Raw genomic sequence first — 57,671 nt, forward strand, 5'->3', positions numbered from 1 at the left:
AACCGGGTGAGAATCATGCTGGAAGATAGATTGCAGGGCTGGGTAATCAGCTTTCGCGACAGCAATGATATCAGCTCGCTTAACGATCAGCTCAGCCAGGTAAAAAGCCATATCAACGATCTGCGAATCGTGCGTCATGAATATCGAAATCAGCTCTCAACGCTGGCCGGACTGCTTAACCTCGGACATTACGATGAGGCGCTCAACTTTATCCAGGCACAGTCGCAGCACTCCCAGCAAGTCCTCGACTTTATCTCCACGCGCTTTGCTTCACCGCTAATCTGCGGTCTGCTGCTGGGTAAATATTCACGCGCGCGCGAAAAAGGAATCATTCTGTTATTTGATGCCGGCTGCTGGTTAAAAAGCATGCCTGAATCGCTGTCTGATTCCGAACTAATCTCGGTTATCGGCAACGTGCTGGACAATGCAATTGAAGCGACGTTAGTCGCGCCGCCCCCTCTTCTGCCGGTTGAAATTCTGATCAGGCAAAATGCACAGGAAATTTTAATTGAAGTCGCCGATCGCGGCACCGGCATTGCCGATGAATTAAAAACCACCCTTTTTGAGCCGGGTGTAACCAGCAAAACGGAGGGTGACCACGGCCTGGGTTTGCATCTGATCAGCAGTTATATAAAACGCGCTGGTGGTGTGATTGAGGTGACGGATAACGTGCCGCGCGGCACAATTTTTTCGCTTTATATTCCCGTTGCGGCCAATTTTCATCAGGAGAAACCTTATGCGCTCTGAAGTTATCAACGTGCTGATAGTTGAAGATGAAAGCAATCTTCAGCGGCTTTACCAGGAGCTGATCCGCAGCATCCCCTGGATGCATCTGGCTGGCTGCGCTTCATCGCTGATGCAAGCGCGCGAAATGATAGCCGCCCATCAGCCTGGACTGATCTTGCTCGACAACTACCTGCCCGATGGCCAGGGGATTACCCTGTTAAATCAGCCAGAGCTTAAGCGGTATAACTGCGCGGTTATCTTTATTACCGCCGCAACGGATATGGATACCTGTAGCCAGGCGATTCAGGGCGGCGCGTTTGATTACATTCTCAAACCCATCTCGTGGAAGAGACTGAACCATACGCTGAAACGCTTTATGCAGTTTTACGGCCAGCAGCGGCTATGGAAAGTGGTTGATCAGCAATGTGTCGATTCCCTTTACTCGCTGCAACACAGTAATTTTCAGGGCGATAAGGAAAGCAAAGGGATTGAAGATAATACCCTGCAGCGGGTGATTGCCTCCTTTCAGCAGATGCCGGAAAAAACCTACACCATTGATGAGATTATGTCAGTCAGCGGGCTAAGCAAAACCACTATCAGACGCTATCTGGAATATGCGGTTGATAATAAGCTGCTCTCTGCTGAAAAGCAGTACGGCAAGGTGGGACAGCCGCGGCGGGTTTATCGCTGGCTAAGCTGATTAAACCACCGGGACAGCGCGGCGGGCATGAAACTGCCTGCCCGGGTGAGGTTAACGATCTGCTGGCATAATAATGTGCAGCAGGTCATTGATGGTATCCAGCAGCAGCTCGCCGCGCTTATAGGCTTCGTGCGTTGCGGCATCGCCATCGATAACGCGTTGCGGCCGCTCGATAAACTGGCCGATCGGCTGGTGCTGTGCATCAAGCACCGCGACGCAGGGAATGGCGATGCGCTCTACGCCCAGCAGATCTTTCAACCCCCTTTCCGCCCGCGCTTTGCTGATAATTTTCATTTCAATTCGCGGCTGCATCTGGCACAGCAAATTCATCGCGGTGACGTTACGCTGGCAGTCCGGACACCACATCTCGGCGGCAACCAACAGGCTGTATCGCCCTTTGATTGACGCCAGCATTTGCTGCACCGCAAACGGCAGCTGTTCTGCGCTCAGTTTTTGCTGATATAGGTGGGTGGCTTCAATTTCCTGCACTAAACCATCCTGCGCATAATCATTAAAGTCGCGTCCTGCCGCCAGCAGCGACTGAAAATCACTCATAACGTTACCTGATATTTGGCTATGTCCCAGCCTGAGTATGTCGGCGTCAACCTATCATCGTCAACCCCCACGCCGCCAGCGATAGTCCGATAGCGGCCTTAACCGGGAGCAAATCTCTCAGCTGTAAATTGACCTTACAAAATTGAGGGGAAATTCCCGGCAGCGTCTGTTGCGCTGAACTACGCTTGGAGATTGACCGAACCGAACGAAGCGAGAGTCACAATAATGAGCAATGATCACACCAAACCAACAACAACAGATGCCGGTATTCCAGTAGCCAGCGACGAGAATTCACTGACTATTGGCCCTGATGGTCCGATTTTGCTGCACGATCATTATCTGATCGAGCAAATGGCTAATTTTAACCGCGAGCGAATACCGGAACGCCAGCCCCACGCCAAAGGCAGCGGCGCTTTCGGTTATTTTCAGGTAACAGAAGACGTCAGCAAATACACCAAAGCCGCCCTGTTTCAGCCCGGCGTGAAAACCGACGTAGTGATGCGCTTTTCGACCGTTGCCGGAGAGCGCGGCAGCCCCGATACCTGGCGCGACCCGCGCGGATTTGCCATCAAGTTTTATACCAGCGAAGGCAATTACGACATGGTGGGGAATAACACCCCGGTATTTTTTATTCGCGACCCGATGAAATTCCAGCACTTTATTCGTTCACAGAAGCGCCGTGCCGACAATAACCTGCGCGACCACGATATGCAGTGGGACTTCTGGACGTTATCGCCGGAGTCCGCCCACCAGGTTACCTGGCTGATGGGCGATCGCGGCATACCGAAAAGCTGGCGTAAAATGAACGGCTATTCCAGCCACACCTACCTGTGGGTTAATGCGCAGGGTGAAAAGTTTTGGGTAAAATATCACTTTAAGAGCGATCAGGGCGTCGAGTGCCTGACGCAGGAAGATGGCGATGCCCAGGCCGGCATCGACGGTGATTACCACACCCGCGATCTGTTTAACGCGATAAAAGAAGGCCGCTTTCCCAGCTGGACGCTCTATATGCAGATCATGCCGTTTGCCGAAGCGGAAACCTATCGCTATAACCCCTTTGATTTGACCAAGGTCTGGCCCCACGCTGACTATCCATTGATTAAGGTCGGCAAGCTGGTACTGGACCGCAATCCTACCGATAATCATGCGGAAATTGAACAGGCGGCCTTTGAGCCAAATAACCTGGTGCCGGGGATCGGCCTGAGTCCGGATAAAATGCTGATCGGTCGCATTTTCGCCTACGCCGATGCACACCGCGCCCGCCTCGGCGTTAACTACAAACAGATCCCGGTCAATACACCCCACTCACCGGTTAACAGCTACAGTAAAGACGGCGCGATGCGGATAAACAAGGTCTCAGATCCGGTTTACGCGCCTAATTCAAAAGGCGGACCGAAAGCCGACGGCGAACGTTACCCTACTGATTCGACCTGGCCTGCCAGCGGTGAGATGGTGCGCGCATCCTATACCCTGCGTAAAGACGATGACGATTTCGGCCAGGCCAATACGCTGATCAATAAGGTGATGGATCAGGCTGCCCGCGACAGGCTGGTCAATAACGTGGCCGGCCACCTGCTGGCAGGCGTTGAAGAGCCGGTATTATCGCGCGCTTTCGCGTACTGGCGTAATATTGACGCGGTCATCGGTCAGCGCATTGAGGAAAAAGTAAAAGCCGGACGAGCGGGCAAGTAGCCGCGCGTTAAGCGGTCGATAAATCAAGGCGAGCGGCGCCCCCGTACGGGGGCGTTTTACATTCAGGCCGACGCTGCCGCAGCGGCGTTTATTGCCGTTGGCCAGAGCGCATCATTCTATGCGCAAGACACCGCCACCTTCTGATAAAGACTATTTATCGTCTTTTTCGCCGAGGAAAAAGTACCAGAGCGGCACGGAAAGCATCAGGGTAAACACCAGGCTGTAGACGACGATCATAAATGCTTCGGTGACGTACAGTTGAACCGGCCACTGGCTGAACGGCAAATGGTACTCATCAATAATACCGCCGATAATGGCGTTCCCCATGACCACGCCGACTAAGATCGCCACCACGACCACCGCGCAAAAAAATTTTTTGGCCTGGCGCGAGAGTGGAAAGACGGGTTTCATCGCATCCTCCTTATGATATGAAGGCGCACAGTCTACGCCACTGGGGCGGACAAGCCAATGTTGGTTGCGCGTCAGGGCTGCAGTGCCGCCGCGCCGGCTTTAGCAATTTCAACATCTTTATCAGCGGAGGCGGATGAAACGCCGATAGCGCCGACAACCTGCCCCTGCCAGACCAAAGGCACACCGCCTTTCATCATAATAAAGCCGGAGGTGACAGCTGCTGGCCGCTTACCGCTATTGATCAACTCTTCAAAATCGCCGCTGGGCTTGCGGAACAACGCTGCTGTCCTGGCTTTACCCGGCGCCAGAGTAACCCCGGCCGGAACGTCGGCATTTTCCATGCGCTCAAGCCAGACAGGCTGGCCTGCCGCATCGACCACCGCCAGCACCGCCGGCGCGTTTAACGCCTGCGCTTTTGCCTGCGCCGCCTCAAGCACCGTTTTGGCGGCGGCGGTAGTCAGTACCGGCTGGGTCGGTAAGCTTGCGGCAAGCACCGGCAACGCCGGACTCAGAGACAGCGCCGTTAGCGCACAAAATAAGGTTTGCTTTAGCATAAAAAAATCCTGGAAAGTTTCGGTAACTGCATTTAATGGGTCGCTGATGTTTATTACAATAACGGTTATCGTGATTATTATTAGCTTTTACCTAATACGCCTATAGAATTACGTCATCTGCACTATTTTGTTGTTCTGGCTGAAGAGCTGCACTTCAGCGCTGCGGCGGCAAGGCTTGGCATCGCTGCGCCAACGCTGTCGGTGCAAATCCGCCAGCTGGAGCAGCAGCTGGCCGCAACGCTATTGCAGCGAAATAATCGCCAGGTGCGCCTCACCGAGGCGGGAGCACTGTTCCTGGTTGAAGCGAGAAAGACGCTGGCGCAGGCGCAGCGCGCACTGGAAACCGGCCGGCGGGCGGGACGCGGTGAAACCGGCTCGGTCAACATTGGTTATGTCAGCTCAGCCCTGTGGTCTGGGGTGCTGGCAACCATGGTCAATGATTATAACGCCCGCTATCCTGGCGTTTCGTTATTTACCCGCGAAGAGGTGATGACGCGACTTCCGCAGCAGGTGAGCGAAGGCGCTATCGACGTAGCGATGGTTCGTGGTCCGATGCCACTGGCGGAAAATGTTGATTGCCTGACGCTCTGGCGTGACCGCTTTATTATCGCCCTGCCGGCCCGTCATCCGCTGGCGCAGCGTTCGAAAAAAATTACGCCTCAGCAGTTAAAGGCAGAAAAATTCATCGTGCCGGAACAGCCTGCCGGTGCGGTTGAGGTCGCACGGCGCGGCGGGTTTGCTCTGGATAATCCCGAACGCCCTGGCAGCCTGCTGGAAGTGCTGACCCGGGTATCGTTAAATCAGGGCGTGGCGGTGATCCCGGACGTACTGCAACATCACGTGCTGCTGCCTGAGGTGGTCTACCGTACGCTGGCCGGCGCCCCTATTCGCTCCGAAATCACCCTGCTGTTTCGCCGCTGGGAAACATCGCCGGTACTCCGGCAGTTTATCGCATTAGCGCGCATGCGCTCAGCAAGACAGTAAAAGCGCCATTGCCGGGCGTTGCTATTCATCGTCAGGCCATAAGATGTCAGGACGCTTTCGACTCACCTGCCATAAACCCGCTCAGGGTTGCGCCAGCTTATATATGGTGGCTATTTTTAGCCGATCGTTAATATGCGAAAGAATAATTAGCATTATGGCAATTAAACTCTATCTCAACAAAACATTACTTTGCTTACATGAATATGTGAAAATCAACGCTCAACTCATAAGATTTATTTAATTCACAACGAAGTTATCACTACCCCGGGGTCTATTTATCAGTAAGTTATAAACAAAAAAAATCACGAATGAAACTTTATTCGATCAATTTAATAAAGTATGTCCATGCAGGAATAAATAAAAACAAATAAATACCCATTGACGATAAAAACCAGCCGGAGTGATAATCTTTTTAACCTGGATTAAATGAAATAGAGCGAGGTGATTAAATCAACCAATAAAAATAAAAACATTGAATAATTAACAGAAATATGAGCAGCCGGTCATACTAATAACGCCCATCATTAAATTGCATCGGGAATGCATGTTATTACTTATTAACTTCATTCTTGTATTAATCTTTTTGCTAAGGAAGCATAAGGAGTTTCATGGTATGGAATACTCTTTCAATAAAAAGATAGTCTTAATGGCTGTGATAAGCGGGCTGAGTTTAGCGCCTTTAATCGCCTGTGCCGCCCCGGCTTCCGGCATGGGTGACGGAACCACTAAAGGACAAATCAATATTAGCCTGAATGTAGCTGCGGGCTGTTTGGTTAAGCCAGTTTCCTCAGCCTCGGCGGAGGTTACCAGCCCGGCTAATGGAACCCAATGGATGAACCTGCAGTTTCCCCCCAGAGATATTGGTAAGGACGAAACCAGCGCCCAAATAGACATTGAATGTACAGCGGGTGCCCAGCCTGAGCTCACGCTGGATGCCGGAATGTATGGCGGTCAAAGTAACCAACGCAATATGAAAAATACCGACGGTAAAAGTAAGCTGCCCTATACCTTAGCCAGCGACCAGGCTGGGAAGTCAGTTATTTCGCCTAATCAGCAAGTTAAAGTTCCCCCAAACGGCAAATACAGCATTTATGCCCTTACAAACATTCCAGCTAATACCCCCACCGGCAACTATGCCGATACGGTACAGGCAACCTTGAGCTGGTAGATGCCGCAGGGAGATGGCTGAGATGAATAAACAGGCAGGCGTGGTGTTGATCATCTGCGCCATCGTGCCCTGGATTAGCTATGCCAGCACCGTCAATGCCCATTTTAAGGTAACCGCAAAGGTGACCAACGGCTGCAGATTTAGCAACTCAGAGCAAATTAACGTTATTTTGCCGGCGCTGCTGCCAGGTGGAAAAGAGGTCAGTCAGTCTGCTAATTTTCAGCTTTTATGTACGCCTGGCATGTCGGCGCAGATCAGTATTAATGACGGCAAACATGCGGCTAAATACGGAGGTTGGAACCTGGCGCTGGATAACCATAATCAGGTGCTAATTCCTTACCGTATTTACTACCTAAGCGACGGTAAAAAAACCTTATGGAATGTTCCGATAGCATTCAATCAGGAGGCATTATCGAAGAAAATTAACATGGAAATTGACGTTCCACAGCCTCGCTCATTACTGCAAGCCGGCCATTATTCCGACACCGATATTATTAGCGTGTCATACTAAAAGAGCTTTTAAAATGTTTTCACAGCGTCTGTTCAAAACAATGCAAATTTGTTTGCTATTGCTTATTCCCTGCCATTGCTTTGCCAGCGCGGATCTTGAGATATGGCCGGTTACCGTGTCATGGAGTACTCAAAAAAGAACGCCAACCGTCTGGCTGCGCAACGTCGGAAAAAACAGCGTAAGCTTGCAAATAAGATTGCTTAAATGGTCGCAACGAAACAACCAAAATATCTACAGCGATCAGGACCAGGCTTATGCAATACCCACCTTTATCAACCTTCAGTCCAGACAGGAATTACCAATCCGTATTTACGGAGAAACGGCAAGCGGCAGTATAGAACAGGCATATCGTATTGTTATTGACCAGCTTCCTGAGCTGAATATTGCACCGCATCAGCAGCAAAGTGCCATTGATATTCGCATGCAGTATATTCTGCCCTTTTTTGTTTATGAACAGGGAATGAGTAGCAAACTATTACCTGACATCAATGGTTTTCCTCGCGAAAAACACCACATACAGTGGTCATTAAACGCTGATGGTTTGGCTATAAAAAATCGTAGCCAGACGCATATGAAAATAACTTCCGTCACTTTGCGCTGCTCCGGAGTGACATGTTTTCAGCAAAGTACGCCGGTGAGCTACGTGCTGCCAGGGGCAGATATTACCCTGCCGCTATCCATACCGGCAACGCAGAGAAATAAAGCTACCGAGCTAATCATAAACAATTCGCAGCCTGGCGAAGAGCATTTCCGAAAAGAGTGATTAATAATCATGCTTAATCAAAAAAAATTAGTTTTTTTGCTCTTTTCCTTTCCGGTATTTTTTACCCGTGCGGCCACCTATATTAATACCATACCGCCTGAGACTCAGCAGAGCGGTAATCTCTATCTGGTCACGCTGGTTGAAAACGGTCGCCAGTTGTCCGAGCCATACCAGGTCACAGTAAAAAACGGAAAAATTTACCTGCCCTTAAATCTGATGCCTTTGCTCCATCTGCCGCGGACGGGCAAAGTTTGCCATGACGGGCTGTTCAATCTGGCACAGGTCCCGGGCCTGCAAGCGCGCTATGATGCCAGCAAGAATGCGCTGCTGATTACCGTTCCGGCATCATGGCTGCCTGCGCAGCGGGTGACCATTCCCGACCGCTGGACGGCGCCTTTTTATAACGATGATGTCACACCTGGCGCACTGCTGAATTATAACCTCTATGCGGAAAAATACGCGCAGGACTCTTACCTCTCAGGCTGGCTGGATGGAGTATATTACAACCACCTTGGTTATCTTGAGCTGTCCGGCGTTTATACCAATATGCGCAACCAGGGCGAAGTCTACTCGCGCGCCCAGCGGCTAAATACCACGGTTGTCATTAACAATCGCCGCAAAGCAGATAAGCTGCTGCTGGGTGATATCACCACCGATAATGGCGACGGCTATAGCGGTGTGTATATGGGAGGAATCCAGTTCCGCCGCGACTTCAGTCTCAGACCAGACATTGTCACCTATCCGACGCTTAAACTGGACGGCACCGCCGCAACGCCTTCAACGTTGGATTTCTTCGTTAACGGTTCCAGATCCAGCCAGTCACGGGTCGGTCCCGGCCCCTATGTGATTAACAACATTCCGTTTATCAACGGCGATGGCACCATGACGGTCGTCACCACCGATCAGAACGGAAGACAGGTATCAAGCACTATTCCCTATAATATTCAACAGGATATGCTGAGGCCGGGATTAAGCGACTTCAACCTTTCGCTGGGGGTACTGCGTTACAATTACGGTAGCGACAATGATGAATACAAAAACGCGGCCGCCAGCGGCACCTGGCGTTACGGCCTATCCGACTCTCTGACGGCGGTTTCCCACACTGAAGCCGCGCAGCGGCTGATACTGGCGGGCGGTGGTGTGCAATACAATATCGGACGCTGGGGGCGTTTTGATATTATGACCAGCGCCAGCAAATCCTGCGATGCCCGCAAAGGGGCCAGCGGATACATTAGCTATAGCCGATTATTTCATCGGGCTAATTTAACCCTCAGTCACCTTCAATCCAGCAAACATTATCGTAGCCTGAGTAATTTTGACTCGGTTTATTCCGACCCGACATCGTCAGATCAGGCATTCTATTCGCAATCGCTTCCTGGCTCCGACGGCACGCTGGGTATTGGGCTGATGCATTTTCATAGCGACATTGGCGGCTCGGATACCCTTGCTAACCTGTCATACAGCAACATTTTTGCCCGACTGATCACCTTCACCGTTTCCTACAGCCGCGATTTTTCCCAGGCGCATAACAATGCATTTATGGTCGGTATCTCACTACCATTTGGCGGCAAAACGACGGTTGGGATACAGGAACAAACGACGTCAGACCTCGCGAGCAGCACCTTGCTTAACGTTTCGCATCAGTCGGGGCGCGAACTCGGGCTGGACTGGAACGCTAACGCCAGCCTGGAAGATAATTCACGCTATCTCGGATACAGCGATTTTTCCGCCAGCTGGAAGACCGCACATGCCACCTATAGCGGCGGAGCTTACGGTTACGATCGGACCTTAACGCCCTGGCTAGGGGTTCAGGGTAGCGTGGTATATATGGATAAGAGCCTGTTTTTCTCCCGCGAGCTGGGTAACGCCTTTATCAAGGTTGATACCGACGGTATCGCTAACGTGCCCTACTACTATAACGGAACGCTGGAGGGCCGAACTGATAGTAACGGGGTTGGCTTTGTCAGTGATGTTGTGCCGTATGAGAAAAATTCGGTCACCATTGACCCTACCCACCTGCAGGCAGGAGAAGTACCCACCACCGTCAGACACCACTTTTTTGTTCCTGAAGAGGCTGGCTATGAAGTCAGGTTCAGATTTAACAACCTTACTCACCTGCAGCTAATTCGCCTTGCGGCACGTAAAGGCATTCCCCTCTTCGCTGGCGAACCCATTGTTGACAATAGCGGGCAGGTTGTCAGCCATCTGGAGTACGGCAATATGGCGGCTCTGCCGCAAGAACATGGTCATCATATCTATTCGCTAAAGGTTGAGAGCAACGTCGTGTGTAGATTCTCACTTCCAACCCAGCATGTTAACGGAGTCGAGCCGATACTATGCCAAAATTAATCGTCAACTTTTACCGTTTCTGCGCCCTGTGTCCGCTGTTTGTCGTCAGCTTTGCTTCGGCTTACACCGTTTCCTGGGATCACGTCTGTGATTTTGCCTGGCAAAACGAAACGATAGATATGAATGGCGGCGGTGCGATTTCACCGCTGGATTTGACCACGACCTCGCAAGATTATCAGCAGCCGTTGAGCATCTGGTGCAAAAGCATAGCGAATGACACCACAACCCTTGGCCAGCACATCATCTTTACGCTGCAATCGCAGAGTAACACCACTTCGGGAAATGAATTGGCACTGGCTCCCATGCAAGCCCAACTCAGTCCAAACAACCTGCCGATCAAGTTTTGTCTGGGTAAAAAGGGGGCAACGCAGATTTGCGTGACGCAGATCAATCAGCAGGTTGAATATGCCTGGGGGGGTAAAGGTGCTTCCTTTGTCCCCTTTATGTTTCAGCAGGTAACCGGCCACGAACCTGACGATCCCTGCCATGGCGGTTCCGGACCCGCCGGCGACGTGAGTGTCTGGAATCCGCTGTTCAGAGGCCCTTATAATAATATTGCCCACGTCCATTTTGTTACTAATCCAGTCATGATAAAAGGCGCGCCGCCAGCGCCTGGCAAGTATAGCGATGTCATAACGGCGCTGATCAGTGGCAATGTTGGAACAGGAATGAAGGGGCTTTGGCCTACGGCCGTGGATTTTAGCACGCAAAATAATCCCACTATCACCCTGACCGCCAACCTGAAGCCGGATTGCAGAATTGACAGCGCGCCCGATGTTGCTATGAGCGGCAATTTTTCCAGCCAGCTAAGCCAGACGCAGCAAATCACCCTGCGCTGTACCAACACCACCCCCTACAGTTTGAGTTTTCAGGGTGCTAACGACAGTGCGGGATGGCATCAGATGAAAGCACAAACTGGCGACAGCATGTTGCGCTACCGGATATACAGCGATGCAGCGCACCGTCAAATCTGGAATAACAATCAGCACTTTGTTGGTAGTGGACTGGCTCAGAGCATCCCTGTGTATTATGCCACCGATCCCGCACAGCCAAATTTAGCGGCAGGAACCTATCAGGATACCGAGACTGTTACCGTTAGCTGGTAACAGTCTGTTCATCAGATCGGGGTGATCTTTTCAATTTCGGAATAGTAGTCCCCACGCTGACCGCGATAATGTCGCACAAGGACTGGCGAGCCGCCGATAGCGGTAAAAACAGGGAGCATACTCCGAGCAAATATCGGGGTAAACAGGCTGATCATGGACAGCACCAGAAAGTGCTGTACTACCGACAGGTAAAAAACTCAGTAGCCGGGAAACAGCTAAGCTACAGGATACACCCCATGCCGGATATGCTGCATACAGTCCCTTTACCGACAAGGATATAAAAAAGAAACATGAATAAGTGCGTGTTCAGGCCCTGGCTAAGTCGCTGGAATCTGATTCCAGACGGTGCGCCTTTCATAACGCATTCGTCACAACTTCTCCCGGTTAAAACAGCTGCTGGTGGCATTAAAGCCATGCTAAAAATTACAGATGATAAGGATGAGCAAACCGGTAATGCACTTATGGCATGGTGGGAAGGAAACGGCGCAGCGCCGGTTATTGCTCATGAAAATGAGGCAATTCTTCTGGAGAGAGCTATGGGACTCACGTCTCTGTCTTCTATGTCCAGGCAAGGCCAGGACATAGAGGTTTGTCGTATTATATGCTTCACAGCAAACCGGTTGCATACATTTCAAAAACCAACGGAACTACAACTCAGGCCTCTCCATGACTGGTTTTCCGCATTAAAACCAGCCGCTCGAAAATATGGCGGTATACTCACTCATTGCTTTGAAATTTCAGAAAAATTGTTATCCACGCAACGTGATGTGGTTACATTACATGGCGACTTACATCATAGTAATGTTCTTAATTTTGGGGCATCAGGCTGGTTAGCGATTGATCCAAAAGGCCTAAAAGGTGAGCGGGATTCGACTATGCCAATATTTTTACAAACCCGGACCTTAGTAATCCAATTCCCGAAATAGCCGTTGTGCCAAAAATATTTAAACAGAGACTTAATATTGTTACCGAAGCTTCGGATCTGGATAGAAAGCGGCTTCTTATGTGGATCAGCGCATGGTGTGGACTCTCAGCAGCATGGTCGTTGGAAAGCAACGACACTGTATCTGTCACAACGAAAATAGCAGAGCTGGCAATATCTGAACTGCACCAGTGAACCGAGAGTTCACGTTAATCTATGCGATTAAAATTTAGCTTTGACGTACAATAATTTTCGATATCCAAACTAATCCCTTCACGCAGACCGGACGATAAACGCCCCTGCCAGTGCTGAAAACGGAATGAAAAAGGTCGCCCGCAGGCGACCAGGAATCATTATTTCAATAGGTTAAACAAACCTACAAGTTATATCGCCGCGCTATTTAACCGCCACTTGATAAAAAATATGTTTACCAAAGGGGTCAACGGCGTAGCCGCTAACCTCTTTGCGCACCGGCTCAAAAATCGTCGAGTGCGCGATCATCACCGCCGGTGCCTGATCGTGCATCATCTGCTGCGCTTCGGTATACATAGCAACGCGCTTCTGGTGGTCTTGTTCGGCGCGTGCTTTGGTGATCAGCTCGTCAAAGGGTTTGTAGCACCATTTCGAGGAGTTGGAACCGCCGTTAGCCGAGGTGCAGCTGAATAGCGGCCCGAAGAAATTATCCGGGTCGCCGGTTGCCGTGGTCCAGCCCATCAGTGCTGCCTGGTGTTCGCCGCCCTTCACTCTTTTTAGATACTCGCCCCATTCGAAGCTGACGATTTTGGCATTCACGCCCACCTTAGCCCAGTCAGCCTGGATGATTTCGGCCATGCGCCGGGCGTTAGGATTATAGGGGCGTTGCACCGGCATCGCCCACAGCTCGACCACGGTGCCGGGCTTGAGCCCCGCCTCTTTAAGCAACGCTTTGGCTTTTTCCGGATCGTAGTCATAATCTTTCAGCTTTTCATCTGCGCTCCAGACGCCGGGCGGTAACAGATTTTTCGCTACGGTGCCGGTTCCCTGGAATACCGCTTTAATAATGGCCAGCTTGTTGATGGCCATGGTCAGCGCCTGACGAACTTTGACGTTATCAAACGGCGCTTTTTGGGTATTGAAAGCCAGAAAACCGGTGTTAAGTCCCGATTTTTGCATCAGCGTAACGTCTTTATTCTCTCGCATGCGCGGCAGATCGGCGGGATTGGGGAACGGCATCACCTGGCATTCACCTTTTTCCAGCTTGGCATAACGCACCGCCGCGTCGGGCGTGATGCTAAATACCAGGCGGTCGCTGGCCGCTTTGCCCTGCCAGTACTGCGGAAACGCTTTATACAGAATGCGCGCGTCTTTCTGATACTGCACCAGCTCAAAGGGGCCGGTGCCAATAGGATCCATATCGACTTTCTCTGGCGTCCCCGCTTTCAGCATCGCGTCGGCATATTCTTTCGACAAAATTGAAGCAAAGTACCATGCCAGATCGGCGAGAAAAGGCGCTTCAGCGTGCGCGAGGGTAATGCGCACCGTATGGTCATCAACCTTTTCAATTTTTTTCAGTAAAGTACCGAACTCAAGGCTCTCGAAGTTGGTATATGTACCACCAGAAACTTTGTGGTAGGGGTTGTTCGGATCTTTCTGGCGCATCAGAGAGAAAATAACATCGTCGGCGTTAAAATCACGCTGAGGGTTAAATGATTTATTGCTATGGAACTTCACACCCTGGCGTAAATGAAAGGTATAAACTGTGCCGTCCGGACTAATATCCCAGCTCTCAGCCAGTGAAGGCACCAGCTCGGTGGTGCCGGTTTTAAAATCCACCAGTCGGTTATAAACCGTCTCTGCGCTGGCATCAACGCTGGTGCCTGAAGTATAAAGCTGCGGATTAAAACTTTCCGGGGAACCCTCTGAACAATAGACCAGCGTTTTAGCAGAGGCGGCGCAGCTCGCCGCCAGCGCCAGGGCTGTCAGCGTGGTTTGTAGTAATCTTTTTTTCATCAGGTATCTCGCTTTTTATAGGATTTGTCGCAGCAAATATAAAACGCGTTGCTATCTGGTTAATTCATAACACGCTTTCGCCGTGTACAAAATGAGAAATTATCACAGAAAATAACAATGAGTTATGGTTTGCAATTCACGTTATGATACTTAATCGATTTATTTACATCTGCGAATGACAACCTGATAAATAAGGACCGACCAATGAGCGATTGCCTGTCCCGTCAACTTACCGAACGTTTTTACCGCTATCTGGCGGTAACCAGCCAAAGTAACGCCGCATCAACCTCACTGCCCAGCACGCCGGAACAGCATGAGATGGCAGCGTTGCTGGCAAAGGAACTGCGTGAATTTGGGCTCAGCAACGTGGTAATTGATGAACATGCAACCGTCACCGCCGTTAAGCCCGGTAACGTTAAGGGTGCGCCGCGCATTGGTTTTATCACCCACATTGATACCGTGGACGTTGGGCTTTCACCGCATATCCATCCGCAAACCCTGCGCTTTGAAGGTAAGGATCTCTGCCTTAACGCTCAGCAGAATATCTGGCTGCGTGTGGCGCAACATCCGGAAATCGCCCCCTATCAGGGACAGGATATTATTTTCAGCGACGGTACCAGCGTACTCGGCGCCGATAATAAAGCCGCAGTCACCGTCGTCATGACGCTGCTGGAAAATCTTGCCGATGACACGCCGCACGGCGATATCGTGGTCGCTTTTGTGCCTGATGAGGAAATCGGGCTGCGTGGCGCTAAGGCGCTCGATCTGGAAAATCGCTTCAAGGTTGATTTTGCCTGGACCATTGATTGCTGTGAGCTGGGAGAAGTGGTGTATGAAAACTTCAACGCTGCCGCTGCTGAAATCCACTTTACCGGCGTCACCGCGCATCCGATGTCGGGCAAGGGCGTGCTGGTGAATCCGCTGCTAATGGCCCATGACTTTATCAGCCATTTCGATCGCCAGCAGACACCGGAACATACTGAAGGTCGTGAAGGCTATATCTGGTTTAACGATCTGCAAGCCGGCCCGGCTGAGGCGCGGCTGAAGGCCTCGATTCGCGATTTTGATCTTACGAGTTTTGCGGCGCGCAAAAAACAGTTGCAGGAGGTCGCCGACAAGATTGCCGCAGCCTATCCCACCGGCAGCGTGACAATTGAGATCAGCGATACCTACAGCAATATCAGCAACGCTATTGGTGAAGATCGCCGTGCGGTAGAGCTGATTTTTTCCGCCCTTGAGCAGCTGGAGATTGCGCCGAAGGTGATTGCGATGCGCGGCGGCACCGATGGTGCGGCGCTGTCAGCCAAAGGAATAGTCACGCCTAACTTTTTCACCGGAGCGCATAATTTCCATTCACGCTTTGAGTTCCTGCCGGTTCCCTCTTTTGTGAAGTCATATCAGGTGGCGCGCCGCCTGTGCGAGCTGGCGGCGAAGTCCCGCTGAATAGCAGCGACGCCGGCAGTTAGTTATAGCGCTGATTGGCTGAAAGATAATCACCGCCGTTACTCTGCCAGATAAAAAAAGCCAGGAGGCTTCCTGGCTTGATTCTATGCCGTTTATTTCGCGCGTACGTCAATGCCAGGGAAGAACTTCGCGGCCAGCCTGGTGACGGTGCCGTCGCTCTGTACTTTGGTGATTGCCGCATCCAGCTGCCCTTTCAGCTTCGCATCGCCTTTACGCAGGCCAAAGCCGATACCGGAGCCGAGAATAGCGTCATCTTCCACCGGCTTGCCAATAAAGGCGAAGCCTTTACCCTGGGGCTTATCGAGAAAGCCTGACTGTCCTGCGGCTGACATAACCAGGGTGCCATCAAGGCGCCCGGCCAGCATATCGTTGTAGACCTGGTTTTGGTCCTGGTACGGGGTGACGGTGACGCCCTGCGATTCCCAGTGCTGCTTGGCGTAGGTTTCCTGAATTGATCCTTGCAGTACGCCGATGTTTTTACCTTTCAGTCCCTGAGCCGTCGGCTGCATATTGCTGCCTGCTTTACCCACCAGCTGTGAAGGAATGCGGTAAATAGGTTTGGTGAAATCGATGCTTTTTTCCCGCTGCGCGGTGATATTCATGGCTGAGTTAATGGCATCGAATTTCTTAGCCTGCAACGCGGGGATTAGCGCATCAAAGCTGCTTTCAACCCAGTCGCATTTGAGCTGAGCTGCCTGGCAAATGGCTTTACCCAGTTCGACATCAAAACCTTCCAGTTCGCCTTTGGCATTACGGCTTTCAAACGGCGGGTATTGCGATTCCAGACCATAGCGCAGGGTTTCCTGCGCCAGGGCCGATAGAGATGTCAGCATACCGGCCGCCAGCAACATCAGATGGACTTTTTTCATCTATTTCCCCTTACAGTATTGTTATTAGCGCGGCGTAACCTGGCACAAAGCCCGGGCGCCGGCGCGTAGAGTTGCCTCATCCCTGGCAAACGAAAGGCGGATTATTTTATTATCCGTACCGTCGCTGTAAAACGCGGAGAGCGGGATTGTCGCCACGCCGTAATCAACAATAAGACGTTTTACCATGTCACTGTCGCTTTCATCACTGAAATCTGCATAGCTGGCTAACATAAAAAAGGAGCCGGCGGACGGCAGCAATTGAAACGGTGAGTCCTGTAGCAATTCCTGCAGTTTATCCCGCTTTTGCTGATAGAAAGCCCCTAGCCCAAGATAGTTTTGCGCGTCCTGCAAATAGCGGGCAAAAGCGACCTGCATCGGCGTATCGGCGGCATACATCAAAAACTGATGAACTTTGAGGATCTCCTCCATCAATGCCGCCGGCGCCAGACAATATCCGACGCGCCAGCCGGTGACGTGGAACGTCTTGCCGAAGGACGAGATAATAATGCTGCGCTGCGCCAGTTCGGCGTGCGTGGCCATGCCATGATGCTGGCGGCCATCAAACAGAATATGTTCGTACACTTCGTCAGAGAGAATAACGATATTGCTGTTGCGCACAATGGCCGCCAGCCGCTGTAAATCTTCGGCGCTTAGTACCTGCGCACTGGGATTATGCGGCGTGTTTATCACGATCATGCGCGTACGCGGGGTAATCGCCGCCTGCAATGCATCCCAGTCGATCGCAAACTCTGGCACCGCCAGCTTTAACGCCACCGGCGTGGCCCCCTGCAAGCGGATAACCGGTCCATAGCTGTCGAACGCAGGCTCAAAGAAAATGACCTCATCACCCGGGTGAACCAGCGCGGAAATCGCGGCATAAATCCCCTCGCTGGCGCTGGCTGTTACCAGAATTTCAGCGGCGGCATCATAGTGAGTACCGTATAAAGCGGCGACTTTTTCCGCCAGCGCCTGCTTAAGCGCCGGATGCCCGGTCATCGACGCATACTGGTTTTGTCCGTCTTTCATCGCCTGACAAACCAGTTCAACCAGCGCCGGGTCACAGGGAAAATCCGGCGCGCCCTGCGACAGGTTAATCGCCTGATGGCGGGCTGAGAGCGCGCCGATTACCGAAAATATGGTGGTGCCGACATCAGGCAGTTTGGAACGCAGATGTACGCTGGAGGCAAGGGTCATAGTTACTCCTGGAAACGACGCGATAAAGGTACGCCATCAGGCGTTATAACACGCTATTCAAAAAGCTACGGCTTGAGGCGACAAGCGAATTGTTGTCATAATAGCTATGATTTTTTTTCATAACTCAGGGTCCCTGATGCCACGCGACGCTCTGCCACTTAATGCCATTCATGCTTTTCTGATAACGGCCAGACATCAGAACCTGACCCATGCCGCGCAGGAGCTATGCATCACTCAGGGCGCGGTAAGTCGTAAAATCGCCGCACTGGAGCAGTGGCTCGGTTTTAGCCTGTTTGAACGCCACGCCCGCGGACTGCGGCTGACCCTGCAAGGCAGCGCGCTACTGCCGGAGCTGCGCAGCGGCTATCTCCTGATGGAGCGAGCGCTGCAGCTGGCTAGCCAGCAGCAGGTTCCTTTGCGACTTCGGGCACCAACCTGCGCCCTGCGCTGGCTGCTGCCCCGGCTGATGACGCTGGAAAAATCGCACCCGGCGCTGCACGTGGCGCTGACCACCACCCTTGAGCACCGTAATCAGCTCGATCAGTTCGATGCGGCAATTGTTTACGGTCCTCCACAGCCGGCGGCGCTGTGCCTGTTTGAAGAATATCTGACGCCGGTAATGGCGCCAAACCTGATGCTGAGCCAGCCGACCCGGCCCCAGCATCTGAACGGGCTGACCTTTCTTCATCCCGGCGCTGACGCCACCGACTGGCGACTGTGGCTGGGCGCTGAAAGTGACAACGTCACCATGAGCCGGAATCAACATTTTTCTACCATGGATTTAGCGATTGGCGCCGCAATTGAGGGCTTTGGCGTGACGGTCGCCGATGTGACGCTGGTAGCGGGAGATATTGCGGCAAACAGATTAATTGCGCCTTTTAGTCAGCGCGTGAGAACCGGAGCGGTTTACAGTCTGATTGTGCGCCCGGCAGGCCAGGCGCACTGGTTACAGGAAGTGCTACAGCAGCATCTTTGTCAAAACGCCACCCACTCATCGCTGGAGTTGGCCGCCAGCGATGCCGGTTTCGGCGCTGACTTGCCCGGCAGTCGCTGAGGTAGCGGCGCAGCGGACAGCGCTTTTTCATCGTTGCCAAGGCGGAAACGGGCAACGGACTGCGTCAGGTTGACGGTCTGCTGTTCCAGCGCATTGGCGGCGGAAGCCATCTCCGAAACCAGCGACGCGTTCTGCTGCGTTACCCGGTCCATTTCATTGACGGCCGTTCCGACCTGACCAATACCTTTGCTTTGCTCTTCCGAAGCGGCAGCAATCTGTTTCATTATGTCGGTGACCGCGCTGACCGCAGTTAACATCTCTTCCATCACGGCGCCCGCGTCGTTAACCAGCCGGTTGCCGTTATCCACCCTGGCGACCGAATCGGCGATCAGCGAGCCTATCTCTTTCGCGGCATTGGCGCTGCGCTGCGCCAGGTTACGAACCTCGCTGGCGACCACGGCAAAGCCGCGCCCCTGTTCGCCCGCTCTGGCCGCTTCCACCGCGGCGTTGAGTGCCAGAATATTAGTCTGGAAAGCAATGCTGTTAATGACGTTAGTGATATCAGCAATTTTATGGGCGCTGCCGGCGATCCCTTCCATCGTGACCACCACGTCCTGCACTAACTGCCCGCCTTTACTGGCGGTTACCGAGGCCGTATCGGCCAGCTCGCTGGCCTGGCGCGCGTTCTCCGCATTGAATTTCACCGTCGCGGTCAGCTGCTCCATGCTAGCAGCGGTTTCCTCCAGCGCTGCAGCCTGCTGTTCGGTGCGCGAAGAGAGGTCGTGGTTACCGCTGGAAATGCTGCTCGCATCATGATGAATGCTGTCGCTGGCGGTACGAATGGTCCCTACCGCCTGACGCAGACTCTGCTGCATTGAGCTTAACAGCGGCACCAGTTTACCGACGCAGTTTCGGCCAAACTCTTCCATTGGCTGGGTTAAATCGCCTTCGGCGATCAGGGTGAACTGATGGCGGATCTTCGCCAGCGGACGTACCAGTATATTGACCAGATAGCGATCGGTGAAAATCAGAATCAGCACGCCAATAGCCACGCCGAGCATCAGTGCCGCCTTGGTAAAGTAGATGCGCCGATCGACATCCACGCGCGTTTTTTCCAGCGCGACGCTGGTCGCCTTATTAAATTTTTCAATTTCGGCGCCGAAATCGCGGCTCAGCGCTGGTGTCACTTCATTTGCCTGCTGACGATAGGCCGTCAGGTCGTCCTGCTGCGCAAGGCGCATCTGCGGCAGGATGCCATCATTGAGCAGCTTCTCCCAGCGGTCGATAACCGACTGAGAAAGTTCAGCATTCAGGGAGGAGGAAGACTGGGCTTTAAACTCATTCAGCCGTTGTACCATGCCATCCAGCGCGCTTTGAGCGGCATTGATGCTATCGACTGAGGGCGTTTTACCCGCTTCGCGCATCCCGACAACCCGATAGAGACGCGTGATAAAGCGGAAATATTGATCGTTACCGCGGCTGAGCGTGGTCATTTGCGCCACCAGCTGGCGATCGATGTTATTACCGGTGCTCATCGCATCAAGCGCGTTCACACTATAAAAACCTACCCCGCACCAGAGTAAACAGAACAGTCCGAGCATCCACAGCATAACGCTGCGAATAGTAAAATTTTTTAGAATTCTCATGGCATTACCGTCCTTACGACAATGTGATGTCAGGTCGTCACTTAGACCTCAAACACCTATATCGGCAAATTCAGCCAAAGCCGTATGAAAATTCAGAAGAGTTTTTCTTAACTAAAAAAAGTATCCCCGGTGAGGATGATTAGTTAACCATATGAATTTTATCAATATAAATTAATTTCCAAAGGTTAATATTGCTTGATGATATGAATTAACATTAATAGCACGTTAACGTTTAGTGATGAAGATGCACAAGCGCGCGCATCAACAGGCGGAAAATTTGCATGCGCCGCAGCATAAAGCGCCGCTCCAGATTACAGCCCGCCCGACCGCGATCGCCAATACGTAGCGTCAGATCGCCGGCGCCCGGATGCCATGCCGGCCAGTCGACGTATCCCTCCAGCTTTGAGGAAAAAGGCGTGGCGTAGCGGGCAAATGCCAGCCAGTAGCCGCTGACCTGCTTTGCCATCTGGCGGTCGCCCTCGGTAAAAGGCCGCAGCGCCATCTCTGCGCTGAGATTATCAAGGGAGTTAAACACATAGGGGATTTCATTGCCGTGCCATGCGCCATCAGGATAGATATCGCGAGAATTTTCCGAGACATAATCAAAATAATAACGCCAGCCGGGGATCCCCGCTTTATGCTGCGCCAGCGCCATAATATACCCCATGCAGGTGAACGTAAGATCCCGCGCCAGCAGGCGTCCAAGCGCCTGATCGTCATACAGGCCGCCATACAGCGCGCGCAATAGTTTTAGCAGCAGCCGTCGCTTGTCGCGCAGCCTGCTGACGGCGGTGGCCGGATCGATGCCGAAATAGCTCAGTACGCTGGCTTCATCGCTATTGCTTCCGACCATCAGGGGGAGCGGCTGCTGTAAACCACGGGCAAAAACCTCCAGCATCGGCTGCGGCAGCACCCGGTCACCGCTGATAGCGACCGGGCCATTAGCCATTGCCCGATCCAGCGGCCAGAAGGCATCAGCAGGCAGCGCTCGCAGCTGCTCTGCGCTGGCGTTGTGCAAGTTGAAATGGCGTGCCAGACGCTGCCCTTTCTCCAGCGCCTGTTCGCGCGTGCTGTCCGGCAGCGCGTAAGCGCTCTGAGCAATGCCTTTATGAAACAGCCCCGTTGCCAGCGGTGAAGCAAACAGCGACAGCACGCTACGCGCACCGGAGGATTCGCCAAACAGGGTGACGTTATGCTTGTCGCCGCCAAACGCCTCAATATTACGCTGCACCCACATCAGCGCGGTTATCTGATCGAGTAAGGCAAAATTATTCACCGGCGTTTCGCCATCATATTCAGCATCCAGCGCCGGATGCGCGAAAAATCCCAGATGGCCAAGGCGGTAATTGATGGTGACGATGACGACGCCCTCAGCGGCAAGCGGTGCGCCAACATAGGGAGGCAGGCCGCCGGAGCCAACGGCGAAGCCGCCGCCGTGAAGCCATACCATTACCGGCATGGGGGTCGCGGGTTTCAGCTCGGGCGTCCAGAGGTTAAGGTAAAGACAATCTTCGCTGAAAGCGCCGGGGTCGCCGCCGCCGACCGCCGTGCAATATTCGCGGCTTTGCCAGCTGGCGCTGCCCCACTGCGTAGCATCACGCTCGCCCTGCCAGGGCGTGACCGCCTGCGGCGTGCGCCAGCGTAACGCGCCGGTGGGCGGGGCGGCGTAGGGAATACCTCTGAATACGAAAACATCGTCATCCATGGTGCCACGCAGAACGCCCTCTGCGGTTTCAATCCGACTGAAACGGGTCTGTCTCATGATCTATTCCATGCTGATTACAACCACCAGTATTTACACTGAGGCCCGACCTGTCCATAGCCGACGTCCATTTGCAGACTTTGCTGAAAATCCAGCCTGTTTCACTGAAAAAGATAATCAGGGAAATTGAGTGACATCACGGCGGATTTTCCACTAAATTCAATAGCGTGAAATTATAATTGAGGACTGTTTCATGTTTTCTGCGATTAATGGCGCTTTCAGCCGCCTTGCCGACCATCCGGATCTGGGTAAGCTTTTGCTGCGCCTGACTATTGGTATTTTGCTGCTGTTTCACGGTGTGTATAAAATTCAACATGGCGTGGGCTGGATAGGCCATATGCTTTCCGCCCACGGTTTACCCGCCTTTATCGCTTATGGCGCTTATATTGGCGAAGTCGTTGCGCCAGCGATGGTGATTATCGGCTTTCTTACCCGCCCGGCCGGCTTCATCATTGCGGTGAACCTGGTGGTCGCGGTGCTGCTGGTCGGTATGGGCCAGTGGACCCATCGCACCGGCGTGGGCGCCTGGGCGCTGGAAAGTGAAATGTTCTATTTTATGGGCGGCATTCTGATCATGCTGCTGGGCGCAGGCAAATATACCCTGATACGCGACGCCCGTTTGCAATAACAGGCCGCCGGGCGACGACGTCGCCCGGCGGTTATTTCCCCAGACATTCAGCCAGGCTTTGTTGCTGCAGCTCTTCATACAAGGCAATTTCATCAATCACCTGCGCGCCAAGCGCCTGTTCAAACTGCTCTCTGCTAGCTGCGCCCTGCGTTATCGATCTCGGCCCGTCAGCTAAATTTGACTGAAAGATACCAGCGGCGCTTACCGGTAAAAAATCTTCGTAAATCATCGGAGATGCTGACAGCAGCCCCTGATCGATCGCCCGCTGCGGATCCGTCAGTCCCGCCAGGCGCTCAGGATGACGCCGGCCATTCTCGGTAAGATAATACTGGAAAAAAGCCAGTCCCTGCTGGCGCAGGGTGATTTCGTTGTGGGGAAAGATGCTGAAGACTTCGCTCAGCCTGCGCTGATGGCTGAGGTTATCTTCACCCTGTCCTGCCTCGCGCAGCAGGCCGTCATACAGCGCCCGTCCTTTCGCCGTCAGGGCAACGCCGCGCTGTTCGATTTCACCAAAGCGAGCAGTGTGCGCGCCCTGCTCACCGCCGTGAAATCGCACCGGCTCTTCCAGCGCTTTAAAGCTGGTCTGGCGCAACAACAGCGGCACATCGCGACGCGGCGGCCCTTCAATCAGTGCTTTTGGCGTGATGCCGTAAGACGGCATCAGCGCCTGCACTCTGTCGATATCTAGCGTGCGCGGCGTCAGATGATTAATATGGCATCCGGGAAAGCAGACCACATCGGCAATCAGGCGATGCTGCGCGGCAAGCGCCCGATAGGTTTCACCGTCGACCGTTGTTTGCCCATGCCAGCGAAACGTCTCCAGCAGCTCCCGGATAAAGGACTGCGCCTGCGCCTCGTCCAGACCACCCTGCTGTTCACAGGTTTGCAGCAAAGCCTGGCATTGCGGCGTAAAAATATCCCGCTTAGCCAGAATCTGCCGTGCCTGCGCGCGTAGCGGCTGGCTTTCAATCAATTCCAGCCGCAGCAGTGAGGTAAACAAGCGAAACGGATTACGCTTTAACGCCGCGCGCTCTACCGGGCGAAAAGCCGTCGAGTGAACGGGCACGCCAGCTTGTGACAGATCATAATAGCCAACGGGGAACATGCCCATGACGGCAAATAGCCGGCGCAGCATATTCAGTTCTCCGGCGCTGCCTACGCGGATCGCGCCGTGGCGCTCAACGTTAAGGCGGGCCAGCTCGTCCTGAGATGCCAGCCTGTTACGCAGCGCCGGCTGTTGGCTCAGCACCTCGTCATTCACCTGCGCCACCAGCTTGAGCAACGTACCGTACTGCGGTACCTCCTGCTGGTACATGGCCGACATGGCTTGCGAGAAACCTTCACGAATGCTATCCGCTGTAACCCAGTTCTGATTCATTGCGCACCTCACCGCCGTGGTAATGCTGCAAGGTTAGAGGATCGCCATGCGCGCGTTGAAATTTATTGTGATTCTGTGAAGCCTGCCATTCTGCTATTGCCGTCGTTGACGGATAAACCATATCTTAAGGTAATCGTACTTAACATTAAGTGGTCGATGCTGACGACGAGTTTAATCAGAAAAAGGCATAGGCTCGCCGGTGTCAGCGCAGAGAAAGTGATGATAAAACGTGCAAACAGGCTGAATGTTAATTATATTTTGCAGTTAAGTTAACAAAACAAAGCAGCAAACCTTGCCGCCAGTTGGTCGATATCATTACTGTGAGTTATGGACAGAAATCACCTTTTCAATCAGCGCATTCGCCTGCGTCATCTGCATACCTTTGTCGCCGTTGCGCAACAGGGAACCTTAGGTCGTGCTGCAGAAACCCTTAGCCTCAGTCAGCCTGCGCTGTCTAAGACCCTTAACGAGCTGGAAGAATTAACCGGTACCCGTTTGCTGGATCGCGGTCGGCTGGGCGCGCAGCTGACCACGATGGGCGAGCAGTTTCTCACCCATGCCGTGCGGGTACTTGACGCCCTTAACCACGCCGGGCAGTCATTTAATCATACCGTAAATGAAGAGCCCGCCGTGCTGCGGCTCGGGGTGCTGACCACCGTCGCGCTGGGGATGCTGCCCTCGATTCTCGATCGCTTTCACCAGCAGCAGCCTAACACGCTGGTACAGGTCGCCACCCTGCATAATAACGTCCTGCTCGCCGGGCTAAAAGCTGATGAGTTTGATGTCGGTATTGGCCGTATGGCGGCGCCGGATCTTATGGCGGGATTAAGCTATGAGCTACTGTTTCTGGAATCGCTGAGGCTGGTCGTTCGTCCCGACCACCCTCTTTTAAGTGACAACGTAACGCTGTCGCGCGCCCTAAGCTGGCCGGTGGTTATCTCACCTGAAGGAACGGCCCCCAGACGCATTGCCGATAACATGCTGAAAGAGCAAGGCTGTCAGTTGCCTACAACCCTGGTGGAAACCTCGGCAACGTCGCTGGCACGCCAGCTGGCACTGCGCTATGACTATGTCTGGTTTGTGCCATCCGGCGCTATCAAAGAGGACCTGACGCACAACGCGCTGGCGGCGCTGCCTATCGCCTCTCACGGGCCGGGAGAACCGGTGGGTATCATCACCCGTTCCGGTCACCCGCTCAGCGTCGGGGCGGAGATTATGCTGGCCGCCATTCGTAAATCACACGCCGGCTGACGCTTAACGACTGTGCTTGGCATGGCGCTCACGATTTTCTTCACGCGCTCTGGCGCTTTTGCGCAATCCAACATAGCAGGCGCCGCCGCCGCCGTGCTGAGGCTGCGCCATACAAAAAGCCTGTACCTGGTCAAATTGCTGCAACCAGCGCGCCAGGTAGCTGCGCACTATATTGGCATGGGCTTCATTATCCCGGCCTTTACCATGAATAATTAACAAATTACGCAGGCTGTCTTTTTCTGCCTCACACAAAAAACGCCATAGCGACTGACGACAGTTTTCCACCGGCTGGCGCAGCAGGTTAAGGCTGGCATCCAGGGAATATTTGCCCAAACGCAGCTTATCCAGCACCCCTTGCTGGATGCCCTCCGCTTTGTACTCCAGCGGCATATTGCAGGGAATAATTTCCAGATACCCCCGCAGCAGGGGATTATCAAGCTGCTGTTCGTCGGGATGCGCACGCTGCGCACTGGCGGCGGGTGGTTTCATCCAGTGGATGCTGGCGCAATCTTTTAGCGGCGTGACGTCGCTCATTGCGTCGAGAAACAGGTCTTTATCGTCAAGGTTCATGGTTTTGCTCCCCCCGGCAATTATAGCGTGCAGCCAACAGGCTGCGATGTTTGCAGCCCGAAAGAGGTTATACCGTGGCGTGTAGCAAAAGGCTATGGCAGAAGAGCAGTTTACAACTGTGCAAGAGCGAAACGCGCGCTTTCTTCATCGGTAATCAGTCCGCTAATCCAGCCGCCTTTTAACACCGCGGTAATTGCCTGATGTTTTACTTTGCCGCCGGCAAAGGCAATCACCTCGCGGCCGGTGTTCGGCGTTAGCGTGACGCTGGTCAGCCGCTCATCCAGTTCACTGGCCACCCGCTTGCCATCTTCGCCGATAAAGTGGCCGATCATTTCTGCTACCACATGCTGCTGCTTAAGGCGTTCTACCTGCGGATCGCTGATAAAACCGTCGACGTTCAATGGGCAGCCGGCATCAACGTTACCAATTCCGATAAACATCACGTTCGCCCTGCGCGCCTGATCGGTCACCGTACGATAAATTCGGTGATTGCACCACAGATCGCGATCTTCAGCGCTATCGGCATACAGCGGCGCCGGCAGGATAAAATAACGGCCCTGGGTTTTCTCCGCCATCCACAAAGGAACGTCATAGCGGGTACAGGCACCGTCGCTGGCGATCGCCCCGATGAGCGATACGCAGCTATGCTGAGGGGCGTCAAATTCAGGTAGCTCGTCAATGGTTGCGCGCAGCATGCGCCCGGAACCAACCGCGATGATTTGCGGCTGCGGCAGGCGCAGCGTCTGGGCCATCACCTCGGCGCCCGCCACGGCAATCATTTTTTGCAATCCCTGCCCCTCGTGCTCTCCGGCAGGCACCACCTGACACACCGACAGACCGTAGCGGGTCTTCAACTGTTCAGCCAGATCCATGCAGGTTGCCACCGGATGCTGGATATGTACGCTTACCAATCCCTGCTCTGAAGCCATCGCCACCAGACGCTGGGCCACCTGGCGTGAAACCCCTAGCTTTTCGGCAATATCCTGCTGAGTTTCACCGGCAATGTAATACATCCAGGCTGCGCGGGCTGCCTGGTCGAGTTTTCTGTCATATTTGCTCATGGTGATTCCGTCTTAACGCCTTGATTCATCCTGCTCTGAATATTTGCCCACGCAATGGGCAAAAGTAAAAAATGTGATCCTGCCCGCAGACAGCCTGCGATGAAATGCTCAGTCTATAGTCATATCAGGCAAAAGCCCAACCATGGAGCAAATGCCCAATCTCCGAGGACGCAGTTATGACAAGCGAAACACACATCTGGATGCACATCGGCGCAGGTTCTTTTCATCGGGCTCATCAGGCCTGGTATCTTCACCGGCTACTGCAACAGGGCGACAATCGTTGGCACATCGCACTCAGCAATATCCGCGATGATGCAAATCCTTTACTGTCCGCCCTGGCCAGCCAGCGGGGTGAATACACGCTGGAAACCGTCACCCCTGAAGGCGTACGCGAATACGAAAAAATCACCTCAATTAAAAAGATCATTCCCTGGGACAAAGAGCTGGCGGCGATGGTCGCTCAGGGGGCCGATAGCGCCACCCGGGTTATTGCCTTTACCGTTACCGAGGGCGGCTATTATCTCGATACCCAGCATCAACTCGACCCGCGCCACCCCGATATCCAGGCCGATCTGGCAGGTGATGCACGCACGCTTTACGGTGCGCTGACCCGGGTATTACAGGCGCGTATGGCCGCCCATGGTAACCCGGTAACGCTGCTCAGCTGCGATAACCTGCGACATAATGGCGAACGTTTCCGTCGCGGCTTCCTGACATTCCTGAAATTGCGCGGTGAAAGCGCCTTGCTGAACTGGGTAGAGAGCCAAACCCGCTCTCCCAACACCATGGTCGATCGCATTACTCCCCGCCCGACCGCCGACATTGCGCCGCGCGTTAAGGCCGCCAGCGGATTCGATGATAAGGCGCCGGTGATGGGCGAAGCCTTTATTCAATGGGTTATTGAAGACGACTTTATCGCCGGTCGTCCGGCGCTGGAGAACGTTGGCGTGGAGCTGGTTGATTCCGTGCTGCCGTTTGAAGAGGCTAAAATCCGCATTCTCAATGCCAGCCACAGCTGCATTGCCTGGGCCGGCACCCTGGTGGGCCAGTCTTATATTCATCAGAGCACCCAGACCGCGGAAATCCGTGAAATGGCCTGGGAATACGTGACGCAGGATGTCATTCCCTCGCTGACGCCCAGCCCGCTCGAGCTGGAAGCCTATCGTGACGTGGTGCTTTCACGCTTTTCCAATCCCTACATTCGCGATACCAACCAGCGCGTTGCTGCCGACGGTCTGTCGAAAATCCCCGGATTTATTACCCCGACGCTAATGGAGTGCTATCAGCGCGGCGCGACGCCCCGCGCGACCGCCGTGTTGCCCGCGCTTTTTTATCTGTTCTTGCAACGCTGGCAGCAAGATTCTCTGCCGTATGAATACCAGGATGGCGTACTGGACGCCGCGGCTCTGCGCGCGCAGCTGCGTCAGCCCGATGCCTTGCAGCGTTATGCTGCCGATCAGGCGCTATTTGGCGAGCTGGCGCACAGCCAGGCCTTCGCTACCCTACTTCAGGAAACCGTTGAAAGTCTTAGTTCATGGGCCCGTCAGCCTCAGCCGGTTGCTGAAGAAGAATAAGGAGTTCTGTTATGTATCTCGGTATTGATGCCGGTACGTCGGAAATTAAGGCGCTGGTAATAAACGCTGAAGGCGATATTGTCGCCAGCGCCGGCGCCAGACTCAGCGTTCAGCGTCCTCATCCACACTGGTCGGAACAGGACCCTGACGCATGGTGGCAGGCAACGCAGCAGGCGGTAAGCGCGCTACGTCCAAAGGTGGGCGCCCAGTGGTCGGAAATTCGCGCTATCGGGCTGTCCGGACAGATGCACGGCGCCGTGCTGCTGGACAGCGCCGATAAGGTTTTACGCCCCTGTATTTTGTGGAATGACACCCGCAGCGCCGCAGAATGCGCGGAGCTTACCGCCCATACCCCGGAGCTGCATACTATCGCCGGTAACCTGGCAATGCCGGGCTTTACCGCGCCCAAACTGCTATGGGTTGCGCGCCATGAGCCGGATATTTTCGCCCGCACCGCCTGCGTGTTGCTGCCTAAGGATTATCTGCGCTGGAAAATGAGCGGCGATAAAGTTAGCGACATGTCGGACGCCGCCGGCACCCTGTGGCTGGACGTTGCCCGACGTGACTGGTCGGACACCTTGCTGGCTGCCTGCGGGTTGTCCCGGGAACAAATGCCACGACTGGTGGAAGGGAGTCAGGCGACAGGGACGTTACGCCCCGAAATTGCCCGGCAATGGGGACTGAGTGAGTCAGTGATGCTGGCAGGCGGCGGCGGTGATAACGCGGCGACAGCGGTAGGCATGGGCGCGGTGAATCCGGGCGATGCCTTTATTTCTCTGGGCACCTCCGGTGTGTTATTTGCGGTTAACGATCGCTTCCGCCCTAATCCGGCCTCTGCGGTACACGCCTTTTGCCATGCCGTGCCCGACCGCTGGCACCAGATGAGCGTGATGCTCACCGCAGCCAGCGGGCTGCGCTGGCTGTGTGAACTGTTAGGCGCCAGCGAAACAACCCTGCTGGCGGAGGTAGCTGCCCTGAGTCAGTCCGTTCAGCAAAGCGCCCCGCTGTTCCTGCCCTATCTTTCCGGCGAGCGTACGCCGCATAACGATCCAGACGCCTGCGGCGCGTTTCACGGCCTGACCCACGCCAGCAACCGCGCCGCGCTGGCTTATGCGGTGCTGGAAGGCGTGACGTTTGGCCTTGCAGATGGTTATCGGGTGCTTGAAGAAGCCGGCACCCGACTTAGCGAATGCGCGCTGACCGGCGGCGGCGCGCGCAGTCCCTGGTGGGCTCAGCTTATCGCTGATGTGCTGAATCTGCCGGTGGTGACGCATGCGGGCAGCGAAGCCGGCGGCGCGCTGGGAGCCGCTCGTCTGGCGTGGCTGGCGGCGGGAGGCGATGCCAGCCAGGTGTGCCGTAAACCCGCAGAGCAACGGCGCTATCGGCCAGACGCCGGTCGTCATCAGGCGTTGCAGCCGCGCTATCGTCATTTCCAATTACTTTATCAACAGCAGCGCGAAGCGCGTATGCAGGGTTACTGACTGCTTTTCGGTTACGGGCGTCGACGGCGCCCTTGCTACTACCTTGAGGATTTACTATGCAATCAGAAAAAAGCTGGTTTGGCCTCCCCGTTTCGCTACTCTGGGGTTTCGTCGCCATCGCAATATTTATGAGCGGCGACGGCTTTGAAATGGCCTTCTTATCCAAGCATATTACCGATATGGGTTTTAGTCCGGCCCAGTCCGCGCTGGTATTCACCCTGTATGGCGCCGCCGCCGCGCTGGCGGCCTGGAGCTCCGGCGTGGTAGCCGAAATCATCACGCCGCAGCGGGCCATGCGTATCGGCTTTGTACTCTGGGTAGTGATGCACGTACTGTTCATGACCCTTGGTCTGGGTATGCGTAATTATGGTCTGATGCTGCTGTTTTATGGCATCCGCGGGCTGGCTTATCCCTTATTTATCTACTCTTTCGTGCTGATGATCGTGCAGAACGTACCGAAAGATCAGGTATCTTCCGCCATGGGCTGGTTCTGGGCGATGTATTCAATCGGCATCGGCTGCATCGGTAGCTATCTTCCCAGCTTTACCATTCCGTGGATGGGCGAAACCGGCACCCTGTGGTTCGCCGTCGCCTGGGTGGTCGCCGGTGGGCTGCTGGCGATGTTTGCCCTGCGTAACGTCGGGGTTGAAAGCGCTAAAGCCCATCTGTCGCCAAAAGACAAAATGCGCGAGCTGTCGCGGGCAGGCACGCTGCTGGTGACCAACCGTAATATTTTTCTTGCCTGTTTGATCCGTATTATCAACACCCTGTCGCTGTTTGGTTTTGCCGTGGTGATGCCGATGCTGTTTGTCGGTCAGCTGGGCTTTACCATGTCTGAATGGCTGCAGATTTGGGCGGTATTCTTTTTCGTCACCATCTTCACCAACGTGATGTGGGGCGTGCTGGGAGAAACCATTGGCTGGATCAGACAGGTGCGCTGGTTTGGCTGCCTCGGTATGGCGCTTTCCAGCCTTGCCTTTTACTATATTCCGGTCACCTTTGGTCACAATTACTGGATGGCAATGATCCCGGCGGTGATGCTTGGTATCTTTGTTGCGGCCTTCGTTCCCATGACCGCGGTATTCCCGGCGCTGGAGCCGAAACACAAGGGCGCGGCGATCTCAATCTATAACCTCTCGGCCGGCCTGAGTAACTTCCTGGCGCCGGCGATCGCCTCAATGGTACTGCCATTTTTCGGCGTGCTGGGCGTAGTCTGGACCTATACCGCTCTTTATCTGTTTGCCGGCGTGTTGACGCTGATCATCCGCGTCGAGCAGCCGGGCCACCCTTCGAAAGCCAGTGCGGCCAAAAACTGGCGCTCAACGGTAGCGGCACAGAACAAATCGTCATAACTTGATCTAAATCAAAACCAGGGGAGTTATTGTGCATTTTCTCTCCTGTTTTTTACCTTTTTGACAGGTCCAGCCAGTTCTTTCAGGCCAAAAAAAATGTTAAAATTGACCTTAGTCAATATATGGTTGGAGCCTGATTATGATTCCGGAAAAGAGAATTATTCGTCGCATTCAGTCTGGTGGCTGTGCAATCCACTGCCAGGATTGCAGCATCAGCCAGCTCTGCATCCCCTTTACGCTCAATAATCATGAATTGGATCAGCTGGATAATATTATCGAGCGCAAAAAGCCCATTCAGAAAGGCCAGACGTTGTTCAAGGCCGGAGACGAGCTGAAGTCACTGTATGCTATCCGTTCCGGAACCATTAAAAGCTACACCATTACCGAACAGGGCGATGAGCAAATTACGGGCTTTCATCTGGCAGGCGACCTGGTCGGATTTGATGCCATCAGCGCTCATCAGCACCCCAGCTTCGCTCAGGCGCTGGAAACCGCAATGGTGTGTGAAATTCCCTTCGAAACGCTGGATGACCTTTCCGGTAAAATGCCTAACCTGCGCCAGCAGATCATGCGCCTGATGAGCGGTGAAATCAAAGGCGATCAGGATATGATTTTACTGCTGTCGAAGAAAAACGCCGAAGAGCGTCTGGCAGCCTTTATTTATGGCCTGTCACAGCGCTTTGGTCAGCGCGGCTTTTCCCAGCGTGAATTCCGCCTCACCATGACGCGCGGCGATATCGGAAACTATCTGGGCCTGACCGTTGAAACCATCAGCCGACTGCTGGGACGTTTTCAGAAAAGCGGACTGCTGGAGGTTAAGGGTAAATATATTACCATTGCCAACCACGACATGCTGGCCCAGCTGGCCGGGCAGGCCCGCTGCAGCGCCTGATCGTCAACAGAGTTCGCCGCAACCGGCGGCGAACTCTGGTTTTTTCCCTTCTGTGAGTCATATCCGTATTTTTCGCTAGTTAATTGATCAGCCTACAACTTCCCTGCTTCTTCCCTGGCGATTAATCGGCTATCTTTAAATCTGAAACCTCAGGTTTATGGAGAGCTGATTATGGTTAAGTATCAAAACATTCTTGTTGCGATCGACCCAACGCAGGATGACCAACCTGCGCTGCGCCGCGCGGTTTATCTTAACCAGCGTCTCGGTGGGCGAATTAAAGCATTCCTGCCTATTTATGACTTTTCCTATGAGATGACCACCCTGCTGTCGCCGGACGAACGCATCAGCATGCGTAAAGGCGTTATCAGTCAGCGTACCGAATGGATTCGGGAACAGGCCGGCGCCTATCTGGCCGCCGGTATTGATATCGACATCAAGGTGGTATGGCACAATCGTCCCTATGAAGCCATTATCCGCGAGGTTATGGAAGCGGGTCACGACCTGGTGCTAAAAATGACTCACCAGCATGACCGCTTGCAGTCGGTGGTGTTCACCCCCACCGACTGGCATCTGTTGCGTAAATGCCCCTGCCCGGTGTGGATGGTAAAAGACCAGCCGTGGCCAGAATCAGCCAAAGCGCTGGTGGCGGTAAACCTGGGCAGCGAAGAGCCACACCATGACGATCTGAATAAAAAACTGGTGCGTGAAACCACCGAGCTGGCGGAGCTGGTAAATCACACCGAGGTTCATCTGGTCAGCGCCTACCCGATCACGCCGATTAATATCGCCATTGAGCTACCTGACTTCGATCCCAGCGTGTACAACGATGCCATTCGCGGCCAGCATCTGATCGGTATGAAAGCATTGCGTCAGCACTTCGCCATCGATGAAAAAATGACCCACGTCGAAAAAGGATTACCGGAAGAGGTTATTCCCGACATCGCCGAATACCTGAACACCGGCGTGGTGGTGCTCGGCACCATTGGCCGTACCGGCATTTCAGCGGCTTTCCTTGGTAATACCGCCGAGCAGGTTATCGATCATCTGCGCTGCGATCTGCTGGCAATTAAGCCCGATGGCTTTGTCAGCCCGGTGAACCCGGAAACCGACGAAGAGTAGCGCGCCAGTAAGCGCCTTAAACAATAAAGCCCGTCACAGGTGACGGGCTTTATTGGCAGAGGACAGACCTTACAGCGCTTTCAGAATCGCATCTACCGTCGCTTTCGCATCGCCAAACAGCATCTGCGTGTTCTCTTTGAAAAACAGCGGGTTTTGCACCCCGGCATAGCCGGTATTCATTGAGCGCTTAAACACCACCACGCTCTGCGCCTTCCACACTTCCAGTACCGGCATACCGGCGATAGGACTGCGCGGATCCTCCTGTGCCGCCGGGTTAACAGTATCGTTGGCGCCGATCACCAGCACGGTATCCGTGTCGGCAAAGTCATCGTTGATCTCATCCATTTCCAGCACGATATCGTACGGAACTTTGGCTTCGGCCAGCAGTACGTTCATATGTCCCGGCAAGCGTCCGGCAACCGGATGGATGCCAAAACGAACCTTAATCCCGCGTGCGCGCAGCTTCTCCGTAATCTCCGCCACCGGGTACTGTGCCTGCGCGACGGCCATGCCATATCCGGGAGTGATAATCACTGAAGTGGAATTTTTTAACAGCTCTGCGGTGTCTTGTACCGTAATTTCGCGATGCTCGCCAACCTCAGCGGTTTCGCCGCTGCTGCTGCTGTCGGTGCCAAAACCGCCGGCGATAACGCTGATAAAAGAACGGTTCATCGCCTTACACATAATGTAAGACAGAATGGCGCCGGAAGAGCCAACCAGCGCGCCGGTGACGATCAGCAGATCGTTGCTTAACATAAAGCCCGCCGCCGCCGCCGCCCAGCCTGAATAGGAGTTCAGCATTGAAACCACAACCGGCATGTCGGCGCCGCCGATCGATGCCACCAGGTGCCAGCCAAAAACCAGCGCAATCAGCGTCATTATCAGCAGCGCAAAAACCTGTACCCCGCCGCTTTCGGTACGCACAAAGGCAATCAGCAGCGCCGCCGAAACCACCAGCGCCAGCAGGTTAAGCCGATGCCGGTGCGGCAGCATCAGCGGACGCGATGAGATCTTACCGCGCAGCTTGCCAAACGCGACCACCGAACCGGTAAACGTCACCGCCCCGATAAATACCCCGAGAAAGACTTCGGTCAGATGAATATTTTCCATGATCGCCGGCAATCCCGGCGGGTGGTCAATATAGCTGTTGTAGCCAACCAGCACCGCCGCCAGGCCAACGAAGCTATGCAGGATGGCCACCAGCTCGGGCATCTCGGTCATTTCCACTTTGCGCGCCAGGTGAATACCAATCGCGCCGCCAATCACCATCGCGACCAGCAGCCAGCCGACGTTGGCGGTATCCGGTCCCAGAATGGTTGCAATCAGCGCGATAGCCATGCCGCTGATGCCGAAAATATTGCCCTGCTTCGATGTTTCATGCTTTGACAGCCCGGCCAGGCTGAAAATAAACAGAATTGCGGCAACAATGTATGCTGCAGTCACTAATCCGCCAGACATTGATTACCCCTTAGTTTTTACGAAACATTTTCAGCATGCGCTGAGTCACGGTGAAACCACCAAAAATATTGATACTGGCGATCAATACCGCGATAAACGCCAGCAGCGTTACCCAGCCGCCGTGGCCAATCTGCAATAGCGCGCCCACCACGATAATGCCGCTGATGGCGTTGGTTACCGCCATCAGCGGCGTGTGCAGCGCGTGGCTGACGTTCCATACCACGTAATAACCCACCACGCAGGACAGTGCGAAAACCGTAAAGTGCGACAGGAACTCCGCTGGCGCAACGTTAGCCAGCCAGCCAAATAAAATAATGGCGATGGCGATAAGCAGGTATTTGCGCCACGGCGAGGCCGGTGCTTTTTCCTGCGGCTGAGGGGCGGATTGCTGCGCAGGCTGCGCGGCTTTCGGCGCGGCTGAAACCTGTATCGGCGGTGCCGGCCAGCTTAGCTCGCCCTCACGCACCACGGTTACGCCCCGGATCACCACGTCGTCAAAGTCGATGCTAATAACGCCATCTTTTTCTTTACACAGCAGCTTCATCAGGTTGACGAGGTTGGTGCCGTACAGCTGGGAGGATTGCGTCGGCAGGCGTGAGGGTAAATCGGTATAGCCGATAATTTTCACGCCATTGGCGCTAGTCGTCACCTGGCCGGCGACGGTGAGCTCGCAGTTTCCGCCGGTTTGTGCGGCCAAATCGACCACCACGCTGCCAGGCTTCATGCTGGCAACCATTTCCGCGGTGATCAGCTTCGGCGCAGGTTTACCCGGGATAAGCGCCGTGGTAACGATAATATCGACATCTTTCGCCTGGGCGGAAAACAGCGCCATCTCGGCAGCAATAAAAGCGTCAGACATCTCTTTGGCATAGCCATCGCCGCTGCCCGCTTCTTCTTTAAAATCCAGTTCGAGAAATTCCGCCCCCATACTCTGCACCTGCTCTTTCACTTCAGGTCGGGTATCGAAGGCGCGCACAATGGCGCCAAGACTGCCAGCCGCGCCGATTGCCGCCAGACCGGCGACGCCGGCGCCGATAATCATAACTTTAGCCGGCGGGACTTTACCCGCGGCGGTGATCTGGCCGGTAAAGAAGCGGCCAAACTCGTGGGCAGCCTCAACGATAGCGCGGTAACCGGCGATATTAGCCATTGAGCTAAGCGCATCCAGTGACTGGGCGCGTGAAATGCGCGGTACGGCATCCATGGCCATCACATTGACCTTTTGCGCCTGTAATTTTTCCAGCAGCTGTGGATTTTGCGCCGGCCAGATGAAACTGACCAGCGTTGCGCCCGCGCGCAGCCGTGAGATTTCCCCCTCTTCAGGGGCATTCACCTTCAGCACAATATCTGACTGCCAGACCTGCTCTGCGTCGGCAACAGTCGCGCCAGCCTGCTGGTAGGCGTGGTCGTCAAAGCTGGCGGCCAGACCCGCCTGATTTTCCACAACGACCTGAAAACCCAGCTTGAGTAATTGCTCCACGGTTTTGGGCGTGGCTGCGACGCGGCGCTCATCGGGCCAGCGCTCTTTGGGTACTCCAATTATCATATTCTTCCCTTATTCAGATGGAAGGTAAGCCGTAACACCAGTCTCAGCCCCTCAATGCCATAGCGGCTGAAAACGGTGTCAAACTATTCATAACCTGCTGGAAATATGTCGTACATTTTTCGTTTCGACAAGATTGAAACAACGTTTCACTATAAAAATGCAAACAATGTGGTTAAATACGGTCAATCTGGCCTATTACCGGCCAGCAAAGCATCATTTTGTGCTAAGAAAATATTTAACATTATTGTTTCGTATTTAATAAAGCATTAATATAACAATCACTTAACGTTATATCCGTTATCATCTACCACTTATTCCGGTACAACGCTGATTAAACCCAATGAGAGCTGTCATCGGCACGCGTCAGTAAACGCGGCCGAAATACTGTTTTCATCGCATAAAATGGCTGGGACAGCGTTCATTATTAGTGCCATAATCGGCGACTATTCTGTTGCACATCAAAAGTCAGACACGTTTTGTTCATATTTTTGCGTTAGGCGAAGGATACTTTTTATGAAGCTCAAGATTACCTTTCTGGCCTCGGCTCTGCTCTCGGTGGCGGCAATGTCGGCACATGCAGCTAACGAGCTGACCCCAGAGCAGGCTGCAGCCCTGAAACCATTCGACCGCATATCCATTACCGACAAATTTAACTCGATCGGTGATGCCAATGCGGCAATCTCCAAGCGTGCTGACTCCATGGGTGCGGCGTCTTACTTTGTTCAGGGCATTAATGACTTAAACGGTAACGGCGGCAACTGGCGCGTAACGGCTGACCTTTACAAAGCCAATGCGCCAGAACGCACTAAAAACAAACACTTTCTTATGCATAACGGCGTGCGCCAGTATCCTAAAGACCTCGCCTATTCTCTTGAGCCTTATGATACCGTCAGCGTAAGCGGTTTTTTCCGCAGCCAGCCTGATGTTGAAGATGCAATTACCCGTGAAGCAGCGCGCAAAGGCGCTTATGGTTATTTCATCATCCGCCAGGTTGATACCAACGACGGCGGTAACCAGTACGTCACCGCCTTTGTGTATAAAAAGGATGCGGCTAAGCGTCAGACGCAGGACACGTCCAATATGATCCCTGCCGACTCCCAGGCGGGTAAAGCGGCATTAGCCGCTGGCGGCGCCGAGGCGAAGCGCGTTGCCATCCCTGGCGTAGCCAGTTCGGACACCCCGAGCAGCAGCGTCGGGCGCTTCTTTGAAACCCAGAGCTCGAACGGCAAGCGCTATACGGTTACGCAGCCAGACGGTCGTTCAATTCAGGAAGTGAATGCGATCACCGCCGCGCAGATGCAGCCGTTCGACAGCGTAACCTTTACCGGCCACTTTGGTACGCCTGCTGAGATTTCCGATGCGGTAGGCAAGCGCGGTATTGAAAAAGGCGCTAAATATTATCACGTTACCCGCGAATGGCAGAATCAGAGCGGCGGTAACGTAACGGTCAGCGCCGACCTGTTTAAATAATCGCCGCTGAGCACTCGCTAAAAAATCCGCAGCCTGCAAAGGTGCGGATTTTTTTATTTCTGCAATGGGAAGATAAGCGATTACAGCGCGTCAGCGGCGGCAACAATAATCGACAAGTTGTCACCACGCAGCTGCATGCTGACCGGCTTGACGTACTCAGCACGGATAATATCGATCTGCTGTTCACTGAGAGTATAAGGTAGCAGGATGTCAAAGCTGGCAATCTGCAACTGCTCCGCCAGCGTAATCAGGCGCACAATGTTTATTTCATCGCTGACCTGGGTCGAAAGCACCTGCAGCGCCAGCTCGCGCAAATCGTCCGTGCGGTTTTGCGCTTTCTTTGTCGGATTTTTCGTCACCATGCCGAAGATGGGCATAACACCGTAGATGGCGTCAACAAAACTCCAGCGTTTTTTACATGAGGCAGCAAGGAAATCAAGGTAGTTGATGCAGATAGGATCCCTGCTGGCGGACGAAAGCAACTTTCGGTCAGACACCTTAAATTCTCCTTTTAGCAGGCTAAGCTATAACAGCCCATCAGGCTAATTCCGGCGCTTATAATGGCATAGTTCCCTGCGTGTATACTATAAAATGCAAATTTTTTAGCACGGATGGTTTGTTCTGCGGCCTCTTTTTTGTTCGTATGCCCCTTTTTTTGCCGCTGTGATAGCCCTTGACGGCGGATCGGGCTAAGCTGGGCTACTTGTTATGGTATGTCAGATAATATGAATAAGATCGTATTTGTTGAAGATGATCCCGATGTGGGTCAATTAATTGCCGCTTATCTTGGCCGGCACGATATTGATGTCATTGTTGAAAGTCGCGGCGATCGCGCCGAAGAAACTATTGCGGCGAATAACCCGGACCTGGTGATGCTGGACATCATGCTGCCAGGTAAAGATGGTATGACCCTGTGCCGTGATTTAAATGCGTCGGACCGCTGGTCAGGCCCGATTGTCTTACTCACCTCGCTGGACAGTGATATGAACCATATTCTGTCGCTTGAGATGGGCGCCAATGATTACATTCTGAAAACAACCCCGCCGGCGGTTTTGCTGGCACGTCTGCGGCTGCATTTGCGCAATGCCAGTGCGTTGCAACAGGGTGATGACGCCCCCGCCGCCCCGTCAGGACAAAAGGCGCTGCGTTTTGGCACCCTGTTTATCGATCCAATTAACCGGCAGGTCTCGCTGAATAATGAAATTATTCAGCTTTCGACGGCTGATTTTGATCTGCTGTGGGAGCTGGCAACGCACGCCGGCAGCATTCTGAACCGCGACGCGCTGTTAAAAACCCTGCGCGGCGTTGAATACGACGGCCTGGATCGCAGCATTGACGTGGCAATATCCCGCCTGCGCAAAAAGTTGCTTGATAACGCCAATGAGCCTTATCGCATCAAAACCATCCGCAATAAAGGCTATTTGTTCGCTCCCCACGCCTGGGATACACCATGAGAAAGCTGTTCATTCAGTTCTATTTACTGCTGTTTGTCTGCTTTCTGGTGATGACCATGCTGGTGGGCCTGGTCTACAAATTTACCGCTGAGCGCGCCGGGCGTGAATCGATGGATGACCTGATGAAAAGTTCACTCTATCTGATGCGCAGCGAGCTGCGTGAAATTCCGCCGCGCGACTGGAATAAAACCATTGAGAATCTCGACCTCAATCTGTCGTTCAAATTGCACATTGAACCGCTGAATAAATATCAACTGGAGGCCAGCAGCCTGAAGCGGCTGCGTAACGGCGAGATCGTCGCGCTTGATGATGAATACACCTTCATACAGCGCATTCCCCGCAGTCATTATGTGCTGGCCGTCGGCCCTATTCCCTACCTGTTTTATCTCCATGAGATGCGCATTTTCGATATCTCACTGATGTTTTTTATTGGCATATCGCTGGCGCTACCGGTGTTTATCTGGATGCGCCCTCACTGGAAAGATTTGCTGCGCCTTGAGAAGGCCGCGCAGCGTTTCGGCCACGGCCATCTTGACGAGCGTATCCATTTCGACGCCACTTCCAGCCTGGCACGCCTCGGCGTTGCTTTTAATCAGATGGCGGATAACGTCAATACCCTGGTAAGCAGTAAAAAGCAGCTGATTGACGGTATCGCCCACGAGCTGCGTACGCCGCTGGTGCGCCTGCGTTACCGGCTGGAGATGAGCGATAACCTCAGCGAGACGGAGTTGCTGGCCCTGAATCGCGATGTCGGCCAGCTGGAAGCGCTGATCGAAGAGCTGCTGACCTACGCCCGCCTTGATCGCCCGCGCGTGGATTTGCATATTCAACGCGTCGATTTAGCCAGCTGGCTTAATGAAAAGCTGGCGGATTTTCGCCTGATTAATCCCGACTATGACATTCGCCTTGAGACGCCGCAGGGTGAAAACATCGGCATGGCCGATCCGCGCCTGATGGAGCGCGTGCTGGACAATCTGGTGAATAACGCGCTGCGCTACGCCCGGCATCAGCTGCGCGTTAGCTTGTGGTTTTATACTAATCAGGCAATTTTACAGGTAGAAGATGACGGCCCGGGTATTCCGCCTGAGGAGCGTCAGCGCGTATTTGAACCCTTTGTACGTCTCGATCCCAGCCGCGATCGCACCACCGGCGGCTGCGGACTGGGTCTGGCTATCGTGCATTCAATCGCTCAGGCATTTGGCGGCCAGGTTATCATCGATAGCAGCATGCTGGGCGGTGCCAGCGTGCGTTTCTGCTGGCCGGTTGATCTGCCATCGCATCAAAAAAGTTAACTTCTCAAGGAGATTTCATGTCCAGTGCCTATACCCGCCTGACTGAGCGTTTTCAACGCCTTTCCCGTTTTAGTCACCTTTCGGCGATCGCCGGATGGGATATGATGACGATGATGTCACCGGCCGGAAGTCGGGCGCGAGGCGAAGCGCTGGCCGAGCTTGGCGTCTTGCAGCACCAAATTCTGACCAGCCGCGAAACCGGCGAGGATCTGGCGCGCGCTAAGCAAGCGTCATTATCCTCCGACGAGCTGGCGAACCTGGCGGAAATGGAGCGCGCCTGGCAGCAGGCGGTGGTGTTACCGAGCGAACTGGTGGAAGCAAAATCGGTTGCCGGTTCGCGCTGTGAGCACGCCTGGCGTAGTCAGCGTCCGGCCAATGACTGGCAGGGATTTGCCGAAAACCTGAAGGAGGTCGTCAGCCTCAGCCGGCAGGAGGCGGAAATTCGCGCGCAGAATAGCGGCGTGTCCCGCTACGACGCCCTGCTTGATATGTATACCTGCAACCAGCTGGACAGCATTTTCGCTGATATAAAAGCCTGGCTACCGGATCTGCTGCAGCGCGTTATCGCCCGTCAGGACCAGCAACCCATCCAGCGTCCGCAGGGCCCTTTCGCCACTGAAAGCCAGCGTCAGCTGGGGCTGAGCGCGATGGCAATGCTGGGCTTTGACTTCAATGCTGGTCGGCTGGACGTCAGCGCCCATCCCTTCTGCGGCGGCGTACCGCAGGATGTGCGCATTACCACGCGCTATGACGGGCAAAACTTTTTGTCGGCACTGATGGGAGTCATTCACGAGACCGGACACGCCCGCTATGAGCAGAACTTGCCGTCGCAGTGGCTGGGTCAACCCATTGCCCACGCCAGATCAACGGCGATCCACGAATCGCAGAGCCTGTTTTTTGAAATGCAGCTGGGCCGCAGCCCGGCGTTTCTGGCGCGCATTCTGCCGGAAGTCATAAACCATTTTGGTGGGCAGGATGCGTTAAATCAGCAGAACTTTATTCGCCTTGCGCAGCGCGTACAGCCAGGGTTAATCCGGGTTGATGCCGATGAAGTTAGCTATCCCGCCCATATTATTCTGCGTTATGAAATTGAGCGGGCGCTGATTGAGGCGGAGATTGAGGTTGAAGATATTCCCGCCCTCTGGCAGGAGAAAATGCAGCAGCTGTTAGGCATTGATACCACAGGTAATTATCGCAACGGCTGTATGCAGGACATCCACTGGACCGATGGCGCCTTCGGCTACTTTCCTACCTATACACTGGGCGCGATGTATGCCGCTCAGCTGTTTCAGGCGCTCAGCCGGGCGCTGCCGGACGTACAGCAGCGCATTGCCAGCGGCGATCTGCAACCGGTGTTCAGCTGGCTGCAGCAGAATATCTGGCAGCACGGCAGTCGCTTTAGCACCCGCGAGCTGATTACCCGCGCCACCGGTGAGGATCTCAATCCGCGCTGGTTCCGCCAGCATCTGGAAAGCCGCTATCTGACCGACGAGTTCACCACTGGCAGAACGACCGTTTAGTTTGTGGCGCATCACTATCAGAGCGGCTTAATGCCGCTCTTCTGCATTTAACCCCACAGCATCTGTATCAGAATCAATATTTAACGCAGGTATTTCGCTATATAATAAAAAATATAACGAACCGGAGAATGTAATGAGAAAACTGACGCCGCTGCTATTGTTAGCCGCGCTACTTATGGGTTTTACCGCCAGAGCGATGGCATCACGGGTGATTACCGATCAGATCGGACGACAGGTTACTATTCCTGATAAGGTTGACCGCGTGGTGGTATTGCAGCACCAAACGCTGAATTTACTGGTACAGCTGAATGCCACCAACAAAATCGTCGGCATTCTTTCTAACTGGAAACAGGAGCTGGGCGACAGCTATGCCAGGCTGGTGCCGCAGCTGAACAACATCCCGATGCTGGGCGATCTTACCCATGTCGATGCGGAAAAGCTGGTAACGCTGCATCCGCAAGTGGTTTTCGTCACTAACTATGCGCCGCGTGAAATGATTGACAGCATCAGCGCGCTGGGCATTCCGGTAGTCGCCATCTCGCTGCGCCACGATGCGCCCGGCGAGCGTGACAAGCTAAACCCGACGCAGAGCGATGAGGGCAAAGCTTACGATAGCGGTCTGCGCGAAGGCATTACGCTCATTGCAGATATCGTTAATAAGCCAAAAGAAGGTAAAGCGCTGATTGATGCCGCGTTTGCAGGACGTAAACTGGTCAGTGAACGACTGGGCAACCTGCCGGACGCACAGCGCGCTCGCGCCTATATGGCTAATCCGGATCTGATTACCTACGGTTCCGGAAAATATACTGGCCTGATGATGGCCCATGCCGGCGCGCTGAACGTTGCTGCGGCGACGGTTAAGGGCTATAAACAGGTCTCAATGGAACAGGTTATCGCGTGGAATCCGCACGTTATTTTCGTGCAGAATCGCTACCCGCAGGTAGTCAAAGAGATTGAAAGCGATCCCAAATGGCAAACTATCGATGCCGTCCGTCATCACCGCGTCTGGCTGATGCCGGACTATGCTAAAGCCTGGGGTTACCCCATGCCTGAAGCTGTAGGTTTAGGGGAGCTATGGATGGCGAAAAAACTTTATCCGCAGAAATTCGCCGATATCGATATGCAAAAGCGCGCTAACAGCTGGTATTTGCGCTTTTATCGCCACCCTTATCAGGGCATTAACTAATGTATATCCTGGCAGCTGGCAGTCTGAAGTCGGTCTGGCCGCGTCTTATGGCCCGCTGGCCACAGGCCGCAACGATACAACAAACCCACTTTGGTCCGGCGGGATTGCTGTGCGAAGCCATCACCGCTGGCAGACGCTGCGACCTGTTTGCTTCGGCTAATCAGGCGCATCCGCAAAGCCTGCTGGCTGCCGGGATTGCCCATAAAATCATGCCCTTTGCGACCAACAGCCTGTGCCTTACCGTTCGCGCTGAACGCTGTGATGAGGATGACAACTGGCTGACGCTGCTGCGCCGTACCGACCTGCGCCTGGCAACCTCTACCGCAGGCTGCGACCCTTCCGGCGATTACAGCCTGAGTCTGTTTAGCCGTATCGCCCGCGACGACCCGTCGCTGGGGGCGCAGCTATTAAGTCGGGCCATGCCGCTGGTTGGCGGCCGGGACAGTCTGCCGGTTCCAGCCGGTCAGCTGGCCGCAGGCTGGCTACTGGAGCAGGATTTCGCTGATATGTTTATCGGTTATGCCAGCTACAGGCCACAGCTCGAACAACTGCCGTCGCTGCGGGTTTTTACTATTCCGCCGCACTATAATCCTCAGGCCATCTATACCCTGGCGCTGCTTAATCCAGCCGCCGGAGAGCTGGCTCGCTACCTTTGCTCCGCGGATGCAGCAGACGTCCTGACTGCATCCGGCTTTAACGCCGACGTTTAGCCCGCTTGCCGATAGCCAACGACCTGATTTCGGCTCAGGTAAGCCCCCTTTCCTGAGCGCCGTTTTTTTACTTTTACCGGCGTTTGTACAATCCGTTACACACCGATACCAATCACTCACGGAAGCGCCCCTCAGCTTTGCATATATTGACCTTACCGGCCCCGCAGTGGGCTGCTAAATGAAATGAAACTTGAGGGTTTTTTAATGAAAAAATTATTTGCTCTGGTTGTAGCCGCTGCCATGGGTCTGTCATCAGTCGCTTTCGCCGCTGATACTACCGCTGCCCCGGCATCGTCAACAACTGCTACCACTGCGGCTCCGGCTAAAGTTGCAGCTAAAAAACACGTGAAGCATAAAAAAGCCGCTGCTCAGAAAGCGCAGGCTGCTAAAAAGCATCACAAAAAAGTAGCGAAGAAAAAAGCCACTGAGCAGAAAGCTCAGGCTGCCAAGAAACACGTGAAGCATAAAAAAGCGGTAGCCCAGAAGGCCCAGGCTGCTAAAAAACACGTTAAGCACAAAAAAGCCGCCGCTCAGAAAGCCCAGGCTGCCAAAAAACACGTAAAGCATAAAAAAGCCGTAGCTCAGAAAGCCCAGGCTGCTAAAAAACACCACAAAAAAGTAGCTAAAAAATCAGCTGCTAAATAATGTGGACGGGAAAGCATCCCGTACTGAATGAATTAAATCTGACACCCGGACCCGTCCGGGTGTTTCTTTAGTGGAGTGCCGGATGATGCTGCGTCGCTACTTATTTGAAATCATCTTCGCCGTGATGATTATCTGCGGTGTTCTGGCTGCCAGCTTCTATTTCTAATCGTTTTTACCGGTTTGTTTATCAACCTGATCTCCCCTTTTTATCGCTGTACGGCTATAGTTATAACCGTATTTGCCGTAACAAATTATTCTTATAATTTCTCCTGTCTGAGAGATGTATGCGCATACTGGCTGTGATTTTTGTAAGTTGTCTGACTTTTTCACACTGCTGTTGGGCGGACCGCGACACCCAACGTGAAGACGCAAACAAGACGCTGTTTTTTGGTCACGACCAACGACTCCCGGTCAAAGCGGTAACCAGCGTTCCCTGGGATGCTATCGGCCAGTTGGAAACGGAGAGCGGTAATTTATGTACTGCGACCTTAATCTCCGCGCATCTGGCGCTCACTGCGGGCCATTGCCTGGTGGCGCCGCCTGACGGCAAGATTGATAAGGCCATCGCGCTGCGCTTTATCTCCGGTCGTAAGGGCTGGCGCTACGAAATTCACGATATTGAAACCCGGGTGGATCCGGCCCTCGGCAAAAAACTAAAAGCTGACGGTGACGGCTGGATCGTTCCCTCTGCCGCCGCGCCCTTTGATTACGGGCTGATTATTCTGCGCAATCCCCCCTCTGGCATAACGCCGGTTCCCCTGTTCGACGGCACGCGCGAGGCGCTATCAGAAGCGTTGAAGGCCGATGGACGCAAGGTAACTCAGGCAGGATATCCGGAAGACCATCTCGACACCCTGTACGCTCACAGCGACTGCCTGATAACCGGCTGGGCGCAGAAAAATGTGCTGTCGCATCAGTGCGACACGCTACCGGGCGATAGCGGCTCGCCGATGCTGCTAAACGTTGATGGCGACTGGCAAATTATCGGTATTCAGAGCTCAGCGCCGGCCGCCGCCGACCGCTATCGCGCCGATAACCGCGCCATCGCGGTAACGGCCTTTCGCGATAATTTACAGCAGCTCGCCGCAGAAGAATAAGCGCCGACTAAGGCGGCTCCGCTGCTATACGGAGCCGTTTTCGTTATGGCGCACTGGAAATCTGCTCCATGGCCTGCAGCACGCGCTTATCTGAAATGGGATAAGGCGTGCCCAACTGCTGGGCAAAGTAGCTAACTCGCAGCTCCTCAATCATCCAGCGAACCTCTGCAACATCGGCGGCATCGCGCTGCTGCAGCGGAATTTTATTCAGCCAGCCAAGCCATGCCCGTTGCACCTGTTCGACTTTCAGCATGCGCGCCCGGTCGCTGTGCGGATCGACCGGTAATTTTTCCAGCCGTCGTTCAATCGCGTTCAGATAACGCAGCAGGTCCGGCAGGCGCCGCCAACCAATGGTGGTAACAAATCCACGGAAGACCAGGCCATTCATCTGCGCTTTAATATCCGAAAGCGCCAGCGCCAGCGTCATATCCACCCGCCCTTTTAAGCGCTTGTTAATGGTGAATACCATGGTCAGAACCTGCTCTACCTGGCGGGCAATAGCCACGACGGTATCATTCAGCTCCGCGCGAACGTTGTCGTGCAGCTGACGAAACGCCTGCTCCTGCCAGACCGGGCCGCCGGCTTCGTCAACCAGCTTGTCGACCCCGCAGGCGATGCAGTCGTCAATTAAATCCAGCACTTTGCCATAAGGATTAAAGTAGAGTCCCAGCTTGGCTTTATTAGGCAGTTTGTCATGCAGATACTTGATCGGCGAAGGAATATTCAACAGCAGCAGACGGCGCAGTCCCGCACGCATAGCCTGCTGTTGCTCATATTGCGAATCAAACAGCCGGATCGCCACACTCTGTTTTTCATCAACCAATGCCGGCCAGGCTTTTACGCTGTACGCTCCGCGCTTTTGCTCGTAGTGACGCGGCAGATCGCCAAAACTCCACAGATGCAGATCGTTTTGCTCCAGACCTTCATCGGCGACGTGGGACAGCGTTTCCTGCACTTTGGCCTTCAGTGCCAGCTTGAGGGCGTGCAGATCTTTGCCTTCACGCAGAGTGCGCTGGTTCTCATCCACCACGCGAAAGGTCATTTTCAGATGATCGGCGACCATATCCCACTGCCAGCTGTCGCGATCGATGGTCACGCCGCTCATGCGGCGAAATTCACGCTCAAGCGCATCCAGCAGCGGCTGTTCTAATGGCGTAGCCCGACTGAGGAAGGCGTCGGCATAGTTCGGCGCCGGGACGAAATTGCGTCGGACCACCTTGGGCAGCGATTTGATTAACGCAATGACCAGCTGCTGGCGCAAACCGGGGATCTGCCACTCAAAGCCCCGCTCTTCAACCTGATTAAGCAGCGGCAGCGGAATATGCAACGTCACGCCGTCAGCATCGGTGCCAGGCTCAAACTGATAGCTAAGCCGCAGTTTCAAATTGCCCTGCTGCCAGAAATTGGGGAAGTCGAGCTTGCTGACGTTACCTGCGCCGTCCTTAATCAGCATCTCGCGCTCAAAGTTGAGCAGCTCAGGCTGCTGTTGACTGGCGCGCTTCCACCAGCTGTCAAAATGTCGCGAAGAAACCACTTCATGACCAACGCGCTGATCGTAGAAAGCAAACAGTGATTCATCATCAACCAGAATGTCGCGTCGGCGGGTTTTATGTTCGAGCTCTTCAATCTCGGCCCGCAGCTTCTGATTCATTTTAAAAAAGGCGTGCCGGGTCTGCCATTCACCCTCCACCATCCCATGGCGGATAAACAGTTCTCGCGACAGCTGCGGGTCGATATGGCCGTAGTTTACCTTACGGGCGGCGACCACCGGCAGGCCGTACAGCGTTACTTTCTCCGTTGCCATTACCGCGCCCTGACTTTTCTCCCAGTGCGGTTCGCTGTAACTGCGTTTCAGCAGATGCTGCGCCAGCGGTTCAACCCATTCAGGCTCGATGCGCGCCGCAATGCGCCCCCATAGCCGGCTGGTTTCCACCAGTTCCGCCACCATGGTCCATTTAGGCGGCTTTTTAAACAGCCCGGAGCCGGGGAATATGCTGAAATGGGCATTTCGTGCGCCGATAAACTCCGGCTTTTCCGCATCCTTTTGCCCAATATGCGACAGTAACCCGGTCAGCAGTGCACAGTGGACGCCGCGAAAATCCGCCGCCTCGCGGTTAACCGTCAGCCCCAGTTCGCGCACCACCTGGCGCAGCTGGGTATAGATATCCTGCCATTCGCGCACCCGCAGATAGTTGAGAAAATCCGTTTTGCACTGACGCCTGAACTGGGCGGATGACAGCGCTTTTTGCTGTTCCTGCAGATAGTCCCACAGGTTAACGAAGGCGATAAAATCGGAATCTTTATCGGCAAAGCGACGATGCTTTTCATCCGCAGCCTGCTGGCGCTCTACCGGACGCTCACGCGGATCCTGGATCGACAGCGCAGAAACGATAATCATCACTTCACGCAGCGCGGCCATTTTCGGCGCTTCCAGCACCATACGCGCCAGACGTGGGTCGACCGGCAGCTGTGAAAGCGCCCGCCCGGATTCCGTTAACGTGTAGCGTTGCTCCTGCTGCGTAATCGCGCCCAGCTCTTCAAGCAGGCGAACACCGTCCTGAATATTGCGCTTGTCAGGCGCTTCGACGAAGGGAAAAGCGCTGATGTCGCCCAGCCCCAGCGCCGTCATCTGCAAAATGACCGAGGCCAGGTTGGTACGCAAAATTTCCGGGTCGGTGAATTCAGGCCGGTTAAGAAAGTCCTCTTCAGCGTACAGGCGGATGCATATGCCTTCCGAGACGCGGCCGCAGCGCCCTTTACGCTGGTTGGCTGACGCCTGCGAGATTGGCTCAATCGGCAGGCGTTGCACCTTGGTGCGATAGCTATAGCGGCTGATACGGGCGGTGCCGGGATCGATAACGTATTTGATGCCCGGCACGGTGAGCGATGTTTCGGCGACGTTAGTCGCCAGCACGATGCGTCGTCCGGCGTGCGACTGGAATACTTTATTCTGGTCAGAATTCGACAGGCGGGCGTACAGCGGCAGGATTTCAGTGTGCGGCAGCTCGCGGCGCGTCAGCGCATCGGCGGTGTCGCGGATTTCACGCTCGCCACTCATAAATATCAGGATATCGCCGCGCCCCTCGGCGCTTAATTCATCAACGGCATCAAAAATAGCCTGTAGCTGATCGCGATCGCCATCGTCAACATCCTCAACGACCGGACGGTAGCGCACCTCAACCGGATAAGTGCGCCCCGATACTTCAATCACCGGGGCGTTGTTAAAGTGGCGCGAAAAGCGCTGCGGGTCGATGGTCGCCGAGGTAATGATGATTTTCAGGTCCGGGCGACGCGGCAACAGTTCACGCAGGTATCCCAACAGAAAATCAATATTCAGACTGCGCTCATGGGCTTCATCAATAATGATGGTGTCATACTGCAGCAGCAGGCGGTCCTGCTGAATCTCAGCCAGCAGGATGCCGTCGGTCATCAGCTTAATCTGGCTAAGCTCGCTCACCTGATCGTTAAAGCGGACTTTATAGCCGACGCAGCCGCCGAGCGGACTTTCCAGTTCGTCGGCAATGCGCTGCGCGACGGTGCGAGCGGCCAGCCGTCTTGGCTGAGTGTGGCCAATCAAACCCCGTACGCCGCGCCCCAGCGCCAGACAGATTTTAGGCAGCTGGGTGGTTTTACCGGATCCGGTTTCACCGGCCACAATCACCACCTGATGACCGGCAATCGCATCGGCAATCTCTTGCTGTTTCTGGCTAACGGGCAGGTTTTGCGGGAAGGTTATCGCCGGGGTCGCCGCCGCGCGCGCGGCGACAATCTGCCCGGCGCGCGCGATCTCATTTTCAATTTCGCCGGCTATCGCCTGCTGCTGCGCGGGATTACGAATTTTTTTTGCCCCCTGCAGGCGACGCTGTAGCCGCTGACGATCGCGTAGCGTCAGGGTATCAAGTCGCGACCAGAGCGCCTGCAGAGAAGTATGTGGTGTTTCTGACATGATTATCCGGTTGTGAGACAACAATAGGCCTGATTTAACTTCACGTGCTGTGGACAGCTGATAAGCACGGCATATTATCACAATCAGCGCCAGTCTGGCTGCCGTGCCTGCACTTGTTCAATAAATTCGAATATAGAACTCGAAATATTGCTCTTTCTCTGAAAAGGTTTTGCTCATAAAGTGTAACCCATTGGACGGTAAGCGTTCCGTATTAACCAAACAGGAAAACATTAACTATGAGCAAAGTACTTGTCCTGAAATCCAGCATCCTGGCAGGTTATTCTACCTCTGGTCAGTTGGCTGACCATCTGATTGCTGAGTGGAAAGCAGCTCACCCGACAGATCAAATCACCGTACGCGATCTGGCAGCTAACCCTATTCCGGTTTTAGATGGTGAACTGGTTGGCGCGCTGCGTCCGTCAGATGCTACGCTGACACCGCGCCAGCAGGAAGCGCTGGATCTGTCAGACGAACTGATTGCCGAGTTGAACGCGCACGATACTATTGTTATCACCGCGCCGATGTACAACTTCAACATTCCAACTCAGCTGAAAAGCTATTTTGACCTGATAGCGCGTGCCGGCGTGACCTTCCGCTATAGCGAAAACGGTCCGGAAGGCCTGGTTAAAGACAAAAAAGTGGTGGTTATCTCCAGCCGCGGCGGCATCCATAAAGACACCCCGAGCGACCTGCTGACCCCTTACCTGAAGCTGTTCCTCGGCTTCCTCGGTATGACAGAAGTCAACTTTGTCTTTGCCGAAGGCATTGCCTACGGTCCGGACGTAGCGGGTAAAGCCTCTGCGGATGCTAAAGATGTACTGAAACAAATCATCGCCGCCTGATTCAGCTGGCAGCAGCCGATTAATAACATGCGATCTTCGGGTCGCATGTTATCTGTAGGCTACGTCAGTCACGTTCACTGCGGTTGTTTCTGCAGCCACAAGCCGTTAATACCGCGCACATATTCTCCCGCATCGGCACGCTCAACCAGCTTTTGCCCGGCAATGGCCGCCACTTCGCTCGTCGTCAGATTATTTTGCTGCGCCAGACGCTGGTACTGCTGTTGCCGGCCTGCATTAACGCGATTAACCAGCTCTTGCGTTTCCCTGTCATTCTGCCGTGCTGCCAGATAGCCGTTCAGCGTCTCGCCCGCCCGTCCGCTGCTGCGCGCTTCGGCCAGAGTCAGCGCCTGGCTCGCCGGTGAAATAATTATCAACGCCAGTAGCCAGCCGGCATAACGCTTGATGTTCATAGATTAATCCTTATCAGAACAGGTCATTGTTGTTTTTCAGCAATGCTTCCACGTCTTTATCGACTTTAATATGAATCTCATGTTCAATTTTGACGTTCATATTGATGGTGATAGGTTCCTTCGGCGCAGCCACCTCAATGCGCGGCACGCAGCCGCAAAGCACTAATGCGCTGCCGAGCAGCAGGAAATTAAGGCTATTTGTCATCAGAAGTATCCTTTTTTGACGGCAGGCTGGCATTGTCTTCCACCCAGGATTGCAAATTATCGCCAAAGCGCAAGCTGCGCCAGAGCTGGAACAGGTTCTCGCGATGCGTGTAGTGCAACGACACCCGCTGTTTGCGATCGCTGAACTGGCTGGCGCCATCTACCTGCGCCGTCATTTTTAACCAACCTAAATTAGTCAGATCAATCGTTGCCCATGAGCGGGAAATTTCCATGTAGCGCAGCCAGTCAATCGCCGCTCCGGTGGCCATACTATTGCCGGAGATCGCATCGGCGGTGTCTTTATCCAGCCGCAGCGTTAGCGGACCATCATTGGCTATCCAGCCGTTATGCACCAACCATTGCCGATCGTTCAGCCACAGCGGCAGCATACCGTTAACATAGCCTGACAGCGCAAATTGCTTTGGCTTAAGCGCGGTAATGAATTTGCTCAGGCTGATATGACTCAGACGCACATTCGCGGCGTCCTGCTGGGGCATCACCAGGCTATCGAGCGACAGTTTGCCGTCCATCAGTTCGACACTCACATTGCTCAAGCGTAGCGGTTGCTGGCGACTCCACGGGTACCAGCCCTGTAAATCAGCGCTGATATTTTTCAGGTCAAACTGATTTTTTATGCTGGCAATGCGCAGCGCAACGGGTCGCTTCGCGCCAAAATACCATTGGTGCTGTTTAAAACGGAAAGGGAGCGAGAAATCCACGCCCTGGATCTCATTATCCGGCATGCGGGCGTAGCCGTCGCGCACCACAAAGTGGCCGCCAGCCTGAAAACCCTGACCGGCCGCGGCCGAAAAAGCAGCTTGCGCCCGCAGGGTACCGTCCTGAATCCGCATTTTTAAATCCGGACTTAGCAGCGGCTGAAAGACTAACAGCGACTGCGCGGGCCACCATGCCTGCCCGCGCAGCCGTTCGCCATCCCAGCGGCCATTGACGCGTACCGGTCCCATATCGCCGGCCTGCAAGGTCCCGCGCCACAAAAACCAGGCGGGATCGCGCCCCTTGAGCGTCAATGCCAGATGGCTGTCTGGCAGCAAACCACCGTAGCTGAACTGGGTGTCTTTGGCATCAAGCTTCAGATTACCGTTAAAAGAGGGATGGCTGGCATCGCGCTGCCAGCGAACCGGTTCGCCCAGCGTCAGCCGCGGCGAGTTAACCTTAACCGCGCCGTAGCTTAGCTTGTCAAAACCGGTGGACAGGCTCTGCAGTTCTATTTGCGTATCGTTCCAGCTGCCCTGGCCGTTTAAATCCCATTTTGCAGCCAGTGGTTTGATGTGCCCCTGGCCCCAGTAGCGCCAGCGCCAGAGCCCTTTATCCGGCCAAAAGTCACGGGCGCCGCCATCAAGGTGCAAACGAAATTCGCCCATATTGGGATCGTGAGCGCTGAGAATGGCCTGTAGCCGGCCGCTGATGCCGGCGCTGGAAAGCCGTACGCCAGCCAGCGGCCAGCGCGCTTCATCCACTTCCAGCGTTGAAAGCAGCCGCCCGCGCATGCGCATCAGCGCGCCGGGCGAAAAGTAGAGTACCGGATCGAGGATCGGACCACGCAATTCGCCCGGCAGGCGGGAATAAAACTGCAGGTTTGTTAGCTTGCTGTCACCGGTGATTTGTAGCGGTATCTGGCTATTTTGCCAGTCTGGCTTACCGGGTCCAACGCTGATAACGACGTTACCCCGACCGCCACGCCCGCTGGTCAGCACATTCAGGCGCCCGCTGAGCACCGCCTGGCCGATGCCTTTTTGCCAGTCGTCTACCTGTAGCGTCAAACCGCCCGATAGAGGCTGCCCCGCCCAGGGCCATTGCCACTGGCCTTTATCAATCTGAATCTGCCTGGCGTCGGCCTGCCAGGGTAGCTGTAACAAGGGTTTTTCTTCGCCCCCGGCCACCACGTTCAGCTCGCCCTGCTGCTGTTGCCACTTCAACATAATATCCAGCGGCGCCGGCACGCTGGCGACCTGTAAACGGCCGGTTAATTCGCCGCTCTCAGGCAGACTATCGGGCATATCAGGGAGCAACAGCTTACCCTGCAGCGTAACCGGTTGAGCGGCGCCGGCCAGGGGTAGCATCAATCGTTGGATGACTAACTCACGACCGGTAATCCGGGCGTCGAGCTGAAGATTATCGCCGGAGTAGCGGATCTGCTGCTGCTGCGCATCAAGGGTAAGATGAACGCTCCCGGCCCAGTCCTGCCATGGCGTAACGGTGAGCTTACCGATATCCAGCTGTGCATCAGGCAACAGCCGCTGCCAATCGCCGAGGGTGCGGCCTGGCTGACTGGATTCGCCGGCAGGAATTTTACTCAGGCACTGACTGTCAAGATTCGCGCTGGTTGCCTGTAACAGCCAGCGGCCTTTATTGCGACCAAGAGCGGCACCATCCAGCGATGCCAGCAGGCAGTTATCCTGCCAGTAGCGTAATGCGGGAAATTGCAGCTGACCGTGCTGCCAGCCAAAGCGCCCGCTCAACTCCACCCGCGCCCGGTCCGGAAGCCAGAAGGCAATGACCGCGGGCAACCAGCCAGATGCACTGACAAGCAGCACGCCTAACAGTATAATAATGATTAGAAATATTATTCCGACGGTTTTAAGACAGCGCCCCAAGGCGGTCCTCCCTATTATCCCTGATCGCTCAGGAGGGGATAATGGCATGAAGCGCCAGGCGGGTGAAGTTTTATTGCTCCCGGTAACCAGGAGATAAATAATGAAACTAGCCGTTTATAGCACCAGACAATATGAACGCAAATACCTTGAACATGTTAATGAAAGTTATGGAATTGACATTGAGTTTTTCGATTTTCTGCTTAGCGAACGCACGGCTAAGAACGCCGTAAACTGCGAAGCGGTGTGTATTTTTGTTAACGATGACGCCAGTCGGGCGGTACTGGAAGAGCTGGCGGCGCTCGGCGTAAAGTATGTTGCCCTGCGCTGTGCAGGTTTTAATAACGTTGACCTTGACGCAGCGCGCGAGCTTGGTCTGGCGGTGGTGCGCGTGCCGGCCTATTCACCGGAGGCGGTAGCCGAGCACGCGGTAGGGTTAATGATGACGCTGAATCGTCATATTCATCGCGCCTGGCTGCGTACCCGTGATGCGAACTTCTCACTGGAGGGCTTAACCGGCTTTAATATGCATGGTCGCACTGCGGGCATTATCGGTACCGGCAAAATCGGTCTCGCGACGCTGCGCATTCTTAACGGTTTCGGTATGCGATTGCTGGCATACGACCCCTATCCTAACCCGCAGGTTCTGGCGCCTGGCGCGGAATATGTTGATCTCGCCACGCTGTTTAACCAGTCTGACGTTATCAGCCTGCATTGCCCGCTGACCCCGGAAAACCAGCACCTGCTGAATGCCAGCGCCTTTGCTCAGATGAAAGATGGAGTGATGATTATTAATACCAGCCGCGGGGCGCTGATTGATTCAAAGGCGGCCATTGAAGCGCTGAAAATGCAAAAAATCGGCTCGCTGGGTATGGATGTCTACGAAAACGAACGCGATCTCTTCTTTGAAGATAAGTCTAATGATGTGATTCAGGATGACGTTTTCCGTCGCCTGTCAGCCTGCCATAACGTGTTATTCACCGGCCATCAGGCTTTCCTGACTTCCGATGCGTTAATCAACATCGCCCAGGTTACCCTGGAAAACCTCGCCTGTCTGGCGAGAGGCGACAGCTGCAGCAATGAGTTAACGCGGAATCAACAATAGCGTTTTAAATGCAACCGCCCGAGGTCAGCGCCGTTTCACTGCAGCGACGTCCGTTTGGCAACTGGCACATGCCGACGGCGCTACCATCAAGCTGACGAGAGAATGCAAGGGTTCCGCCGGCACCGCCGCAAGCATCGGTAGCCACTGACGACATATGCGGTCTGGCGGTAACATGCGCGCTGGTCGCTTGCTGCGGCGGTTCATTTTGGTCAGGATCGCTACTGCAGGCGGAAAGCAACAGCGCAGCAGCGCCGGCCAGTAATAAAGTCGCAGCTTTCATTTATCAGGCTCCGGGAGATTGTGGCTCAAAGACAAAACAGCATTAGGAAAGTTAAACAAAAGGTCGCTGTCTGTCATCTTTTTTTACTGAATAAAATCGACAAAATTGCAATTGATGGTTGTCTTAATTTTTTGATTTTACGACTCCGCTATTTAATTAAAGAAAAATCAGGAGGATAACAATGGTTATTGATTTACTGGTGCGCATCGCCCTCGCCGGGGCGCTGGGCGGGCTTATTGGCCTTGAGCGCCAGCTGCGGGCAAAGGAAGCGGGATTGCGTACCCATATTCTGGTTGGGATCGGTAGCGCCATGTTTATGATCGTTTCTAAATATGGCTTTGCCGATGTGCTGCCGCTGGAACATATTGCGCTCGACCCCAGCCGTATTGCCGCCCAGGTAGTCAGCGGTATGGGTTTTCTCGGCGCCGGCACCATAATGATCCAACGCCAGGTGGTGCGTGGCCTGACCACCGCCGCCGGGTTATGGGTTACCGCGGCCATCGGGCTGGTCATCGGCAGCGGGCTGTATGAAATTGGTATTTACGGTACCCTGCTGGCGCTGGTGGTGCTGGAGCTATTTAGCCGTCTCAGCCGCTATCTGGTCGGCAAACATCACTCGCTGCTGTTTCGACTCAAGCCTAAAAGCGTGCCGCTTGTGCTGCTGGCGCTGCAAAAAGAGCATATCCGCACCGGTCAGGTTTCCGTGGTTAACCGTGATGACGAGAGCGGCCTTTGCGAACTATCACTGGACGTTACCCTGTCACGAAGGGTAGTTCAGTCGCGTCTTTATGAAGCGTTAATGGAGATTAAAGGCGTACACAGTCTGGAAATGCACTAGAACCAGGCAAATTTGATCCTCAGTGCGCCGCCGTGGCGCATTCCCCTAATTTTGGTAGGGATAAGCGACGCTGGTGTGCCAGACTCTACGCCAGGTCAACTTGAGAGGATATTGTATGATCACCATCGACGGCAATGGCGCTGCGGCTTCCGTAGCCTTTCGCACCAGCGAAGTGATCGCTATTTACCCGATAACGCCAAGTTCTGCCATGGCCGAACAGGCGGATGCCTGGTCAAGCGCCGGGCGTCAGAACGTCTGGGGCGATGTGCCGAAGGTGGTCGAAATGCAGTCTGAAGCCGGTGCGATTGCCGCCGTCCATGGCGCGCTGCAAACCGGGGCGCTTTCCACTAGCTTCACCTCATCCCAGGGATTGCTGCTGATGATCCCGACGCTTTATAAGCTCGCCGGACAGCTGACCCCTTTTGTTCTGCACGTTGCCGCCCGTACCGTCGCCGCTCACGCACTGTCCATTTTTTGCGACCATTCCGACGTCATGGCGGTGCGGCAAACCGGCTGCGCGATGCTGTGCGCTGACGGCGTACAGCAGGCGCAGGATTTTGCCTTAATCGCGCAAATAGCATCCCTTAACAGTCGCCTGCCCTTTATCCACTTTTTTGACGGCTTTCGTACTTCGCACGAAATCAATAAAATCGTTCCGCTGTCAGATGAAACGCTGCGCGTTCTGATGCCGCAGCAGGCCATCGAGGCCCATCGCCAGCGAGCGCTATCGCCGGACCATCCGGTTATTCGCGGCACCTCGGCGAATCCCGACACCTGGTTTCAATCCCGCGAGGCAATCAACCCCTGGTATAACGCCGCCGTGACGCACGTTGAGCAGGCAATGAACGATTTCGCCCGTGAAACCGGCCGTCAGTATCACCCCGTCAGCTACTACGGGGATCCGCAGGCTGAGCGCGTAATCGTCCTGATGGGCTCCGCTGCCGGCACCTGCCGCGAGGTCATTGACAACCTTTGCCAGCAAGGGGAAAAAGTGGGTCTGGTTACGATTCATCTTTATCGCCCTTTTCCGGCAGAGCAGCTGCTGGCGGCGCTACCCGGGACGGTTAAGCGCATTGCAGTGTTGGATCGCACCAAAGAGCCAGGCGCCCAGGCGGAACCGCTGTTCCTTGACGTGATCTGTACCCTGGCCGAAGCCGTCGCCCAGGGTAAGCGATCCGCTATGCCGCTGTTGAGCGGCGGCCGCTATGGCTTATCTTCTAAAGAATTCGATCCCCGCTGCGTACTGGCGGTATTTAATGCGCTTTCCCAGCCGCAGCCGCCCGCGCGCTTTACCGTCGGTATTTATGATGACGTTACCCAGCTATCGCTGCCATTACCCGATCATGGAATGGTCAATCATGCGCGCCTGCAAGCGCTATTTTACGGTCTTG

General features: G+C 54.3%; 48 protein-coding genes and 3 pseudogenes (2 of these 51 cut by a window edge). 32 read left to right on the plus strand and 19 right to left on the minus strand.

Translation table 11 applies throughout. The features are described from left to right. Window positions 1-747, plus strand: a pseudogene (locus tag BTJ39_RS03890) (ATP-binding protein); it begins 869 nt to the left of the window's first position. Further along, on the plus strand, window positions 737-1,426 hold the full coding sequence (locus BTJ39_RS03895; RefSeq protein ID WP_078001368.1) for a response regulator: 690 nt from the start codon (window positions 737-739) through the stop codon (window positions 1,424-1,426). Before BTJ39_RS03890 ends, BTJ39_RS03895 begins: the two are co-directional and overlap by 11 nt. Window positions 1,427-1,477: 51 nt before the next feature. Here BTJ39_RS03895 and BTJ39_RS03900 read toward each other — a convergent pair whose 3' ends face one another. Further along, the gene (locus tag BTJ39_RS03900; RefSeq protein WP_078001369.1) at window positions 1,478-1,981 is read right to left on the minus strand and encodes a thioredoxin family protein; all 504 of its coding nucleotides are present in this window, start codon (window positions 1,979-1,981) and stop codon (window positions 1,478-1,480) included. A gap of 225 nt (window positions 1,982-2,206) precedes the next feature. Here BTJ39_RS03900 and BTJ39_RS03905 point away from each other — a divergent pair, with 225 nt between their 5' ends. Then, the gene (locus BTJ39_RS03905) at window positions 2,207-3,673 is read left to right on the plus strand and encodes a catalase (protein ID WP_078001370.1); all 1,467 of its coding nucleotides are present in this window, start codon (window positions 2,207-2,209) and stop codon (window positions 3,671-3,673) included. A 150-nt stretch (window positions 3,674-3,823) separates the two neighbouring features. Here BTJ39_RS03905 and BTJ39_RS03910 read toward each other — a convergent pair whose 3' ends face one another. After that, window positions 3,824-4,084 carry a DUF2534 family protein gene (locus BTJ39_RS03910; RefSeq protein WP_078001371.1) on the minus strand — a complete coding sequence of 87 codons (261 nt, stop codon included), beginning with the start codon at window positions 4,082-4,084 and terminating at the stop codon, window positions 3,824-3,826. Window positions 4,085-4,155: 71 nt separating this feature from the next. Further along, window positions 4,156-4,638 carry a GlcG/HbpS family heme-binding protein gene (locus BTJ39_RS03915; RefSeq protein WP_078001372.1) on the minus strand — a complete coding sequence of 161 codons (483 nt, stop codon included), beginning with the start codon at window positions 4,636-4,638 and terminating at the stop codon, window positions 4,156-4,158. Window positions 4,639-4,755: 117 nt separating this feature from the next. On the opposite strand from BTJ39_RS03915, the gene BTJ39_RS03920 reads away from it, so the two are divergent. The 8 genes and pseudogenes from BTJ39_RS03920 (at window position 4,756) to BTJ39_RS03955 (ending at window position 12,636) form a co-directional block, all read left to right on the plus strand. Beyond that, window positions 4,756-5,622, plus strand: a complete 867-nt coding sequence (locus BTJ39_RS03920; RefSeq protein WP_277869766.1) for a LysR family transcriptional regulator — start codon at window positions 4,756-4,758, stop codon at window positions 5,620-5,622. A 544-nt stretch (window positions 5,623-6,166) separates the two neighbouring features. Beyond that, window positions 6,167-6,790, plus strand: coding sequence for a Csu type fimbrial protein (locus BTJ39_RS03925; protein WP_078001374.1), 624 nt, complete (start codon window positions 6,167-6,169; stop codon window positions 6,788-6,790). 22 nt (window positions 6,791-6,812) lie between these two features. Continuing rightward, window positions 6,813-7,301, plus strand: coding sequence for a spore coat protein U domain-containing protein (locus BTJ39_RS03930; protein ID WP_176110219.1), 489 nt, complete (start codon window positions 6,813-6,815; stop codon window positions 7,299-7,301). A gap of 13 nt (window positions 7,302-7,314) precedes the next feature. Then, window positions 7,315-8,064, plus strand: coding sequence for a fimbrial biogenesis chaperone (locus BTJ39_RS03935; protein ID WP_078001376.1), 750 nt, complete (start codon window positions 7,315-7,317; stop codon window positions 8,062-8,064). A 9-nt stretch (window positions 8,065-8,073) separates the two neighbouring features. Next, window positions 8,074-10,413: a fimbria/pilus outer membrane usher protein gene (locus tag BTJ39_RS03940; protein WP_078001377.1), complete on the plus strand. Its 2,340-nt coding sequence runs from the start codon at window positions 8,074-8,076 to the stop codon at window positions 10,411-10,413. Further along, window positions 10,401-11,519 carry a Csu type fimbrial protein gene (locus tag BTJ39_RS03945; RefSeq protein WP_078001378.1) on the plus strand — a complete coding sequence of 373 codons (1,119 nt, stop codon included), beginning with the start codon at window positions 10,401-10,403 and terminating at the stop codon, window positions 11,517-11,519. Before BTJ39_RS03940 ends, BTJ39_RS03945 begins: the two co-directional genes overlap by 13 nt. Before the next feature lie 56 nt (window positions 11,520-11,575). Then, window positions 11,576-11,813 (plus strand): annotated as a pseudogene (locus BTJ39_RS25385) (recombinase family protein); the annotation flags it as partial. Beyond that, a pseudogene (locus BTJ39_RS03955) lies at window positions 11,810-12,636 on the plus strand (aminoglycoside phosphotransferase family protein). The pseudogenes BTJ39_RS25385 and BTJ39_RS03955, both read left to right, overlap by 4 nt. 201 nt (window positions 12,637-12,837) lie before the next feature. On the opposite strand, the gene BTJ39_RS03960 reads toward BTJ39_RS03955, so the two are convergent. Continuing rightward, window positions 12,838-14,430: an ABC transporter substrate-binding protein gene (locus tag BTJ39_RS03960; RefSeq protein ID WP_078001379.1), complete on the minus strand. Its 1,593-nt coding sequence runs from the start codon at window positions 14,428-14,430 to the stop codon at window positions 12,838-12,840. A 204-nt stretch (window positions 14,431-14,634) separates the two neighbouring features. On the opposite strand from BTJ39_RS03960, the gene pepT reads away from it, so the two are divergent. Next, window positions 14,635-15,873 carry a peptidase T gene (gene pepT, locus BTJ39_RS03965; RefSeq protein WP_078001380.1) on the plus strand — a complete coding sequence of 413 codons (1,239 nt, stop codon included), beginning with the start codon at window positions 14,635-14,637 and terminating at the stop codon, window positions 15,871-15,873. 113 nt (window positions 15,874-15,986) lie between these two features. On the opposite strand, the gene BTJ39_RS03970 is transcribed toward pepT, so the two are convergent. Together BTJ39_RS03970 and BTJ39_RS03975 are read right to left on the minus strand one after the other, a co-directional pair. Continuing rightward, entirely contained in the window at window positions 15,987-16,763 is a 777-nt protein-coding gene (locus tag BTJ39_RS03970) for a transporter substrate-binding domain-containing protein (protein WP_078001381.1), read from the minus strand. A gap of 24 nt (window positions 16,764-16,787) precedes the next feature. Then, on the minus strand, window positions 16,788-17,957 hold the full coding sequence (locus BTJ39_RS03975; RefSeq protein WP_078001382.1) for a methionine aminotransferase: 1,170 nt from the start codon (window positions 17,955-17,957) through the stop codon (window positions 16,788-16,790). A 136-nt stretch (window positions 17,958-18,093) separates the two neighbouring features. Here BTJ39_RS03975 and BTJ39_RS03980 point away from each other — a divergent pair, with 136 nt between their 5' ends. After that, on the plus strand, window positions 18,094-19,011 hold the full coding sequence (locus tag BTJ39_RS03980) for a LysR family transcriptional regulator (protein ID WP_078001383.1): 918 nt from the start codon (window positions 18,094-18,096) through the stop codon (window positions 19,009-19,011). On the opposite strand, the gene BTJ39_RS03985 is transcribed toward BTJ39_RS03980, so the two are convergent. After that, complete coding sequence (locus BTJ39_RS03985; protein WP_078001384.1) at window positions 18,933-20,597, minus strand: methyl-accepting chemotaxis protein; 1,665 nt, start codon at window positions 20,595-20,597, stop codon at window positions 18,933-18,935. The genes BTJ39_RS03980 and BTJ39_RS03985 overlap by 79 nt on opposite strands. A gap of 232 nt (window positions 20,598-20,829) precedes the next feature. Beyond that, a complete protein-coding gene (locus BTJ39_RS03990) occupies window positions 20,830-22,359 on the minus strand; it encodes a carboxylesterase/lipase family protein (RefSeq protein WP_078001385.1) in 1,530 nt (509 codons plus the stop codon). 193 nt (window positions 22,360-22,552) lie between these two features. Here BTJ39_RS03990 and BTJ39_RS03995 point away from each other — a divergent pair, with 193 nt between their 5' ends. Continuing rightward, window positions 22,553-22,987, plus strand: a complete 435-nt coding sequence (locus tag BTJ39_RS03995) for a DoxX family protein (protein WP_078001386.1) — start codon at window positions 22,553-22,555, stop codon at window positions 22,985-22,987. 31 nt (window positions 22,988-23,018) lie between these two features. Here the strand turns inward: BTJ39_RS03995 and hglS are convergent, their stop codons facing one another. Continuing rightward, the gene (gene hglS, locus BTJ39_RS04000; RefSeq protein ID WP_078001387.1) at window positions 23,019-24,365 is read right to left on the minus strand and encodes a 2-oxoadipate dioxygenase/decarboxylase HglS; all 1,347 of its coding nucleotides are present in this window, start codon (window positions 24,363-24,365) and stop codon (window positions 23,019-23,021) included. Window positions 24,366-24,692: 327 nt separating this feature from the next. Between hglS and BTJ39_RS04005 the strand changes: the two genes are divergently transcribed. After that, window positions 24,693-25,616 carry a LysR substrate-binding domain-containing protein gene (locus BTJ39_RS04005; RefSeq protein WP_078001388.1) on the plus strand — a complete coding sequence of 308 codons (924 nt, stop codon included), beginning with the start codon at window positions 24,693-24,695 and terminating at the stop codon, window positions 25,614-25,616. Window positions 25,617-25,619: 3 nt separating this feature from the next. On the opposite strand, the gene smrA is transcribed toward BTJ39_RS04005, so the two are convergent. Further along, window positions 25,620-26,186 (minus strand): DNA endonuclease SmrA, encoded by a 567-nt coding sequence (gene smrA / locus BTJ39_RS04010; protein ID WP_078001389.1) that lies wholly within the window; start codon window positions 26,184-26,186, stop codon window positions 25,620-25,622. 110 nt (window positions 26,187-26,296) lie between these two features. Continuing rightward, window positions 26,297-27,247: a sugar-binding transcriptional regulator gene (locus BTJ39_RS04015; protein WP_078001390.1), complete on the minus strand. Its 951-nt coding sequence runs from the start codon at window positions 27,245-27,247 to the stop codon at window positions 26,297-26,299. A gap of 176 nt (window positions 27,248-27,423) precedes the next feature. Between BTJ39_RS04015 and dalD the strand changes: the two genes are divergently transcribed. From dalD to uspE, 5 genes are all read left to right on the plus strand, one after another. Continuing rightward, entirely contained in the window at window positions 27,424-28,821 is a 1,398-nt protein-coding gene (gene dalD, locus BTJ39_RS04020) for a D-arabinitol 4-dehydrogenase (RefSeq protein ID WP_078001391.1), read from the plus strand. A gap of 11 nt (window positions 28,822-28,832) precedes the next feature. Next, the gene (xylB, locus tag BTJ39_RS04025; RefSeq protein ID WP_078001392.1) at window positions 28,833-30,302 is read left to right on the plus strand and encodes a xylulokinase; all 1,470 of its coding nucleotides are present in this window, start codon (window positions 28,833-28,835) and stop codon (window positions 30,300-30,302) included. Window positions 30,303-30,358: 56 nt separating this feature from the next. Next, window positions 30,359-31,654, plus strand: coding sequence for an MFS transporter (locus tag BTJ39_RS04030; RefSeq protein ID WP_078001393.1), 1,296 nt, complete (start codon window positions 30,359-30,361; stop codon window positions 31,652-31,654). Between the two features lie 139 nt (window positions 31,655-31,793). Beyond that, window positions 31,794-32,546: an FNR family transcription factor gene (locus BTJ39_RS04035; protein ID WP_078001394.1), complete on the plus strand. Its 753-nt coding sequence runs from the start codon at window positions 31,794-31,796 to the stop codon at window positions 32,544-32,546. A 171-nt stretch (window positions 32,547-32,717) separates the two neighbouring features. Beyond that, complete coding sequence (gene uspE, locus BTJ39_RS04040; RefSeq protein WP_078001395.1) at window positions 32,718-33,665, plus strand: universal stress protein UspE; 948 nt, start codon at window positions 32,718-32,720, stop codon at window positions 33,663-33,665. Between the two features lie 69 nt (window positions 33,666-33,734). On the opposite strand, the gene pntB is transcribed toward uspE, so the two are convergent. Then, window positions 33,735-35,123, minus strand: coding sequence for a Re/Si-specific NAD(P)(+) transhydrogenase subunit beta (pntB, locus tag BTJ39_RS04045; protein WP_078001396.1), 1,389 nt, complete (start codon window positions 35,121-35,123; stop codon window positions 33,735-33,737). 10 nt (window positions 35,124-35,133) lie between these two features. Beyond that, complete coding sequence (gene pntA, locus BTJ39_RS04050) at window positions 35,134-36,669, minus strand: Re/Si-specific NAD(P)(+) transhydrogenase subunit alpha (RefSeq protein WP_078001397.1); 1,536 nt, start codon at window positions 36,667-36,669, stop codon at window positions 35,134-35,136. A gap of 513 nt (window positions 36,670-37,182) precedes the next feature. Between pntA and ydgH the strand changes: the two genes are divergently transcribed. Beyond that, window positions 37,183-38,139 (plus strand): DUF1471 family protein YdgH, encoded by a 957-nt coding sequence (gene ydgH / locus BTJ39_RS04055; protein ID WP_078001398.1) that lies wholly within the window; start codon window positions 37,183-37,185, stop codon window positions 38,137-38,139. A gap of 80 nt (window positions 38,140-38,219) precedes the next feature. Here the strand turns inward: ydgH and BTJ39_RS04060 are convergent, their stop codons facing one another. Then, window positions 38,220-38,636, minus strand: coding sequence for a hypothetical protein (locus BTJ39_RS04060; protein WP_078001399.1), 417 nt, complete (start codon window positions 38,634-38,636; stop codon window positions 38,220-38,222). 228 nt (window positions 38,637-38,864) lie between these two features. Between BTJ39_RS04060 and rstA the strand changes: the two genes are divergently transcribed. The 7 genes from rstA to BTJ39_RS04095 all read left to right on the plus strand — a co-directional run bounded on the left by rstA (window position 38,865) and on the right by BTJ39_RS04095 (window position 46,043). Further along, on the plus strand, window positions 38,865-39,593 hold the full coding sequence (gene rstA / locus BTJ39_RS04065) for a two-component system response regulator RstA (protein WP_078001741.1): 729 nt from the start codon (window positions 38,865-38,867) through the stop codon (window positions 39,591-39,593). Then, on the plus strand, window positions 39,590-40,885 hold the full coding sequence (gene rstB / locus BTJ39_RS04070; RefSeq protein WP_078001400.1) for a two-component system sensor histidine kinase RstB: 1,296 nt from the start codon (window positions 39,590-39,592) through the stop codon (window positions 40,883-40,885). The genes rstA and rstB overlap by 4 nt, the downstream gene beginning before the upstream one ends. Before the next feature lie 17 nt (window positions 40,886-40,902). Next, window positions 40,903-42,405 carry a carboxypeptidase M32 gene (locus tag BTJ39_RS04075; protein ID WP_078001401.1) on the plus strand — a complete coding sequence of 501 codons (1,503 nt, stop codon included), beginning with the start codon at window positions 40,903-40,905 and terminating at the stop codon, window positions 42,403-42,405. A 175-nt stretch (window positions 42,406-42,580) separates the two neighbouring features. Further along, on the plus strand, window positions 42,581-43,591 hold the full coding sequence (locus BTJ39_RS04080; RefSeq protein WP_241825874.1) for an ABC transporter substrate-binding protein: 1,011 nt from the start codon (window positions 42,581-42,583) through the stop codon (window positions 43,589-43,591). After that, the gene (locus tag BTJ39_RS04085) at window positions 43,591-44,301 is read left to right on the plus strand and encodes a substrate-binding domain-containing protein (protein ID WP_078001403.1); all 711 of its coding nucleotides are present in this window, start codon (window positions 43,591-43,593) and stop codon (window positions 44,299-44,301) included. The genes BTJ39_RS04080 and BTJ39_RS04085 overlap by 1 nt, the downstream gene beginning before the upstream one ends. A 204-nt stretch (window positions 44,302-44,505) precedes the next feature. Continuing rightward, entirely contained in the window at window positions 44,506-44,946 is a 441-nt protein-coding gene (gene asr / locus BTJ39_RS04090) for an acid resistance repetitive basic protein Asr (RefSeq protein ID WP_078001404.1), read from the plus strand. Window positions 44,947-45,230: 284 nt separating this feature from the next. Further along, window positions 45,231-46,043: a trypsin-like serine peptidase gene (locus BTJ39_RS04095; RefSeq protein ID WP_078001405.1), complete on the plus strand. Its 813-nt coding sequence runs from the start codon at window positions 45,231-45,233 to the stop codon at window positions 46,041-46,043. 43 nt (window positions 46,044-46,086) lie between these two features. On the opposite strand, the gene hrpA is transcribed toward BTJ39_RS04095, so the two are convergent. Further along, window positions 46,087-49,989 carry an ATP-dependent RNA helicase HrpA gene (gene hrpA / locus BTJ39_RS04100; protein ID WP_078001406.1) on the minus strand — a complete coding sequence of 1,301 codons (3,903 nt, stop codon included), beginning with the start codon at window positions 49,987-49,989 and terminating at the stop codon, window positions 46,087-46,089. A gap of 236 nt (window positions 49,990-50,225) precedes the next feature. On the opposite strand from hrpA, the gene BTJ39_RS04105 reads away from it, so the two are divergent. Then, window positions 50,226-50,831 (plus strand): FMN-dependent NADH-azoreductase, encoded by a 606-nt coding sequence (locus BTJ39_RS04105; protein ID WP_078001407.1) that lies wholly within the window; start codon window positions 50,226-50,228, stop codon window positions 50,829-50,831. A 74-nt stretch (window positions 50,832-50,905) separates the two neighbouring features. Here BTJ39_RS04105 and BTJ39_RS04110 read toward each other — a convergent pair whose 3' ends face one another. The 3 genes from BTJ39_RS04110 to BTJ39_RS04120 are packed head-to-tail and all read right to left on the minus strand — an operon-like array spanning window position 50,906 to window position 54,108. After that, window positions 50,906-51,241, minus strand: a complete 336-nt coding sequence (locus tag BTJ39_RS04110; RefSeq protein WP_078001408.1) for a YdbL family probable chaperone protein — start codon at window positions 51,239-51,241, stop codon at window positions 50,906-50,908. A gap of 13 nt (window positions 51,242-51,254) precedes the next feature. Next, entirely contained in the window at window positions 51,255-51,446 is a 192-nt protein-coding gene (locus BTJ39_RS04115; RefSeq protein WP_078001409.1) for a YnbE family lipoprotein, read from the minus strand. Beyond that, window positions 51,436-54,108, minus strand: a complete 2,673-nt coding sequence (locus tag BTJ39_RS04120; RefSeq protein WP_078001410.1) for a YdbH family protein — start codon at window positions 54,106-54,108, stop codon at window positions 51,436-51,438. The genes BTJ39_RS04115 and BTJ39_RS04120 overlap by 11 nt, the downstream gene beginning before the upstream one ends. Window positions 54,109-54,160: 52 nt before the next feature. Between BTJ39_RS04120 and BTJ39_RS04125 the strand changes: the two genes are divergently transcribed. After that, the gene (locus tag BTJ39_RS04125; RefSeq protein WP_078001411.1) at window positions 54,161-55,162 is read left to right on the plus strand and encodes a 2-hydroxyacid dehydrogenase; all 1,002 of its coding nucleotides are present in this window, start codon (window positions 54,161-54,163) and stop codon (window positions 55,160-55,162) included. 4 nt (window positions 55,163-55,166) lie between these two features. On the opposite strand, the gene BTJ39_RS04130 is transcribed toward BTJ39_RS04125, so the two are convergent. Further along, window positions 55,167-55,442: a putative hemolysin gene (locus tag BTJ39_RS04130; protein WP_078001412.1), complete on the minus strand. Its 276-nt coding sequence runs from the start codon at window positions 55,440-55,442 to the stop codon at window positions 55,167-55,169. Between the two features lie 181 nt (window positions 55,443-55,623). Here BTJ39_RS04130 and BTJ39_RS04135 point away from each other — a divergent pair, with 181 nt between their 5' ends. Beyond that, complete coding sequence (locus BTJ39_RS04135; protein WP_078001413.1) at window positions 55,624-56,280, plus strand: MgtC/SapB family protein; 657 nt, start codon at window positions 55,624-55,626, stop codon at window positions 56,278-56,280. A 115-nt stretch (window positions 56,281-56,395) separates the two neighbouring features. After that, window positions 56,396-57,671: the beginning of a pyruvate:ferredoxin (flavodoxin) oxidoreductase gene (gene nifJ, locus BTJ39_RS04140; protein WP_078001414.1), read on the plus strand. 2,249 nt of this gene lie beyond the right edge of the window; only the first 1,276 of its 3,525 coding nucleotides appear in the window; its start codon is at window positions 56,396-56,398; its stop codon lies beyond the right edge, outside the window.

Source organism: Izhakiella australiensis, assembly GCF_002006995.1.
Lineage (GTDB): Bacteria > Pseudomonadota > Gammaproteobacteria > Enterobacterales > Enterobacteriaceae > Izhakiella > Izhakiella australiensis.

Coding starts and splice junctions, on each gene's coding strand:
- BTJ39_RS03900 (WP_078001369.1), bottom strand. CDS start 1,981: ATGAGTGATTTTCAGTCGCTGCTGGCGGCAGGACGCGACTTTAATGAT.
- BTJ39_RS03980 (WP_078001383.1), top strand. CDS start 18,094: ATGCCACGCGACGCTCTGCCACTTAATGCCATTCATGCTTTTCTGATA.
- BTJ39_RS03945 (WP_078001378.1), top strand. CDS start 10,401: ATGCCAAAATTAATCGTCAACTTTTACCGTTTCTGCGCCCTGTGTCCG.
- ydgH (WP_078001398.1), top strand. CDS start 37,183: ATGAAGCTCAAGATTACCTTTCTGGCCTCGGCTCTGCTCTCGGTGGCG.
- asr (WP_078001404.1), top strand. CDS start 44,506: ATGAAAAAATTATTTGCTCTGGTTGTAGCCGCTGCCATGGGTCTGTCA.
- BTJ39_RS04085 (WP_078001403.1), top strand. CDS start 43,591: ATGTATATCCTGGCAGCTGGCAGTCTGAAGTCGGTCTGGCCGCGTCTT.
- BTJ39_RS04030 (WP_078001393.1), top strand. CDS start 30,359: ATGCAATCAGAAAAAAGCTGGTTTGGCCTCCCCGTTTCGCTACTCTGG.
- BTJ39_RS04095 (WP_078001405.1), top strand. CDS start 45,231: ATGCGCATACTGGCTGTGATTTTTGTAAGTTGTCTGACTTTTTCACAC.
- BTJ39_RS04130 (WP_078001412.1), bottom strand. CDS start 55,442: ATGAAAGCTGCGACTTTATTACTGGCCGGCGCTGCTGCGCTGTTGCTT.
- pntB (WP_078001396.1), bottom strand. CDS start 35,123: ATGTCTGGCGGATTAGTGACTGCAGCATACATTGTTGCCGCAATTCTG.
- BTJ39_RS03925 (WP_078001374.1), top strand. CDS start 6,167: ATGTTATTACTTATTAACTTCATTCTTGTATTAATCTTTTTGCTAAGG.
- dalD (WP_078001391.1), top strand. CDS start 27,424: ATGACAAGCGAAACACACATCTGGATGCACATCGGCGCAGGTTCTTTT.
- rstB (WP_078001400.1), top strand. CDS start 39,590: ATGAGAAAGCTGTTCATTCAGTTCTATTTACTGCTGTTTGTCTGCTTT.
- BTJ39_RS03985 (WP_078001384.1), bottom strand. CDS start 20,597: ATGAGAATTCTAAAAAATTTTACTATTCGCAGCGTTATGCTGTGGATG.
- BTJ39_RS04105 (WP_078001407.1), top strand. CDS start 50,226: ATGAGCAAAGTACTTGTCCTGAAATCCAGCATCCTGGCAGGTTATTCT.
- BTJ39_RS04110 (WP_078001408.1), bottom strand. CDS start 51,241: ATGAACATCAAGCGTTATGCCGGCTGGCTACTGGCGTTGATAATTATT.
- BTJ39_RS04115 (WP_078001409.1), bottom strand. CDS start 51,446: ATGACAAATAGCCTTAATTTCCTGCTGCTCGGCAGCGCATTAGTGCTT.
- BTJ39_RS04015 (WP_078001390.1), bottom strand. CDS start 27,247: ATGAGCAAATATGACAGAAAACTCGACCAGGCAGCCCGCGCAGCCTGG.
- BTJ39_RS03995 (WP_078001386.1), top strand. CDS start 22,553: ATGTTTTCTGCGATTAATGGCGCTTTCAGCCGCCTTGCCGACCATCCG.
- smrA (WP_078001389.1), bottom strand. CDS start 26,186: ATGAACCTTGACGATAAAGACCTGTTTCTCGACGCAATGAGCGACGTC.
- BTJ39_RS04035 (WP_078001394.1), top strand. CDS start 31,794: ATGATTCCGGAAAAGAGAATTATTCGTCGCATTCAGTCTGGTGGCTGT.
- BTJ39_RS03960 (WP_078001379.1), bottom strand. CDS start 14,430: ATGAAAAAAAGATTACTACAAACCACGCTGACAGCCCTGGCGCTGGCG.
- BTJ39_RS03990 (WP_078001385.1), bottom strand. CDS start 22,359: ATGAGACAGACCCGTTTCAGTCGGATTGAAACCGCAGAGGGCGTTCTG.
- BTJ39_RS03895 (WP_078001368.1), top strand. CDS start 737: ATGCGCTCTGAAGTTATCAACGTGCTGATAGTTGAAGATGAAAGCAAT.
- BTJ39_RS03910 (WP_078001371.1), bottom strand. CDS start 4,084: ATGAAACCCGTCTTTCCACTCTCGCGCCAGGCCAAAAAATTTTTTTGC.
- BTJ39_RS03935 (WP_078001376.1), top strand. CDS start 7,315: ATGTTTTCACAGCGTCTGTTCAAAACAATGCAAATTTGTTTGCTATTG.
- BTJ39_RS03915 (WP_078001372.1), bottom strand. CDS start 4,638: ATGCTAAAGCAAACCTTATTTTGTGCGCTAACGGCGCTGTCTCTGAGT.
- rstA (WP_078001741.1), top strand. CDS start 38,865: ATGAATAAGATCGTATTTGTTGAAGATGATCCCGATGTGGGTCAATTA.
- BTJ39_RS04135 (WP_078001413.1), top strand. CDS start 55,624: ATGGTTATTGATTTACTGGTGCGCATCGCCCTCGCCGGGGCGCTGGGC.
- pepT (WP_078001380.1), top strand. CDS start 14,635: ATGAGCGATTGCCTGTCCCGTCAACTTACCGAACGTTTTTACCGCTAT.
- BTJ39_RS04120 (WP_078001410.1), bottom strand. CDS start 54,108: ATGCCATTATCCCCTCCTGAGCGATCAGGGATAATAGGGAGGACCGCC.
- hrpA (WP_078001406.1), bottom strand. CDS start 49,989: ATGTCAGAAACACCACATACTTCTCTGCAGGCGCTCTGGTCGCGACTT.
- BTJ39_RS03975 (WP_078001382.1), bottom strand. CDS start 17,957: ATGACCCTTGCCTCCAGCGTACATCTGCGTTCCAAACTGCCTGATGTC.
- BTJ39_RS03940 (WP_078001377.1), top strand. CDS start 8,074: ATGCTTAATCAAAAAAAATTAGTTTTTTTGCTCTTTTCCTTTCCGGTA.
- BTJ39_RS04080 (WP_241825874.1), top strand. CDS start 42,581: ATGGGTTTTACCGCCAGAGCGATGGCATCACGGGTGATTACCGATCAG.
- xylB (WP_078001392.1), top strand. CDS start 28,833: ATGTATCTCGGTATTGATGCCGGTACGTCGGAAATTAAGGCGCTGGTA.
- BTJ39_RS04125 (WP_078001411.1), top strand. CDS start 54,161: ATGAAACTAGCCGTTTATAGCACCAGACAATATGAACGCAAATACCTT.
- BTJ39_RS03905 (WP_078001370.1), top strand. CDS start 2,207: ATGAGCAATGATCACACCAAACCAACAACAACAGATGCCGGTATTCCA.
- hglS (WP_078001387.1), bottom strand. CDS start 24,365: ATGAATCAGAACTGGGTTACAGCGGATAGCATTCGTGAAGGTTTCTCG.
- BTJ39_RS03930 (WP_176110219.1), top strand. CDS start 6,813: ATGAATAAACAGGCAGGCGTGGTGTTGATCATCTGCGCCATCGTGCCC.
- pntA (WP_078001397.1), bottom strand. CDS start 36,669: ATGATAATTGGAGTACCCAAAGAGCGCTGGCCCGATGAGCGCCGCGTC.
- BTJ39_RS04005 (WP_078001388.1), top strand. CDS start 24,693: ATGGACAGAAATCACCTTTTCAATCAGCGCATTCGCCTGCGTCATCTG.
- BTJ39_RS03970 (WP_078001381.1), bottom strand. CDS start 16,763: ATGAAAAAAGTCCATCTGATGTTGCTGGCGGCCGGTATGCTGACATCT.
- uspE (WP_078001395.1), top strand. CDS start 32,718: ATGGTTAAGTATCAAAACATTCTTGTTGCGATCGACCCAACGCAGGAT.
- BTJ39_RS04075 (WP_078001401.1), top strand. CDS start 40,903: ATGTCCAGTGCCTATACCCGCCTGACTGAGCGTTTTCAACGCCTTTCC.